Genomic DNA, 53,489 nt, shown 5'->3' with positions numbered 1-53,489 from the left:
CCGCAACATCGTCGAGCGGTTATGGGCGCGCCTCAAAGAGTGGCGCGCCGTCGCCACCCGCTACGAGAAGACCGCCGTCAGCTTCACCGGTGTCCTCTGCCTCGCCGCAACGCTCGACTGGCTCAGGTGACGACAGGCCCTAGACCAATGTCTCAGCGTTCCTGTCGAAGGAAGATTTTTGGGGCGCCCACTTTTTAGGTGGGCACAGCTTAGGCTGTCCGGCTGGGAGGGTCGAAGATGGAACGTCCGCTTCGCGGCGGAAGCTCAGGATCCGCTCCCCACCCCACACGGACCTTCCAGCAAGCGCGGCGACAGATCCCCCCATGATGGCGGAAGCCCGATGACAGAAGGCTCTGTTCAGCCCCCGTGTGACCCTCGACGAGGGCAAGTCTCGGCGCCCGGTGATCCGCGGCGTGACAGGGCCAGATCTCGCGCCTGGGACGCATCTATCGGAGCTTCATCAGATCATCGATCGCGCGCTCGACCTTCAGCCGCGCGCCGTAATGGATCATGTGGCCGAGGCCGGGCAGGAGGCGCAGGGTGCTGCCGGGAATCGTCGTGTGCAGCCGCACCGATTGCTCGCTCGTCTTGACGATCGCGTCCGCGTCACCGGCCAGGATCGAGACCGGCAACGTCAGACCGGGGTAGCGGCGCTGGAGCCCGGTGACGGCGGCGTTCATCGAGGCGGCGTCCTCCGACACCGCCCGCGCCTGCGTCGCCGCCGCCGCGATCTCGACTGGAAACCGGGCCTTGAAGCGAACCGGCACGGCTTGCGGCCAGAACACGGGCTGGAACGACTGACTGGCGAGCGATGCGCTCATCTTCGCGGGCATCAGCGCGCGGGCCGCATCGCCGAAGCCCGGCACGGCGAGCGGTGCGATCAGGGCCGCATCGGCCCGATGCCCCGGAAAGTAGGAGCCCGAGAGCAGCACGAGTCCGCGCAAAGGCCGCCGCCCGTCGGCCGCGAGCGCGAGGGCGACGATCGTGCCCCAGGAATGCCCGACGACGAGCGGGCGCTCGACATCGAGCTGTTCCAGCACCCGGTGCAGCAGCACGGCCTGGGCTTGCGCCGTCCAGACGCGGTGGCGGGGGCGGGCGGTGTAGCCGAAGCCGGGCCGATCGATGGCGATGACCCGGTAGCGCGCCGCCAGTCGGTCTATCAGGCCGGAGATCGCGAAATCCTCGGCCATGGTACCGTTGCCGTGAACCAGCACCACCGGCCGCCCGCGCCCGCGCAGGATGCAGTGAACGGGCAGACCGTCGACCGTGACGAACTGGCCGGGCGGCTTGCGGACGATTTCGGGCCCGGTCGAGCCCAGTGCCGCCTCGACCACTTTCTCGGTGTGGCGGACCGTCCGCTTCACCGATCGGGCCGTCGCCTTCCGCGTCTCGCGGATCGCCTGCTCGGTCGAGCGGGTCACGGCTCTGGTGACGGCTTTGGCCGTGCTCTCGAGCGAGCGCGTCAATTCCCGCGTCACGTGTCGCGTCGTCCGGTCGAGGCTCCGGCGCACGCGGCGCCGGGTCTGGCGGGATGAGTCGAAGGGAAACACGGCGCCTCTCGGGGCAACGGGCCGGCGCGGCCTTGAGCATCGTCCCGAGAGGCGGCCGCCGGCTTTCGGGGAAAGACGATGCGGAAACAAGAGGATAGAGCATCGTCCTGGATCCGATATCCAGGGCGATGCTCTAGAGCCGCGGATCCCGCGTCATCGTCGGAGCGACACTAGCGAGTTTCGACCGCACCGCACAACCAGGACTGGAAACGGAACGCGCCGCCCCCTCCTGCGGCGCTGCCCGTGCCCCTCAATGCGTCGGCAGCGAAGCCTCCGCCTTGTCGTGCCGGCCGAAGCGCTCGACCAGGGTGGCGCTGGCCTCGTTGAGGCCGACCACCTCGACGGCTTTGCCGTTGGCGCGGGCCTTCATCACCACGCGGTCGAGGGCGCCGACCGCGGAGATGTCCCAGAAATGCGCCGCGTGGACATCGATGACGAGGCGCTCCACCGGCTCGCGGACATCGATCGTATCGGTGAAGGTGCCGGCGGAGGCGAAGAACACCTGGCCCGAGACCCGGTAGGTGCGGGTGCGCCCGTCCGGCGACAGCTCGGCGGTGATCCGGCTCATCCGCGCGACTTTTCCGGCGAAGAACACGCCCGAGAGCAGCACGCCGACGAGCACGCCGATGGCCAGATCCCGTGTGGCGACCACCACCGCGACGGTGGCGAGCATCACCAGGGAGGAGGGCAGCGGGTTGGTGCGCAAGTCCAGTAGCGAGCGCCAGGAGAAGGTGTTCAACGAGACCATGATCATCACCGCTGTCAGCGCCGCGACGGGGACGATGGCCAGAAGGTCCTGCAGCAGCACCAGCAGCACGAGGAGGAATCCGCCCGCCACCAGCGTCGAGAGCCGGCCGCGGGCACCGGACGAGACGTTGATGACCGATTGCCCGATCATGGCGCAGCCACCCATGCCGCCGAACACGGCCGAACTCATGTTGGCCAGCCCCTGGCCCAGGCATTCCCGGTTCTTCGAACTGCCGGTATCGGTCATGTCGTCGACGATCTGCGCGGTGAGCAGGCTCTCCAGCAGGCCGACCGCGGCGAGCGTCGCGGAATAGGGCAGGATGATCCGCAGGGTCTCGAAGGTGAGCGGCACGTCGGGCAGAGCAAAGCTCGGCAGGGCTTTGGGCAGTTCGCCGAGATGGGCGACGGTGCGCACGTCGAGCCCGAGCCAGGCGGTGAGCGCCGTGAGCACGGCGATGGCCACCAGCGGCGAGGGCACCACGCGGGTGATTCTCGGGAAGCCGTAGATGATGGCGAGCCCCAACGCGATCAGCCCGTAGGTGGCCGGGGTCACGCCGGTGAGTTCGGGGAGCTGCGCCAGAAAGATCAGGATCGCCAGCGCGTTGACGAAGCCCGTCATCACCGAGCGCGAGACGAAGCGCATCAGCCGCCCGAGCCTCGCCAGCCCGGCGAGGATCTGGAACACGCCCATCAGGATCGTGGCGGCGAACAGGTACTGGACGCCATGGTCGCGCACGAGATCGGCCATCACCACGGCCGTCGCGGCGGTGGCGGCCGAGATCATCGCCGGGCGTCCGCCGGCGAAGGCGATGACGCACGCGATGACGACCGAGGCGTAGAGACCGACCTTGGGATCGACCCCGGCGATCACCGAGAAGCCGATCGCCTCCGGGATCAGGGCGAGGGCGACGACGATGCCGGAGAGGATGTCGGCCCAGGGTGAGCCGAACCAAGACGCGGCGAACCGCCCGCGGGCGGTCGTGGAAATCGATGACATGAAGAGAATCCGCAGAGGGACGCGGGCTCCGCCGACGATGCGGGGAGGGAAACGAGCGTCGCGAATGCGTGGTCCGGCGGATCGGCGGCCGGAAGAGCCACCCGGGCTTGCACCGGGTCCGAGCGATTGCGGTGAGGTTTACGGCGCGTTGCGTTGCAGCGCAATCCGGACGCTCACCGCAACAGGCTCACCACGACGGGAACCAGGATCGCCGTCAGGAACGCGTTCAGACCCATGGCGATGCCGGCGAACGTGCCGGCGACTTCGCTGACCTGGAAGGCGCGGGCGGTGCCGAGGCCGTGGGCGGCCAGCCCTGCCGCGAAGCCGCGGGCGCGCATGTCCTCGATGCGGAGGGTCCGCATCAGCGGCGTGACGATCACGGCGCCCGCCATGCCGGTCAGCATCACCAGCACGGCGGCGAGCGTCGGGTCGCCGCCGAGCGCCTCGACGATGCCCATGGCCACACCCGTGGTCACGGATTTCGGGGCCAGGGCGAGGCGCACGTCGTCGGGGATGCCGACGAGCCGGGCGAAGACGAGGGCCGAGGTCATTGCGGTGACGCAGCCGACGGCCAAAGCCGCCAGCATCGGCAGGAGCGCGCGCATCACCGTCGCCCGGCGCTCGTAGAGCGGCACGGCGAGCGCCACCGTGGCCGGCCCGAGCAGGAAGTGCACGAACTGTGCGCCCTCGAAATAGGCGCGGTAGGGCGTGCCGGTGAGCGTCAGCACGAGGCCGATCATCCAGATCGCGTGGATGACCGGGTTGGCGAGCGGGTGACGCCCCGCCGCCTGGAAGGCGCGGTCGGCCACCGCGTAGGCCAGCAGCGTCACCGTGAGCCACAGGAGCGGCGTGTGGCTGAGATAGACCCAGAGGGCGAACTCGCCCGTCATCGGTCGCCCCATCGGCGGTCCAGAAGCCTGGAGACCGCGACGAAGGTGAGCACGGTCGCCGCCAGCGTCAGGGTCACGGAGACGAGGAGCACCACGGCGAGCGCGAGCCCGTGGCTCGCCAGCACGTCGAGCCGGCCGACGATGCCGACGCCGGCGGGCACGAACAGGATCGAGAGATGCGCCAGCATCCCCTTGGCCGTGCCCTCCAGCCCGCCATCGACCAAGGGCGGCGGCAGAAGGCGGGTCGAGGCCGGCCGCGTCCGGTCGCGCAGCACCAGGAAGCCGAGGAGCAGCGCCATGCCGATCACCGGCCCCGGCACCGGCAGGCCGGCGGCGCGGGCCGCCACCTCGCCCAGAAGCTGGGCGAGCAGAATCAGGGTCAGGCTGACGATCATGATTGTGTCCGGAATCCCAAAGGGGTCATTCCTTTGGCCGGGAGCTGGGGCAGAGCCCCGGCGTCATCCAGGGCTCTGCCCTGGACCCGCGAAAGGGCTCGCCCTTTCGAAACCCCTGACCGCCCATCAGGCGCCGGCGGGCTCACGGGAGCCGCGGTGGCGGGCGGCGGCGATGCCGGCCTCATCGAAGCCCAGGAGCTTGCCGAGGCGCCAGACCAGCGCCTCCTCGAACTCGTGCACCTCACCGTCCGAGCCGGCCACCGACCACGCCATGGCGAGCAGCCGCTCGCGCTCCTCCGGGCTGCTGCCGTCGCTGCCGATCAGCTCGACGAGACTCGTCATGTCGCGGGTCTGCGTCTCGAAGGCGGCCGCGCGCTCGATCAGGCTCGCGGCCTCCGCGTCGCTCTCGGCGTAGCGGCGGCGCACGAGCCGCACCAGCCGCTCGGATTCCGCCGGATCGAGCACGCCGTCGGCGCGGGCGACGTGGACGAGCAGAGCGGTCGCCGCGAGATGCTCCTCGCTGCCGTCCGGCACCGTCTCGGCCGGAGCCGGCAGGCCGAAGGCCGAGGAGGCGTAGGAGAAGAGCCGCTGAAGAAGGGCCATGTCCGTTCCTGTCCGGTTTTGCGCGCCACCGTCGGGGGCGTGCCGCGCACAGGTCAAGCGAGGAGCGGGCCGGGGTGGCGCCCGCCGCGCCGTTTCGCGGGCGGCGTGGCTCGGCTGCACCGAGGTCAGGCCGACGCGGCCCTCAGCGCACCGAGGCGATACCGTCGGCGGTGGCCGAGGTGCTGACGTTCTGGCGCAGATCCGCCTCACCCAGCGTCTTCAGCTCCAGGCGCAGCAGCACGGTCTGGTTGCGCTCGCGCACGCCGATCGCGGTGGCGATGGGCGAGACGATGTAGTTGAGCGAGACCGTGGTGCACTCGTCCTGATAGCCGCCGCCGAGGCTCATGCCGGAGAGGTAGGCCTTGCCCGGATTGTTGTAGATCGGCGCCAGGCCGACCGGGTTGGCGAGGTAGGCGGTGTAGTAGTCGGTGAAGGTGTCGCGCGTGTCGAGATAGTGGGTGAGGTCGACGAGCGCCGAGCCGGTGACGAACCAGTTCGGGGTGATGCGATAGGTGGCCGACGCCGTCACGCCCTCGCGGCGATGGGGGAAGCCCAGGGCCGGCTGCGCCTCGTAGGTGGAGTAGAACACCGAGGTCTCGAGCGGCAGGAACGGCGCGAAGCGCGCGGTCAGGCCGGCCTCGAACCGGTTCACGGCGAAGTCGCGCTGGTCGAAGCGGGCGCGGGCGATGAAGCTGATGTTCTGGTTGGGCGAGAGCTGGAAGCGGCTGACGAAGTCCGAGCGGCGGTTCTCCAGGCCGGAATCGAGGCCGACATTGGCGAGATCGCCGCGGCGGAACGAGTTCACGCCCGCGATCTGGATCGACTCGCCGAACATCAGGTTGGCGTACCACCCGGTCGGGGTCACGACGGAGTACTGCGCGCCGAGATTGGCCCGCACGCCGCCCTCGACCCGGTCCCAGCCGGAGAACTTGTCCCACTGGAACAGGGAGGTGTCGTCGAAGACGAGGCTCTGCGCGTCCTCGTTCGGCAGCCGGCCGATGCGGGTCTCGGAGGGCCGGGCGATCACCTGGGCGATCGGCTCCAGGGTGTGAACGCCGAGCCCGCCGAAATCGGCGACGAAGGGATAGCGGTAATCGAGGCCGATCGCCGGCATGACGCGGCCGGAGAAGCCGTCATCGACGGTGGTGATGTTGTTCACCAGCGGGTTCTGGAAGCCCGACCGGCTCGGATTCACGAAGAAGGCGTCGGTGCGCAGGTAGGCGAACGGCGTGAAGACCTGGCCGATCTCGTCGATGAAGCTGCGCCGCCAGGAGACCTGGGCGGAGAGCCGCGTATCGGTGCCGCCGAGACCGCGCACGATGCAGCGGTCGCGCACGAAGGTGGTGCAGGTCTCGTAGAGCGGGTAGCTGATCCCGTTGACGCTCGGGGCGAACAGGTAGCTGCCGGTGCGCGGGATGCCCTGGAAGTCGGTCGCCTCGCGGGTCAGGCTGGTGACGTTGGCCTCGAAGCGGACCTCGCCGCCGATCGGCTGCGGGCCGTCGATGCGCTTGTCGTAATCGATGACGGGCAGGACGACGGGCTGCTCCTTCTGCCAGTCGAAGCTCGACAGGGCCTTGAAGTAGTAGCCGCGCGCCTCGAACCAGGAGCGGTCGCCCTGGCCGATCAGGTAGGCGGACGAGACCGCCTCGCGGAAATAGTCGGTGGTGATGCTCTGGTTGCGGATGCGGTAATTGTCGAGGAACCACTTGTCGGTCACGCCGACGAGGTCCCAGCCCGTGCGCCAGTGCTCGTTGATGAAGAAGCGCCCGCGCGACTCGACCGAGCCGCGGAACTCGCGGTCGGCCGCTCCCAGCGGCCCCGGCAGGAAAGCCGAGGGCGTCGTCTGGAAGATGCCCGACAGGCGCAGATTGTAGCTGCCGTTGTCGAGCCGCTGGCGGAACTCGGCCTGGCCCAACACGCCCTGGCGCGAGACGAAGGCGGGCGAGACGGTCAGGTCGTAGCTCGGATCGAGGTTGAAGAAATAGGGCGTTGCCACGCCGGTGCCGATCGCCGTCGAGGTGATGAAGCGCGGCGTCAGGAAGCCGGACTTGCGCTTCACCGTCGGGTCGGCAGACTCGAAATAGGGCAGGTAGGCGACCGGGATGCCACCGAGTTCGAGGGTCGAATCCTCGTAACTGATGGTGTGGGTCTCATTGTTGTGGATGATCTTGGCCGCCTTGATCTGCCACAGCGGCGGCGTCTCAGGACGGTCCTTGCACGGCTCGCAGGCGGTGTAGGTGGCGTAATCGAAGCTCGATTGCTCGCCCGCGATTCGCTCCGCCCGCGGGGCGGAGATGCGGGTGCGCACCGTCTCGCCCTTGAGCTGGACCGTCTGCTGAATGCGCAGGGCGTCGACGAAGCCGTTCTTGAAGTCGTCGGTCAGCTCCATCCGCTCGCCGGTGACCAGCGCCCCGGTCTCGTCGGTGAGGCGGACATTGCCCTCGGCGAAGACCCGGCTCGTGCCGCGGTCGTAGCGCACCCGGTCGGCCTGGAGCGTGCGCGCGCCGTAATGCAGCTCGGCATTGCCGCGGGCGGTCACGGTGTTGCGGTCGTTGTCGTAGATCAGCTCGTCGGCCTCGACGAGCAGGCGCTGGCCCTTCTCGTCTCCCTTGGAGCCGGCGAATTTTTCGAGTCCGGCCTGGGCATGGGCGCGCGGCGCGGCGAGCCCGTAGGCTGCCGTCAGCAGTGCGGCCATGGAGACCGTGATCGCGATGTCGGCGACCTTACGCAACGCGTCCCTCGAACCCTGTGCAGCCCCCTGCACGACGACCCAGACAGTCCCTGGCCAGACAGCCCCTTGCACGACCGAACCCGTCCCCACCCGGAGCACCGCGCATCAGCCGTCCTCCTGGTAGAGAAGCGTGAGCGTACCGAGGAGACTCCCTACCACGGCGGGGAACCACGCCGCCACTGTCGGCGCGACCATTCCCGACGCGCCCAGGCCCTCCATGACCTGCTGCACGACGTAGAGAACGAAGCCCGCGCTCACCCCGCCGAGCACGAGTTTCCCGACGCCACCAAAGCGGAAGAATCTTAAGGAAACCGTTGCCGCCACGAGAACCATCGCGAGGTAGAGCAGGGGCGTTGCCAGCAGCACATCGTACTGGAGGCGGTAGCGCGTGGCATCCAGCCCGGCCCGCTCGTGGCGCGCGATGGTCTCGGGAAGTTGCCAGAAGGGCACAGATTCCGGGGGGGTGAAGCGCTGGCGGATCTGGCTCGGATCGAGCGTCGAGGCGACGAGGTAGACCTCGTGGCTCTCGGGCGGTTCGTCGCGTGTGAGAACGCGCACATCGCGCAATTCCCACCAGCCGTCGTGCAGGATCGCCTGCGCTGCCTCGACCTGGGCGGTGAAAGCGCCCGCGCCGTCGAACTGGAACACAGTGACCCCGGCCAGCGTCGTCGTGCCCTCGATCGCTGTCTCGGCGCGGATGATCGCCTGCCCGTCGACGCTGCGCTGGCGCAGCCACAGATCCTTGCCGGTGCCGGCCTTGGTCGCCTTGGCGAAGATCTTCGCCTCGATCTCGCTGGAGCGCTGCTTGAGCGCCGCGGACAGGGGATTGTAGGCGCCGATGGCCAGCGCGCCGATCGCCAGCGCCACGAAGGCGCCGGGCTGGAGGAACTGCCACGCCGAGATGCCAGCGGCCCGCGCCACCACGAGTTCGAGCTTGCGCGAGAGCTGGAGCAGGGCGGCCATGGAGCCGAACAGCACGGCGAACGGCAGCACGCTCTCGGCCACCGCCGGCGTGCGGTAGAGCGCGAGCTGCGCCATCAGACCGGGCGAGGCGCCCTCGGCGTCGCCCGCCCGCCGCAGGAGCTCGACGAAGTCGAGGGTGTAGACCAGGGCGAAGACCGTGAGGAACACGCCGAGGATGGTGCGCACGAAGCGCCACGCGAAGTAGCGGCCGAGGGTCGCGCCGATCAGCATGATCGCACCCTCAGGCGCGCCCGGCCAGCGGGCGCCGCCGCAGGGCCCCCGCGAGCCGGCGCCCGAACCGGCCGAGCCCCTCGTTCATCGCCCGCACCCGGGCGCCGCCGAAGATCAGCAGGCAGGAGAGGGCGATGGCGCCGAGCGGGGCGGCGTAGATCGCCACCACCGCGCCGGGGCTGCGCACGGCGGCGCTGCTCGCGGCAAAGCCCGCGATGCGAAGCGCCACCACGCCGAGCACGGCGCCGGCCACGGCCAGCCCGCGGCCCTGGCGCGTGGTGCGCGGATCGCCGAGCGCGGCGAACGCGATGAAGGCGAGCGCCAGCGGGTAGAGCCAGGCGGAGAGCCGGTCATGCAACTCGGCCCGGAAGCGGCCCTTCTGCAGGCGGTAATAGCCCTCGCCCGTATCGGGGAAGAGCAGGGCCAGGGTCGAGCGCTCGCGCGGCTTGTAGATCGTCTCGGAATCCGGGGGCGTGAAGGCGGCGAGATCGACGGCGTAGCGCTCGTAGCTCACGATCGAGGAATCGCGGCTGTCCTTCTGCTGACGGTGGATGCTGCCCTTCTCCAGGACGAGGTAGGTCTGCCCGTCGACATCCGCCACGCGCCCGCGCTCGGCGAGGTAGACCACCGCCTTGCCGGCCTCGCGCTTGTCCTGGATGAACAGGCCCTGGAGCGAGCCGTCGGCGCCGCGCTCGCGGAAGTGGAAGGTGATGCCGTTGTCGAGCGCCGTGAACTGGCCTTCCTTGACGACGTTGGCGACGAAATCGCCGCGCACCCGCGTCAGCACATCGCGCAGTTCCTGGAAGGAGGAGGGCATCACCTGGATCGTCAGGAAGGCGACGACGACACTGACGGCGAAGGCGAGCGTCGCGAAGGGCCGCAGCAGCTGGCGCGGCGGCATGCCGGCCGCCGACATCACGATGAGCTCGGAATCGCCGTTGAGCTTATTGAGCGCGTAGACGCAGGCGATGAACAGCGCGACCGGCGCGATCACCGTGATCAGCGTCGGCAGCGACAGCGCGGTGATGAACAGGAAGACGAGGAGCGTCTGCCCCTTGGCCGTCACGAGATCGAGTTCGCGCAGGGCCTGCGTCACCCAGATCGTGCCGGTGAGGCCGATCAGGCAGGTGAGGAAGGCCCCGAGCGCGATCCTGAATATGTAGCGCTCGATCTGCGTCATCCGCGCTGCCCGAATCCGTCCTTCATCCACGCGCCGTGAGCGGCACCCCGTGCAAGGGACAGGACGCCGAGACTGCCGGCTTCGGGCGCCCGGAATGAGGCCGTTTCGCGGCGAGGCGCGTGAGGCTGGACAAGCGTGCCGCAGTGATTTTCACTGAACCGAGTTTGAAGGCCGCCATTGGGAGGCACCGATGCCGACGCCGACCGGTCAGATGACCGTCACGCTCACACGCGAATTGGAGCAGTTTGTCCGCGACAAGGTGCGTGAGGGTGCCTTTGCCACCACGAGCGAGTACATCCGTGATCTCGTGCGTAGCCGCTATCTCGCGGAGAAGGAGCGGGAGGCCCGGCTGCAAGCCCTTGATGCAGCCCTCGCGGAGGGCGTCGCCGATGCGGAGGCGGGCCGCATCGTTCCGGTCCATGAGGCGTTCACCCGCATCCGCGCCGAACTCGGGATCGATAACGAAAGCGGCGACACGTGAACGTCGTCCTCACCGAGGCAGCGGTCGGCGATCTCGTCCGCATCGGCCGCTTCATCGGACAGGACAATCCAGCGCGGGCGGCGAGCTTCGTGGCCGAACTGGAGAAGCGCTGCCAGAACCTCGGCTTCATGCCACAAGCCTTCCCGCTCCTGCCTGGGCGCGAAACCTCCGGCATTCGCCGCCGTCCGTACGGCGACTATCTGATTTTCTACCGTCTTCAGGCGGGGCGGACCGAGGTACTGCGCGTGCTGAATGGGGCGCAGGACTACGAGGCAATCCTTTTCCCAGTAGATTGATTATCCCTCGCGAAACGCCCGACGCATTGCAGGACATTCCCCGTGCGAAATCGCCTCAGGCCGCCGTCGCGAGGGGCTCGATACGATGCAGTTCGGACCCGATCTCGGCCAACACGATTTCGCGTTCGTACCGGGCCTGGTAGTTCATCCAGAAGTCCGGCGTCGTCCGCAACAGCCGGGCGAGCCGCAGCGCCATGTCGGCGCTGATCCCGATCTCCTCCACGATGCGCTCGATGCGCCCCCTCGGCCCGGCCACCGCGACGGGCCCCCGCGTTGCGTTCTTCGCCTCACCGGGTACACAGGTTCGCCGGCTGTCGCGGGGCCCGCGGCACGCCGCCGGAATGCGGGTGGAAAGCGAAGAGCATCATGGCCGGTGGGATCGAAATCGCCTTTGAGCCGCTGTCGTCGCGCGGTGCCGGGGGCGACCTCGTGGTGTTCGTGGGCGACGACCTCGCCCTGTCGGGGGCTGCGGCCGAGATCCTTGGCCGGCCGGGCGCCGAGCTGGTCGCCCGCGCCGCCGCGAGCGAGCGCTTCAAGGGCAAGGCGCAGTCGGCACTGGTCCTTCCGGCCCCGGCGGCCGTGGAGGCCGATCGGCTGGTGGTGATCGGCCTCGGTTCGGAGAAGGACCGGGCCAAGATCGACTGGACTGTGCTCGGCGGCTTCACCGCGGGCAAGGTCGGCGGGCGCACGGCCAAAGTCGTGCTCGATTGGCAAGGCTTTGCCGGCAGCGCCCGGGACGCCGCCGACTTCACGCTCGGCGCGCGCCTGCGCAGCTACCGCTTCGACGCGTACAAGACCAAGAAGAAGGACGAGGACGAAGCGGGAGCCGCGCTGACCCTTCTGGTTGCCGACCCGTCCGCGGCGCGGGCCGCCGCGGGCGCCGCCGAGGCGGTGGCCGAGGGCGTGATCCTGGCCCGCAACCTCGTCAACGAGCCGCCGAACGTCCTCTACCCCGAGGAATATGCCCGCCGCGTCTCCGAGCTGACGCGCCTCGGCGTCGAGGTCGAGATCCTCGACGTGGCGCGCATGCGGGAGATCGGCATGGGGGCGCTGCTGGCGGTGGCGCAGGGCTCGGCCCGCGAGCCGCGGGTGGCGATCATGCGCTGGAACGGGGCGGACGATCCGTCCGAGCCGCCGCTGGCGCTGATCGGCAAGGGCGTGGTGTTCGATTCCGGCGGCGTCTCGATCAAATCGGCCGGCGGCATGGAGGACATGAAGGGCGACATGGGCGGCTCGGCCGCCGTCGTCGGCACCCTGCACGCGCTGGCCTCGCGCAAGGCCAAAGTGAACGTGGTCGGCGCCATCGGCATCGTCGAGAACATGCCCGACGGCAATGCCTACCGCCCCTCCGACATCGTCACCTCGCTTTCCGGGCAGACCATCGAGGTCATCAACACCGACGCCGAAGGCCGCCTCGTGCTCGCCGACGTGCTCTGGCACGTCCAGGCGACCTACAAGCCCAAGGCGATGATCGATCTGGCCACCCTCACCGGCGCGATCATCGTCGCGCTCGGCCAGGACATCGCCGGCCTGTTCTCCAACGACGACGTGCTCTCGGCCCAGATCACCGCGGCCGGCGAGGCGGCGGGCGAGCGGGTGTGGCGGATGCCCCTCATCCCCGCCTACGACAAGGCGATCGATTCGAAGTTCGCCGACATGAAGAACACCGGCGGGCGCCACGGCGGCGCGGCGACGGCGGCCGCCTTCCTCAAGCGCTACGTCAACGACGTGCCCTGGGCGCATCTCGACATCGCCGGCGTCGCCATGGCCTCCACCGCCTCCGAGATCAACCGGAGCTGGGGCGCGGGCTGGGGCGTGCGCCTGCTCGACCGGCTCGTGCGCGAACACTACGAGCGGTGAGCCGCACGGCCGCGCTCTCCGCCGGGGCGGGGGCCGAACCGGCGTCGCGGCGGGGCGCCTGGGCGATCGCCGCGGCGCCGCTGCTGGCGGCGCTGGCCGCCCTGTTCGCCGTGTTCCTCGCCGGCTTCGATCAACGCAGCGCGATGCCGCCGGACGTGGCGGCGCGCTTCTACGGCTTCTTCCTCGACCGCTACCCGCTCTTCGCCTTCGCGCTGGTCTACGGGCTCGTCCGCATCCTGGCCGCGATGTGGGCGCCGGGCCCCGCCTCGCCGGTCCGGCGGCTCACCGGCGGAGGGCTCGGCCTCGCCCTGGTGCTGGGCTTGAGCCTGCACCCGACCTTCGGCGGCCTCGTGCTGCGGGCGGGCTTCGCCACCGGCAGCGGCGCCTTCCTCAACGGCACGCCGATGGCGCTCGCCTACGCGATGGGGGCGGGCGCCGCCGCGGGCCTGTTCGGCCTCGCCATGGGGCTCGGTGCGCGGCTTGCCGGCCGATCGGGTCCGGCGCGCGCCGGCAGCCGCTGGCGCCGGGCCGGACGGGCGCTGCTCGGCGCCCTCCTGGGCTTCCTCACCCTGTGGTTCGCTGCCGCGATGATCGGGCTGGCCCGCGATGCCGGGTTCGGCCCCTGGCCGCGCCGCCCGCTCGATGCCCGCGATCTCGTCATCGCCGCCCTGCTGCTGACGGGCGCCGCCCTGCCGCACGTGGCCCTCGTGGCCGCGCGCCTGCGACGGACGGTCCATGCGATGTCTCGGCGGGACGGCGCGGCTTGATCGAACGCGCCGGAAACGCTTAAGCCACAACGGGAAGCGGCGCCGCCGGCGGGTGGCGGTCCTCATAAGCCGCGCACAAGGCAGGAGGGACGAGGATGGCGCAGGACCAGAGCGCGGAGCGCCCTTGGCTGGCCGCCTATCCCCCCGGCATTCCCGCCGACATCGACGCGGACGCGGTCGGCACGGTGGTCGATCTGTTCGACCGCAGCGTCCTGCGTTTCGCCGAGCGCCCGGCGATCACCTGCTTTGGTGCGAGCCTGCGCTACCGCGAGGTCGGCGCCGCCGCCCAGGCGGTGGCGGCGTGGTTGGCCGCCAACGGCTACGGCAAGAGTAGCAAGGGCGGCAAGGGCGGCCCCGAGGGCATCGGCGACCGTGTCGCGGTGATGATGCCCAACGTCCCGGCCTGTCCCGTCGCGCTGCTCGGCGTGCTGGTGGCGGGCTGCACCGTCGTCAACGTCAACCCGCTCTACACCCCACGCGAACTCGCGGCGCAGATCAACGATTCCGGCGCCCGCGTCCTGTTCGTGCTGGAAAACTTCTGCCACACGGTGGCGCAGGCGCTGCCGCAGATGCCGAGCCTGGAGCGGATCGTCGTAGCCGGGCCCGGCGACCTGCTCGGTCTGAAGGGGCGGATCATCGATCTCGTGTCGCGGCGGGTGAAGCGGGCGGTGCCGCCCTACGCCCTGCCGGCCGGGCGGACCCTGCGGTTCGAGGCGGTTCTGCGGTCCGGCCGCGGCCTCAAGCGGCCCTCCGTGGCGATCGAGCCCGGCGACGTCGCCTTCCTGCAATATACCGGCGGCACCACCGGCCTCGCCAAGGCGGCGATGCTGACTCACCGCAACATCATGGCCAATGTCGAGCAGAGCCGGGCGTGGTTCCGCGGCTCGGCGGAGGACGGCGACGGGCGCGTGGCGGTCACGGCACTCCCACTCTACCACATCTTCGCGCTGACCGCCTGCTTCCTGTTCTTCTTCCGGCTCGGCGGCTGCTGCCTCCTGATCCCCAACCCGCGCGACCTCGACGGCTTCGTGAAGACCCTGAGCCGCACCCGTTTCACCAACTTCGCCGGGGTGAACACGCTGTTCAACGCGCTCAACAACCACCCCAAGATCGACACGGTCGATTTCTCGAAGGTGGAGTACGTGGTCGGCGGCGGCATGGCGGTGCAGTCTTCGGTCGCCGCCCGCTGGAAGGCGATCACCGGCCAGACCATTCTCGAAGGCTACGGCCTGTCGGAGACCTCGCCGGTGGTGACCGTCAACCCGCTCGGGCTTGCCGAGTGGACCGGGACGATCGGCTATCCGCTGCCCTCGACCGAGGTGACGATCCGCGCCGAGGACGGCACGGTGCTGCCCTTCGGCGTGCCGGGCGAACTCTGCGTGCGCGGGCCCCAGGTGATGGCCGGCTACTGGAACCGCCCGGAGGAGACACGGGCGTCGATGACCGCCGACGGCTTCTTCCGCACCGGCGACGTGGCGGTGATGACGCCCGACGGCCAGATCCGCATCGTCGACCGGATGAAGGACATGATCCTCGTCTCCGGCTTCAACGTCTATCCGAACGAGGTCGAGGACGTGCTCGCCACCCATCCGGCGGTGGTCGAGTGCGCGGTGGTCGGCGCGCCCTGCGGCGACAGCGGCGAGATGGTCGTCGCCCACGTGGTCCTGCGCGACCCCTCGGTGGAGCCGGACGCGCTCCGGGCCCATGCCCGCGCCAGCCTCACCGGCTACAAGGTGCCGCGCCGCATCGTGATCCAGGACAGCCTGCCGAAGACCAATGTCGGCAAGGTGCTGCGCCGGGCGCTGCGGGAGGAGACAGGCGCGCCGCCGCAAGGTTGAGGAGGGTGCCTTCCGGGGCCTGTCCCGGATCAGCTTAACCGGGCATTGGGGCCGCTGAGGGTGGACAGCAGTCCTTCCGTGACACAGCCGACCGCCATTCCATGCCCTGGCGGAACGGGGCGTTCACCTCGGGAGCGACCTGCCGCGAATCGTTGCTGGCGCACCTCGGCCCAGGTTACGAGCTCTTGCTCTCCGGCGCTGCGGCGTGAGACATCGGGATGACGCGTATGACAAAAATCGCGGTGAGCCTCATGCTCCTGTCGATGACGGCGGTATCCGCGCAGGCGCAGATGCAGTCCGCGGGGCGCCTGGACCGCCCCGGCATCTCTCGTACGGCCAACGAGCTGTTCAGTCAGGTCTGCGTCGAGCGGTTCGGAGATCGCGCCGGCATGGGACGGGCTTTGGAGAAACACGGCTTCAACCCGGCCCCGCCGGAGGCCGCGGCCCAGGCTGCAGCCCGCCTGCCGATCGGGGAGCCAGGACAGGTGTGGCGTTGGAACGACGCGACACAGCCCATGCTCGTGGTGATCCGCGATGCGGGCGTGCGGTGCCAGCTCATGGCCCCTTTCGTGGACGTGGAGGAGTCCCCTGAGCGGTTCCGCCAGACCATGACGGAGTTGCGTCGGGCGGGGGTGAAGGTCGAGACGGAACGGGACGAACCCGCCGACTTGGGCGGGCAGCCAGGGCGGCAGGTGTTCTTCCGCGTCCACCTGCCGGACGGCAATGGGGAAAGCCGGCTCTTCGCGCTGTCCGTGGCTCCGCCACGGACCGGGGGTGTCTCCCTCATCATGACGGCATCCTCCCTGCCGCCGCAGAAGACGTCCGGGCCGATCCGGTGACGGCCCTGGCGGACGCAGAACCCGCCCCCTCCCTCCGCTAGAGCGCTTTCCGACGAAGTGGGGGCCGGTTCGTCGAAAGAAACCCGTAGGCGGTCGCAGATTTGGCTAGAGGTCAGCACAGGGTTCGTGACGGGCGGCCATGCCAGAGGACGGCCGCCAATGCTGTAAAATGACATCGCTCGACACGGGAGGCTCCGTCACGGAGCGCTCTCACGATCCTCCCGCCTCCAGCGCGCGGGCCAGCGCCACGAACCCCGCGACCGGAATCTCCTCCGCCCGTGCCGTCTCCGGCAGGCCGGCGGCGGCGAGCAGGCGGGCGGGGTCGGGGGTGGCGGCCTTCAGGCTCTGGCGCAGCATCTTGCGGCGCTGGCCGAAGGCGGCGCGGGTCACCCGCTCGAGATCCGCGATCCGGCAGGGCAGCGGCTCGGGCCGAGGGCGCAGGTGGACGATGCTGGAGGTGACCTTCGGCGGCGGTACGAAGGCGGACGGCGCCACGTCGAACAGGATGGTGGCTTGCGTGCGCCAGCCGCACAGAACCCCGAGCCGTCCGTAATTGGCCCGGTCGCCCTCGTCGGCGACGATGCGCTCGGCGACCTCGCGCTGGAACATCAGCGTCGCCGATTCCCACCACGGCGGCCAAGTGTCGTCCCGCGTGTCGGCCCCGAGCCAGCCGGTGAGCAACACGGTGGCGACGTTGTAGGGGAGGTTCGCCACGATCCGCACCGGCCCGTCGCCGACGAGCGGGCGCGGGTCGAAGCCGACCGCGTCGGCGTCGATCACGTCGAGCTTTCCCGGATAATGCGCGGCGATCTCGGCCAGCGCGGGCAGCGCGCGGGGGTCGCGCTCGATCGCCACCACCCGCTTCGCGCCGGCCGCCAGCAGCGCGCGGGTTAAGCCGCCGGGGCCGGGGCCGACCTCCACCACCGTGACTCCGTCGAGCGCGCCCGCCGAGCGGGCGATGCGGCCGGTGAGATTGAGATCGAACAGGAAGTTCTGGCCGAGCGCCTTCTTCGGCTCCAGCCCGTGCCGTCGCACCACCTCGCGGAGCGGAGGCAGGCCGTCGGCGCTCAACGCGTCATGGCTCATCGGCGGTGGGTTCAGGCGCGGGCGGGAAAGGGCAGGACGGTGTTGGCCGGACGCTGCGCGAGGCGCTGCGCCAGCCGCAGGGCGGCGATCAGGCTGTCGGGCTTGGCCACGCCTTGGCCGGCGATGTCGAAGGCGGTGCCGTGGTCGGGCGAGGTGCGCACGAAGGGCAGCCCGAGCGTCACGTTCACACCCTCGTCGAAGGCGAGGGTCTTGATCGGGATCAGCGCCTGATCGTGGGTCGGGGTGAGGGCCACATCGTAGGTCGCCCGCGCCCGCTCGTGGAACAGGGTGTCGGCCGGCAGGGGGCCGCGGATGTCGATGCCCTCGCTGCGCAAGACCGCGACGGCGGGCGCCAGCACGTCGCGATCCTCGGTGCCCATGGTGCCGGATTCGCCCGCATGCGGGTTGAGGCCCGACAGGACGAGGCGCGGCTGTTCGAGCCCGAAGCGGGCGCGCAGGTCGGCATAGACGATGCGGGCGGTGCGCTCGACCAGATCCTGCGTCAGCAGGTCCGGCACGCGGCGCAGCGCAACGTGGATCGTCACCGGCACCACGGCCAGCGTGTCGCTCCACAGCATCATCACCGGCAGCGGCGGCTCGCGCCCCTCCTTGGCGGCGAGCGCAGCCAGGAATTCGGTATGCCCTGGATGGGCGAAGCCGACTCGCGTCAGCACGAACTTGGCGATGGGGTTGGTCACGACCGCCGAGGCCGCGCCGGAGCGCACCAGATCCACGGCGGCGGTGATCGACTCGACGATGGCGCCGGCATTGGCCGAATCCGGCGCGCCGGGCGTGGCGATCACCTTGGCGCCGCTCGGCAGCGGCAGGACCGGCAGGGCCCGCGCAAACACCTCGCAGGCGTCGTCCGGCTCGACCTCGGCCACCGGAACCGACAGGCCGAGGCGGTAGGCGGTGGCTTCCAGGAATTCCGGATCGCCCACGAGCTGGAACGGCGGCACCTCCCGCTCCCCCCGCAGCCGCCACGCGGCCAGCGCGATCTCCGGGCCGATGCCGGAGGGATCGCCGAGGGTAAGGGCAAGCGGTCTGTGGTCGGAGGCCATGGCGGGCTTATAGCGCGGTTTCGCCGATCGCCGAGGTGGTTTCGGGCAGGGCTTCGAACCTGGTTCAACAGCCGATGCGCCGTATCACCCGTCAGCGCTCACCGTCATTCCGGGGCCGCGCAGCGGAGCCCGGAATCCACCTATGATGCGCGGCTGGAACAGGGCGTCGCGGCTCGTCATTCCGAGTTCGCCTCTGGCGCCCCGGAATGACGAGCGTTGAACGTTTTCAAGCCGACTCAGCGTTCGCGTGTCGTTCGTCGACCCAAGTGCGGAACTCTGACAAGCGGCCGCCCGCTCAGCTACGGATGAAGGCGAGGAGGTCGGCGTTGAGCCGGTCGGCGTTGAGGGTGAGCATGCCGTGCGACAGGCCCGGATAGGTCTTCAGCGTGCCGTTGCGCAAAAGCTTGATCGACTTGTGCGCGGCAGCCACGATCGGCACGATCTGGTCGTCCTCGCCGTGGAGCACGAGCGTCGGCACCGAGATCGCCCGCAGATCCTCGGTCTGGTCGGTTTCGGAGAAGGCCTTGATGCCCTCGTAATGCGCCTTCGCCGAGCCCATCATGCCCTGCCGCCACCAGTTGCGGATCACGCCCTCGTGGACCGTCGCGCCGTTGCGGTTGAAGCCGTAGAACGGGCCGGTGGGGACATCGAGGAAGAACTGGGCGCGGTTGTCGGCCAAAGCCTTGCGGAAGCCGTCGAACACGGAGAGCGGCAGGCCTTCCGGGTTGGCCTCGGTCTTCAGCATCAGCGGCGGCACGGCGCTCACCAGTACCGCCTTGGCCACGCGCCCCTGCGGCTCGCCGTGCCGGGCGACGTAGCGCGCGACCTCGCCGCCGCCGGTGGAGTGGCCGATATGGACGGCATTCCTCAGGTCGAGCGCCTCGGCGACCGCCGCGGCGTCGGCGGCGTAATGGTCCATGTCGTGGCCTTCGGAGACCTGGGCGGAGCGGCCGTGGCCGCGGCGGTCATGGGCCACCACGCGGAAACCCTGGCCGACAAAGAACAGCATCTGCCCGTCCCAATCGTCGGACGAGAGCGGCCAGCCGTGATGGAACATGATCGGCTGCGCGTCCTTCGGGCCCCAATCCTTGTAGAAGATCTCGGTGCCGTCGCGGGTGGTGACCGTAGCCATGACTCTCTCTCCTCGACCATGGAGGGGCCGGAGCGTCGTCCGGTTCGGACCGCTGCGACCGCTGCTTGACGGTGAGACAATGGACCTCCGCGTCACATTTGAAAATTAGAAACGATTGAAACGTATCGTTTCCAAAAGTGGTATGCTTCGGCTGCTTCCGGGGTGTGACCGGCTTCGCAAGGGCTGGGCCGCCGCCTGTGAGGGATGATCCGTCCGCGACCGACAGCGAGGCCGAACTGCCGGGAACGGGGACGGTTTCCCTTCGACCGCCTCCGACTCGAAGCCCATGAGGATCGTGAAGCCCAATGGCGAGACAACGCTGGACCGTCGCCGACATCCCCTCCCAGGCCGCCCGCCGCGCCGTGGTGACGGGCGGCAGCGCCGGGCTCGGGTTCGAGACGGCGCGGGCGCTGGCCGGAGCCGGGGCGGCGGTGGTGCTGGCGGTGCGCGATCTCGAGAAGGGGGAGCGCGCCGCCGCCGCGATCCGGCGGGAGCATCCCGGCGCCGAGCTGTCCGTGCGCCCGATCGACACCGCCTCGCTCGCCTCCGTGCGCGCCTTCGCCCGAGACTGGCCGGCGGAGACGCCGATCGACCGGCTCGTGCTCAATGCCGGCATTGCCGCGGTGCCCCGGCGCGAGGAGAGCGTGGACGGGTTCGAGCGGCAGCTCGCCACGAACTATCTCGGCCATTTCGCGCTCACCGGCCTGCTGCTGCCGGCCCTGAGCCCCTCGGCGCGGGTGGTGTCGGTGGCGAGCCTCGCCCACCGCAGCGGCGCGATCCGGTTCGACGACCCGCATTGGCGCGAGACCTACGGGTCGCAGCCCGCCTACCGGCAGAGCAAACTGGCGCTGCTGATGTTTTCCCTCGAACTCGACCGGCGGCTGAAGGTGTCGGGCTCCGGCATCGCCGCGCTCGCGGCGCATCCCGGCTTCGCCGTCACCGAAGTGTTCCGCCGGGGCGACCGGGCGGGCGCGTTCCAGCAAGGAGCGGGGCGGATCATCTTCTCGCTGATCGGCCAGCCGGCGGCACAGGGCGCCCTGCCGATCCTCTACGCCGCCACCGCGCCGGAGGCGGAGCGCGGCGGTTATTACGGGCCGGACGGGTTCCGGGAGGTGCGCGGCTATCCCAAGCCCGCCTCGATCGCCGCCCACGCCCTCGACCGGGCCGCCGCCGCGCGGCTCTGGGCGCTGTCGGAGACACTCACAGGGGTGCGGTTTCCCCTGTGATCCAATTTCCAGTTGACTGCTTCGATCTCTCTTCCGTCATCGCGAGGCGAAGCCGTGGCGATCCAGCGCGCGCCCATGCCGGAGATGTCGCGCCCTGGATCACTTCGGCTTCGCCTCGCGATGACGGAGGAGAATGGGCAGACCCGAACGGATCAGCCGGAAGCCGTATGATACGGTCTCTGCTTGAGCGACGGCCAAATCCGCCATCCCGAAGGGATCAACCAGATTTGGCATGAGGCGAGGGCCGCGCGGCCGCTCGGAGACCGCTTTGCGTCCGTCCGGCGCCGCGCAGCGGAGCCCGGACTTGATCCATGATGCGCAGCGTTGACCTGAATTCGCAGCCCCCCCGCGCGTCCGGTCCTTTGTTGAGGTCTCGGGCCGGGCGGCCTATGCGTAGGCCCCATGGAACTCCGAGCTTCGACCGAGCAGTCTTTTGAGGGCGCCCTGGCCCCCCTCGCCTGCAAACCGCCGCCTGCCGGCAAGGCGGCGCCATTCCTGCCGATGAGCCGCGCCGAGATGCTGGCGCTCGGCTGGGACGCCTGCGACATCGTGCTGGTGACGGGTGATGCCTACGTCGATCATCCGAGCTTCGGCATGGCCATCATCGGCCGGCTGCTCGAAGCGCAGGGATTCCGGGTCGGTATCATCGCCCAGCCCGACTGGCAGTCGGCCGAGCCGTTCAAGGCGCTGGGCCGGCCGCGGCTCTTCTTCGGCGTCACCGGCGGCAACCTCGATTCGATGGTCAACCGCTACACCGCGGATCGCCGCCTGCGCCACGACGACGCCTACACCGCCGGCGGGGAAGGCGGAAAGCGCCCGGACCGCTCGACGATCGTCTACACGCAGCGCTGCCGCGAGGCCTACAAGGACGTGCCGATCGTGCTCGGCGGCATCGAGGCCTCGCTGCGCCGCATCGCGCATTACGATTACTGGTCCGACAAGGTGCGCCGCTCGATCCTGGCCGATGCCAAGGCGGACCTGCTGCTCTACGGCAATGCCGAGCGCGCCGTGGTCGAGGTGGCCAACCGCCTCGCGGCCGGCGAGGCGCCGCACGCGCTCGACTCGGTCCGGGGCGTGGCCCTGTTCCGCCGGGTGCCCGAGCACTACACCGAGCTTCCCGCCGACGACCTCGATTCCACCGACGAGGCCGCCGCCCGCAAGCCCGGCGACACCGTGATCCGGCTCCCCGCCTACGAGGTGGTGAAGGACGACAAGGAGGCCTATGCCCGCGCCTCGCGGGTGCTGCACCGGGAGGCCAATCCCGGCAACGCGCGCCCGCTCGTCCAGCGCCACGGCGACCGCGACCTGTGGCTGAACCCGCCGCCGATCCCGCTCTCCAGCGAGGAGATGGATGCGGTCTACGACCTGCCCTATGCCCGCGCGCCCCATCCGTCCTACGGCGACGCGAAGATTCCCGCCTGGGACATGATCAAGTTCTCGGTGACGATCATGCGCGGCTGCTTCGGCGGCTGCACCTTCTGCTCCATCACCGAGCATGAGGGCCGCGTCATCCAGAACCGCTCGGAGGGCTCGATCCTGCGCGAGATCGAGCGCATCCGCGACAAGACGCCGGGCTTCACCGGCGTGATCTCCGATGTCGGCGGGCCGACCGCGAACATGTACCGGATGGCCTGCAAGGACCCGAAGATCGAGGCGGCCTGCCGACTGCCGTCCTGCGTCTTCCCGGACATCTGCCCGAACCTGAACACCTCGCACGACGACCTGATCCGCCTCTACCGCAAGGTGCGCGAGGTGAAGGGCGTCAAGAAGGTGATGGTGGCCTCGGGCGTGCGCTACGACCTCGCGGTCCGCAGCCCCGAATACGTCAAGGAACTGGTGACGCACCATGTCGGCGGGCGCCTGAAGATCGCGCCCGAGCACACCGAGCGCGGCCCCCTCGACCTGATGATGAAGCCGGGGATCGGCACCTACGACCGCTTCAAGGAGATGTTCGACGAGGCCGCCAAGCAGGCGGGCAAGAAGTACTACCTGATCCCGTACTTCATCGCGGCCCATCCCGGCACGACCGACGAGGACATGCTGCACCTCGCGCTCTGGCTCAAGAAGAATGACTACCGCGCCGACCAGGTGCAGACCTTCCTGCCCTCCCCCATGGCCACCGCCACGGCGATGTACCACACCGAGGTCAACACGCTGAAAGGCGTGCGGCGCGGCGGCAGCGAGCCGGTCGAGGCGATCAAGGGGCTGCGGCAGCGCCGGCTGCACAAGGCGTTCCTGCGCTACCACGATCCCGAGAACTGGCCCCTGCTGCGCGAGGCGTTGCGAGAGATGGGCCGGGCCGACCTCATCGGCCCGCGGCCGGACCAGCTCGTGCCGTTCTCGCAGCCGCCGGGCACGGGCCTGGGCAAGGGAGCCGGCAAGGGACCCGGCAAGGGACCCGGTAAGGGGCGGGGCCAGCCGCGACCCGAGTACCGCCCGGGCGGCGGACAGCGCTTCACCACGAAGGGCGTGCCGCTGCAGAAGTGACGGGCGCGGTGACGACTCGCGCTCCTACAGCCACTTCTTCCAGCGAAAGAACACGTAGGGCAGCACCGCGGCCACCACCATCATGCCGACCGCGGCGGGGTAGCCGAAATGCCAGTCGAGCTCCGGCATGGTCTTGAAGTTCATGCCGTAGATCGAGGCGATGAGCGTCGGCGGCATGAACACCACCGCCATGACCGAGAACAGCTTGATGATGTTGTTCTGCTCCAGGTTCACGAGCCCGAGCGTGGCGTCGAGCAGGAACTGGATCTTGGCCGAGATGAAGGTCGCGTGCTCTTCGAGCGATTGCAGGTCGCGCAGCGTCGAGCGCACGTCCTCGCGCAGCTCGCGGGGCGCTTTCGCCGTGCGGTAGGTCGCCGAGAGCGAGAGCAGGATGCGCTCCATCGAGACCAGACTCTCGCGCTGCTTCGAGATCAGGTCGCCGTGCCGCCCGAGTGAGCGCAGGGTGTCCTGCAGCGCGTTGTTGCGCGAGGAGGGGTCGCCCTTGTCCTCGAAGATCTTTCGCGAGAGGCGGTCGATCCGCTCGCCCTGGAGCTGGAGCACGTCGGCGGCGCGGTCGATCACCGCCTCGATCAGCCCGGCCAGGATCGATTCGCCCGAGACCGTGCGCGACGGCCCGTTGCCCGTCGCCCGGCCGGCGCGCTGGGTGTACATCCGGAACGCCTGCGGCTCCTCGTAGCGCACGGTGATGAGCCGGTTGTCGCGCAGGATGAAGGTGATGCCAGCCAGCCCCGGCTCCTCGGAATCGCTGACGCGGGAGAGCACGCGGCCCGTCATGTAGCGGGCGCCGGCCTCGACGTAGAGCAGTTCGGACGGCTCGATGTCCTTCATCTCCTCGCGCGTCGGCACGGTGATGCCGAGGAAGGATTCGACCTTCACCTCCTCCTCCCGCGTCGGGCGCACGAGGTCGAGCCAGACCGTGTCCTCGGGGATCGGCTCCTGCAATTCGAGGTAGCGGCGCTCCAGCACCGTCTGGATGTCGCCCGCGACGGGCTTGTGCGTGAAGATCAAGGGGCGGCCCGCGAAGTCTCAGTCCAGCGCCCCGGGCGGGGCGACGCTTGTCTCCGGCACGAAGAAGTCCGGCGCAAGCGGGATGCCTGCTGTGACGCGGTATTTTGAAAAGTCCGTGACGCCCTCCTCCGCCAGGAAGCTGTCGTCGATCAGGAAGCGCCCGGAAAATGTCTTGGCGTCCTTGAGGAACACGGCATGCGCCGCATCCGCCATGATCTCAGGCCGGCGGCTCGCCTGCATCAGCGCGTCGCCGCCGAGCAGGTTCTGCACGGCCGCCGTGGCGATGGTGGTGCGCGGCCACAGGGCGTTGACGGCGATGCCCCTCCCCCCGATTCCCTTGCCCCGGAGTTCCCCGGCGAGCCCCAGCACGCACAGCGACATGCCGAACTTCGCCATGGTGTAGGCCAGATGCGGCGCGAACCAGCGCTCCGCCATGTCGAGCGGGGGCGACAGCATCAGGATGTGCGGGTTCTTCGCCTTTTCGAGATAGGGAATCGCGTACTTGCTGACCATGTAGGTGCCGCGCGCGTTGATCTGATGCATCAGGTCGAAGCGCTTCATCTCGGTCTTGGGCGTGTTCGACAGCGAGATCGCGCTGGCGTTGTTGACCACGATGTCGATCCCGCCGAATTCCTTGGCGGTGCGGTCGAGCGCGTCCTTCACCGCGTCCTCGTCGCGCACATCCACCGTCAGCGGCAGCGCCCGGCCCCCTTCCCGCTCGATGGCCTCGGCGGCGGTGAAGATCGTGCCCTCGAGCTTGGGGTGCGGTTCGGCGGTCTTGGCGGCGATGGCGACGTTGGCGCCGTCGCGGGCGGCGCGCAGGCCGATGGCGAGCCCGATGCCGCGCGAGGCGCCGGTGATGAACAGCGTCTTACCCTGCAGGCTCATGGCATCTCCTCTCCGATCCGGAAGCGCTCCGGCTGGCGGCCGTCGGCGTCGGTGAAACCGTAGGCGCGGGCGAGATCCCCGACATGGAGCGTGTGCCCGGCCCGGTCCAGCACGGACGGGTCGGCGGAAAGCGCCGCCAGCGCCCGGCCGGCATAGAGCGGGCTCTCGGTGGCGAGCGCCTCCTGGCCGAGATCGCGCACCCGCTCGGTGGCGACGAAGCCCGGCGAGAGCGACAGGGCGCAGACGCCGTGGGGGGCAAGCTCGGCGGCGCAGGCGAAGGCCAGCCGGTTCGTCGTCGCCTTGGCCAGATCGTAGTAGATGTCCCCGAGATAGGTCTCGGTGCCGAAGGAGACGAAGGCGATCAGGCCTTGCTTCGCCGCGACCATGGCCGGCGCGACCGCGCGGGCCAGCAGCAGCCCCGGATACGGCCCCGTCCCGAGGAAGTGCGAGAACGGCTCGGCCGAGCGGCGCCAGAACGGCGTGCCCCAGGCGGCGCCGTCGGGGTAGCGCTCGCCGTCATAGCCCTCGTTGCCGCCCCAGACGCTCGCAGCCGCCACATCGATCCGCCCGAACCGGCGAAGCGCCCAGTGGACGAGTTCGTCCACCGCCCGCTCGCTGGTGTGGTCGCACAGGTAATGGTGCCCCTCCCCGCCCGCCGCATCGACCTCGCGGGCGGTGTCCTCGATCGCCTCGGGCCGCGTCTCGGTGCGCCGTCCGGTCTCGGAGGAGCGCGCGGTGACGATCACCGTGGCGCCGGCCTCGCCCAGGCCCCGCGCGAGCCCGCGCCCGACCCCGCGCGAGGCCCCGGCCACGAGGCAGACCTTTCCCCGCAAGTCCGGTCCCCGCAAGTCCGGCGTTGTCACAAGCGCGCTCACGCCTTGCCGGCGAGGAAGCGGGCGAGCCGCGCCTGCGTTTCAGGATCGCGCAGGCCCGCCTCGAAGGCGTCCGCCTCGGCCTCGATCGCCGCCTCGACCGCGCCCTGCTCGCCGCGCATCAGCGCGCGGGTCGCCTGCACCGCCCGGCGCGGCAGGGCGGCGAGGCGGGCGGCCTGCGCCAGCGCGTGCGCCTCCAGCGCCTCGGAGGGCAGTTCGGCGTTGGCGAGCCCGAGCGACACGGCCGCCGCGCCGTCGAACGGCTCGCTCAGCAGCAGCAGCGCCGAGGCGCGGGCGAGCCCGATCCGGCGCGGCAGCAGGAAACTCGCGGCGGCCTCCGGCACCACGCCGAGTTCCACGAACGGCATGCGGAAGCGCGCCTGCGGCCCGACATAGACGAGGTCGCAATGCAGCGTCAGCGTCGTGCCGACGCCGATGGCGAGCCCGTCCACCGCCGCGATCATCGGCGTGCGGGTGCGGGCGAGCTGCCGGATGAAGCGGAGCGCCGGCATCTCGGAAAACGCGTCCCGCGGCGCCGTGCCGGCGGCGAAGAAGTCGGCCAGATCGTTGCCGGCGGTGAAGGCGCCGGGGCCCCCGGCGAACACCACCGCCCCGATGTTTTGTGATTCGTCGTCGGCGCCGACGAGCGCGGCGGTGGCGGCGTCGTACATCGCCCCGGTCAGCGCGTTCTTCTTGGCCGGACGGTTCCAGCGGATCAGGCGGACGCCGCCCGCGACATCCTCGATGGTGATGGCTTCGCTCATCCGCCCTCGCCCCGCGCCTGTCCCCACGGACAGGGAATCCCGCCCCGTCGGCTCCACCCTTCTTACCCTCGCGCCGCTTTGTCGAGAGGCCGCCGACGCCGCGCGGGCCCACGGGCCGGATCACGGATCCCGCCCCCCCGCCTCCGCCGTCATGCCGGGGCGCCGCCGGCGAACCCGGAATCCACCCGACACGCTGCGCCGCGCATCACGGGGGATGGCACGCCTCCGGCGTGCCCCTCCGGGGCCGGGTTCCGCTCCGCGGCCGTGGAATGACGGCGCGTTGGATGAGACAGCCCCGCCGCAATCGCGGCCCGGCCCTCGCCCCCTCCCCCGCCGCGCGCGGCCGTGGGCGCCCCGATGTCGCACCGGCGAAACTTGGCGGCACCGTCACGCGGATGACGGGCTATGTGGTCTCTCTACGCTCTGACGATCCTCGCCGGCCTCGCCAACGCGATCCAGCCGGGACAGAACGCGACGCTGTCGAAGTCGCTCGGCCTGCCGGTGACGGCGGCCCTCCTGACGCTGCTCGTCAGCACCGCCGCCCTGCTCGCGGGCGGCCTCGCGCTCGGCAAACTCGAAATGCCCACCGGCCAGCAGCTCGGGCAGGTGCCCTGGTGGGCGTGGCTCGGCGGTTTTTTGAGTGTTCTGCTGATCCTGGCCCAGCTCTACGCCTCCCCCGCCATCGGCGCGGCGACCTTTTTGGGGATCATCGTGACGGTGGGCGTGCTCGCCTCGCTCGTGCTCGACCATTTTGGATGGATCGGGTTTCAAGTGCACCCGGCGAGCCTTTGGCGCGTCGCCGGGGCGGTGTTGATGGTGATTGGGGTGGGGTTGGTGGCTATTTTTTGATTAATTTCCTATACTGGCTCAATGAGTTTGTGAAATGGTACTGTTATTGTTTTTCATATAAATCTGCTGGACGTCCTGTCGCGCTTTCTCTGTTTTCCATGAATTTAGGCACTACTGATACTTGTGCGTGCTTCGCATCCTTATGTTCTCGTATTGACGAGCACAATTTATCGTAAAGGCCCCCCATGCGCTCTATATTGAGCATGTCCTGAGAGATATTCCTGAATATTCTTGAAAAAGGCTTATTTCTATAAGGAGAAAACAATTTATCGAGCTTGAATCCCGTGCTAATGCTTGGACCTGTAATCCCTAGCGAAAAAGATACCTGCGGCCCATTGTCGGTTGAAACTGCGTAGCTCTTCATCAGGGAACTGCAGGATTGTTCCAGTAGCTTAAGAATGCTATTTACTTCGGCATATCTTTCCTGTGTGCTTAGATGCGATAAGTTGTCGAGAATGGCGCGGCAGTCGCGAAACTGCCGCTCCTCTCTTAGTTTGAGGGCGCGGTCAATACACTGCCTGGGATTTTCAGAATTAGCTATAAGGTAGGTCGTAAAAAATGGAAGCTTTATAGCGAATCTTGCCTTTCCACTCGTATCAACAATCTTTGCGACGGTATCTTGCGATTTTGATTCAAGTTTATCAAGTAGGCTATTTACTTGCGATCGCGCTTCTAGTCTACAGCAGCTTTCACAAAATGCATCTCTAAGAGGAGCTAAAAAAGCATCTGCGCCATTTAGGGCGGCAACTGCGTTATAAAAGTGTGCTCTCTCTGCCGCCCAACCATACCCGAAAACGCAACGCTGTAACATGCTTTTACCGGATGATCCCTTATAATTAGGGTTTCCGGAGGACAGCGAGTCAACAAGATCTTTTATGTCTGAAATTGTAGGATGATCTTTTACTGAGACGATCGACTTGAGGTCCATGCTATGATCGACTGATTTGGCATCAGTGCTCTCATTTCTAAAAATACTGTCAATGGCTGTTTCGTATTTCGCGTTTCGTGTGTCATCGACAAGAAGTGACATAGTCAAATATTCGCTTGAGACAAACACATCCCATCTCAATTGCGGATCTATGCGTAGCGACTCAAAAAATGTTAGAACATCTCCGGCTGGCTTCGAGCCGTCGAATGAAAATACCATGCTTTTGGCAAAGTCTGCCGCGTCCTTCGAAATGGTTGAGTACGTTTCTGCCGGCAGATTTAAGAAATCAACGAAATGAAATTTTTTCAGTCTTTCAGACTTATACTGTTCTTTGTAGTCATTGACGCCTACTATTTTATCGCTAAACAGAATGGCTGTAACAAGCTTTTCGAAGCATAATATGTCATTCTCAATGTTGCTCAGATTTATAATTTTACTTTCGCCGATCAAGCGTTCGACGCCGCTCAGTGTTGCGTTATCAATCAAAACAGTGCGATCTGTAGCCATTTTGTAATCCAATTTTGTAACGTTTCATTTTTACTTTTCTAGGACCATTGGAATAAGTGTATATATGCGTCGATTATAATTGATATATTGGTGCTGGTATTTATGCTAACATATTTTATACTTATAGATTATTATGGGTTTCCATCAATCTGCGCACTGAGTAGAAATTTGGGGCCACAACATGCACTCAGAAAAGTTTCTTGACAATTTGTGCATAAATTCCTACAACCTGCGCCACTCGCCTCCCGGACCAACCGGGGGAGCTTTTCCGGTGACCGGCCGGCGAGGCTCGTTGGGAGGTGGGGCGGTTCCCGCGTCGGTGGCCCGGTCGCCATCGCCTCGGGCGCTGTGCGCGACACAACGCTGTCTCGGGATAGGGCCATAGGCCGGTCTCGGGTCGGCGCCCAGGAACAACCGGAGCCGGGTCCACTACGAGGTCCGGTGCGGACGAGACCGTCGAAGCCGGTTCCTGGCCGAGGCGTCCTCGCCCCTCACGGGGCGGCGCGCCGGAGAGCACCAGGCCCGCGGGTCCGGGGTCGATGCCGGTGGAGAGACCGTGACGCCAAAACGGAGGGACGGCTCCTCGTGAGAGGGGAGCGGCCCCTCCGCGGGACGCCGGGAGACCGGCAAAGTCCAGAAATCAGCATCCGGAGGTCTCGCGGCGTCCCGCGTCCCCCTCGGGGTTCTTGTGCAGCGTGCGGGTTCGCGTCCCCAGCCGGCCGATCGGCCAGCCGTCCTCCGGGCCTTCAGCGCCGCGGGGGGAATCGTGTTTTGCGCAGTGCTCTTTGACCGGTCGGGGAGAGAGGCGCGGGTCCAGGCCCCGCCCGCATCCTGAGGTGCCGGCGCACGGCGTCCGGCCTCGACGGATGCTCCCGATCCCGCGTGGCCCCGGAGGACCGCCGAACGCCGCTTCGCGGCCCCTCGGGGTGAGGCGGTGAAGGGAGGGGGCGCGGCTCAGGCCACGCCGGTGCGCAGCAGGTCGTGGTAGTGGACGAGGCCGACGGGGCGGCCGTTCTCCACCACCACCAGGGCGGTGATCTTCATCGCCTCCTGGATCTGCAGCGCCTTGGCGAGCAGGGTCTCGGGCGTGATCGTGCGGGGGTTTTTGGTCATCACCGCCTCGACCGGCAACTGGTCCAGCCCCTCGCGGGAGAAGATGGCGCGGCGCACGTCACCGTCGGTGAGGATGCCGGCGAGCGCCCCCTGCGCATCGACCACGAGGACCGAGCCGAACCCCTTGGCGTCGATCTCGGCCACCGCCGCCCGCATCGCGGTGCCGAGCGCCACCATCGGCAGGTCGGCGCCGCCATGCATGACCTCGCGCACCTGCCGCAGCGAGGCGCCGAGCCGGCCGCCGGGATGGAACACGGAGAAGTCGCGGGCGGAGAAGCCGCGGGCCTCCAGCAGCGCCACGGCGAGCGCGTCGCCCAGCGCGAGCTGCATCGCCGTCGAGGTGGTCGGCGCGAGCCCGTTCGGGCAGGCCTCCTTCGCCTTCGGTAGGGCGAGGCAGGTGTCGGCCTCGCGGCCCAGGGTCGAGGCGGCGTTCGCCGTGATCGCCACGAGGCCGACGCGGTAGCGCCGCGTGTAGCCGATGATGTCGGCGAGTTCCGTGGTCTCGCCCGACCACGAGAGCGCCAGCACCACGTCGTCGGGCTGGATCATGCCGAGATCGCCGTGGCTCGCCTCGGCCGGGTGGACGTAGAGGGCCGGCGTGCCGGTGGAGGCGAAGGTCGCGGCGATCTTGCGGGCGACGTGTCCGGACTTGCCCATGCCGGTGCAGATCACCCGGCCGCGGGCCGCGCCGATCCGCTCGACGGCCCCAGCGAAGGGCTGGCCGAGGCCGTTGTCGATCGCGGCCATCAGGCAGGCCAGGCCCTCGCGCTCGGTCTCGATGGTGCGCAGCGCCGAGGCGATGGCGGGCGGGCGTGCCGTCTGCGCCGCGTCCTGATCCTCGATCCGCTGTGCCAGGGCCATGAATTCGCGTGTCCGTGCCGTCCGGGGCCGCGCGCGGGCGCCCTCGGTCTCGATCGTGTGCCGCGCCCTCTTCGCCCGCGACTGTGGCCGCAAGGCGGCTGCGCCCGCCCGTCGCCGGCCGGGGCGGCATTAAGGCGGCGCTAACCATGTTCCTTTAGCAAGCCGAAAGGGCGCTCGCCGCGCTTCCGCCGCTGCCGGATCCGTGCCCGCGGCGCCGTTCCACCGGCCGCCGGCCGCCTCGAGGGGAAGACAGCGCCGGTGTCACGCGAGCGGCCGATCGAGGAGAAGCGACAGCGCCGCCGCCGCGCGGGCCGGCTCGCCCTCGCGCTGCTCCCGGCCCTGCTTTCCGCCCCCGCCCTGGCGCAGGAGACGCCCGACCCCTCGCCGTCCGATTCGGCGCCGAGCGCCGCTCCGGGAACCCGCATCGCCTCCGAGCCACCCACCGCCGGCCGGCCGCGCCGCTCCGTCTTCGACGCGCCGACGGCGCTGCGCGGCGCCAACGCCTTCTCCGCCCCTGCCCCTCTCGGCAGCAGCCTGGCGACGAGCCCCGCCCCCGCCGCCGCCAGCGAGGAGGAGCCGTCGGTGGCACGCCTGCCGCGCTTCCGCGCTGCAACGAGCCTGCCCGGCTCCGCCACGGCGCAGGGCACGCCGGCCCGGCCCTCGCTGCTGCGCCTGCGCGCGGCGCCCCCGCGCCGGATCGGCTCGGCGACCCGCCGGATCACGCAGGTCCGCACGCAGCAGACGATCACCGACCTGCGCCTCACGCCCGTCATCCAGTCGCCCGTCTCCGGCGTGCCGCTGCCGACGCCGATCCTCGGGCTCGGCCTGCCCAACGCCGCCGGGCTGCTGCTCGGCACGGCGCTCCGCCGTCCCATCCCGCCCGACACCGCCTACGCGCCGCTGGGCATCCGCTTCGGCACCTTCACGCTGCTGCCGGCCTTCACCCAGAGCATCGGCTACGATTCGAACCCGGACCAGATCGGCTCGACCCGCCCGCGCTCGTCGCTGGCGCTGCGCAGCGAGGCGGAACTGGCGCTCCGCAGCGAGTGGTCGGCCTCCGAGCTCACCGCCGAGATGCGCGGCAGCTACCTCGAATATCCGCAGAACCCCGAGGCGAGCCGCCCCAACGCCGTCGGCGTTGCGCGGATGCGCATCGACGTCGACCGCGACACCCGCATCGACCTCGAGACCCGTTTCCTGCTCGACAGCCAGCGCCTCGGCAGCCCCGATCTCGGCGCTGGCGGGGCGACGACCCGTCCGCTGTTTGCCACCTACGGCGCGACCGCGGGCGTGCAGGAGAGCTTCAACCGGCTGCAGCTCTCGCTGCGCGGCTCGGTCGACCGCTCGGTCTTCGAGGATGCGCAGCTCGGCAACGGCACCACGATCATCCAGAGCGACCGCGACGCCAACCAGTACGGCCTGCGCCTGCGCGCCGGATACGAGATCTCGCCCGCGATCACGCCCTTCGTCGAGACCTTCCTCGACACCCGGGTCTACGACACGCCGGTGGACCAGTTCGGCCTGCGCCGAGATTCCGACGGCATCGCCTTCACCGCGGGCGCAGCGGTGGCGCTCAACAGCACGCTGACGGCGGAGATCTCGGGCGGCCTGCAGCACCGCTCCTACATCGACCGCACGCTGCAGGACATCAACGCGCCGGTCATCAACGCGGCGCTGGTCTGGTCGATCTCGCCGCTCACCACGGTGCGGTTCAACCAGCAGACCGGGGTGATCGAGACCGCGGTGCCGGGCTCCAGCGGCGCCTTCACCGACGCCGCCATCCTCGAAGTGCAGCACGACCTCCTGCGCAACCTCTCGATCACGCTGGGCGGGGCCTACCTGTCCACCAATTACGACGGCGTGCGCATCCGCGAGCGGGGCTATTCCGCCACCGCCCGGTTCGATTACCGCTTCAACCGCCGGCTCGCGTTACGCGGCAGCTACATCTACTCGACGCTGAACAGCACCATCCCGCTCTCGACCTACGATGCGCATACGGTGCTGCTTGGGGTGCGGGTGAACCCCTAGGCCGCCTCAGCGGGCCAGCGAGAGCGGCGCGCCGGATTTCGAGAGGGCGCCGTCGAGGCTGCCGCCGGCCTGCCGCAGCCGCGCGGCGACGGTGCCGCCCGGCTGGTAGAGATAGACCTCGCCGTCGCGGAAATCCCAGGCCGAGACCTTGGCGAGATCCTTGTTGCCGCAGCCCGCGGTGGTGGCCTTGTAGAGGTCGAGCGAGGGCGTGCTCGACAGCGAGACCTTGCAGCTTCCCGCCGCGTCGGTGGCGTTCCACGAGCCCACCACCGAGGAACGGCCGGTCGCCACCACCGGCCGCGGGGCGGGCGGCGGCTCGATCGCCGGGGACGGGGCGGCGGCGACGCTCGGCGGGGGCGGCTCGCCCGGCGCGGCGGAGGCGCCCGGCGGGGGCGCCAGCGGCTCGCTCGTCACCGTGCCGGCGGGCAGAGCGGGCGTGGCGGGCTCCAGCGCCGCCTGCGGCCGCGGCCGCTCGCGGGGCCCCTCGAAGCGGTTCGAGGCGCAGGCGCCGACGCTCGCGGCCAGCACGAGACAGGCGGCTTTCGACAGGAACCCACGCGTCATCAAAGACCCCTCAACCCAAACACGCTACGGTCGCGCTTGGCCTCGCGGGCAAATGCGCTTGCGGCAAGGCAAGCTGCATCGTGGGTCTGGGAAAAGCCACGCTCGGGCCGGTTTTCGCGGTGGTGTGGCGGCTCGGCCTCACCCGCAGGGCCGGGCACTTCGACGGGGCTGAAACGAGAAGAGCCGCGCCCGGATCGGGACGCGGCTCTCGCGGAACGTGCGTGCGAAGGGACTCAGACCTCGCGCTCGACCATCATCTTCTTGATCTCGGCGATGGCCTTAGCCGGGTTGAGGTTCTTCGGGCAGGTGTTGGCACAGTTCATGATCGTATGGCAGCGGTAGAGCCGGAACGGGTCGTGCAGTCCGTCGAGGCGCTCGCCGGTGTTCTCGTCGCGCGAGTCGATCAGCCAGCGATAGGCCTGGAGCAGGGCCGCCGGGCCGAGGAACTTGTCGCCGTTCCACCAGTAGCTCGGGCAGCTCGTGGTGCAGCAGGCGCAGAGAATGCACTCGTAGAGGCCGTCGAGCCGGGCGCGGTCCTCCGGGGTCTGCTTCCACTCCTTCTCGGGCGCGGGCGTCTCGGTCTGGAGCCAGGGCTCGATCGCCGCATGCTGTGCGTAGAAGTTGGTCAGATCCGGCACGAGGTCCTTGAGCACCGGCATGTGCGGCAGCGGGTAGATCCGCACCGCGCCGTCCTTGTCCTTGCGGGTGAGGAACGGCAGCGCGTTGTCGGGGGTCTTGCACTCGTCGATGCCCATGGTGCAGGCGAGCGCGTTCTGGCCCTCGATGTTCATGGCACAGGAGCCGCAGATGCCCTCGCGGCAGGAGCGGCGGAAGACCAGCGTCGGATCGACCTTGTTCTTGATCCAGAGCAGCGCGTCGAGGACCATCGGTCCGCAATCGTCACGATCGACCCGGTAGGTATCGATGCGCGGGTTCTTCCCGTCGTCGGGGTTCCAGCGATAGATCCGGAACACCTGGACGTTCTTGGCGCCGCTCGGCGCCGGCCAGGACTTACCTTCGGTAACCTGGGAATTCTTGGGCAGATTGAACTGAGCCATGTCCTGTGCCTTCGAGGTGCGGCGGCCGCGAGGCGCGCTCCGAGCTTGAGAGAAATCCTATTGCCGGTCGAGCCAGCCGGTGATGAACCGTTCGGCTTCCGCCTTCGGCGGCTGCTTCGCGGCTGGGCCGGACAGGCGGAACTTGACGAATTGGCCGCGCAGGCCGGTGAGGCAGAGCAGGCTCTCGGTGGGGCCGAGGGCCGGGTGATCGATGGAGAAGGCGCGGCAGGTGAGCCGGGCGCCCGCCTCCCCCGGCACGCGCACCGGGCCGCGATCCTCGCTGCCGCGGTAGATGCCCTGTGCCACCGCCGTGCTGACGTCGCCGGCCGCCTGCGCGAGCTGCCCGGCGACCGCGGGCGAGGATGCTCCGTCGGGAATGTTCGCCACACCGGCGTCGTAGACGTAGATGTCCGCCTTCCAGCGGCCGTTGGTGTAGACGACGGAATAGCCGAGCCCCGGCGCGCGGGCCTCGTAATCCGTGCGTGGCCCGCGGGCAAAGCCAGCGACCTCCGCGGGGAAGTCGAAGCCCGGACCCCGCGCCGCCGCCGGCAGGACCGCCAGGAGCGCTGCCGTGGCGCACAGAGCGGCGTGGGCGATCGGGCGAAGATCCGGGATCATCGCCCGCCGAGCCCTCCGTTCCACTGTGTGGCCACCGGACGCCGCATCAGTACACTCGCGCCTTCGGCTCGATGTACTGGATGTCGTTCGACATCGTGTAGGTGTGGACCGGGCGGTAATCGATCTCGACGCCGTGCTTGGACTGGTCGAGCCACGCGAGCGTGTGCTTCATCCACTCCTTGTCGTCGCGGTCGGGGAAGTCCTCGCGGGCATGCGCGCCGCGGCTTTCCTTGCGGTTGACCGCCGATTCCATGGTGACGACCGCCTGACCGATCAGATTGTCGAATTCCAGGGTTTCGAGCAGGTCTGTGTTCCACACCAGCGAGCGGTCGGTGACCCCGATGTCGGAGACGCCGCGCCAGACCTCGTGGATCAGGCCCTTGCCCTCCTCCAACACCTCGCCGGTGCGGAAGACGGCGCAGTTGTTCTGCATCGTCCGCTGCATCCGGTCGCGCAGTTGCGCGGTCGGGGTGCCGCCGTCGGCGTAGCGGAAGCGGTCGAGGCGCGAGAGCGCCTTGTCGGCCGAGTCCTTCGGCAGTTCCGGCTGGCGGGCGTTCGGCTCGACGATGTCAGCGCAGCGCAGGCCCGCGGCCCGGCCGAACACCACGAGGTCGATCAGCGAGTTCGAGCCGAGACGGTTGGCGCCGTGCACCGAAACGCAGGCTGCCTCGCCCAGCGCCATCAGGCCCGGCACCACGGTGTCGGGATCGCCGTTCTTCAGCGTCAGCACCTCGCCGTGGAAGTTCGTCGGGATGCCGCCCATGTTGTAGTGGACGGTCGGCAGGACCGGAATCGGCTCCTTGGTCACGTCCACGCCCGCGAAGATCTTCGCGCTCTCCGAGATGCCCGGCAGGCGCTCGTGCAGGATCTTCGGGTCGAGGTGGTCGAGGTGCAGGAAGATGTGGTCCTTGTCCTTGCCGACGCCGCGGCCGTCGCGGATCTCCATGGTCATCGAGCGCGAGACCACGTCGCGCGAGGCGAGATCCTTGGCCGACGGTGCGTAGCGCTCCATGAAGCGCTCGCCCTCGGAGTTCGTCAGGTAGCCGCCCTCGCCGCGCGCGCCTTCGGTGATGAGGCAGCCGGCGCCGTAGATGCCGGTGGGATGGAACTGCACGAACTCCATGTCCTGCAGCGGCAGGCCGGCGCGCAGCACCATGGCGTTGCCGTCACCCGTGCAGGTATGGGCCGAGGTCGCCGAGAAGTAGGCGCGGCCGTAGCCGCCGGTGGCCAGGATCGTCTGCTGGGCGCGGAAGCGGTGGATCTCGCCGGTTGCCTGATCGATCGCCATCACGCCGCGGCAGCGGCCGTCCTCGTCCATGATCAGGTCGAGGGCGAAGTACTCGATGAAGAACTGGGTCTTGTTCTTCACCGCCTGCCCGTAGAGCGTATGGAGCATGGCGTGGCCGGTGCGGTCGGCCGCGGCGCACGTGCGCTGGGCGGTGCCCTTGCCGTAGTCGGTGGTCATGCCGCCGAAGGGCCGCTGGTAGATCTTGCCCTCGTCCGTGCGAGAGAAGGGCACGCCCCAGTGCTCCAACTCGTAGACCGCGGCCGGCGCGTTGCGCACGAGGTACTCGATCGCGTCCTGGTCACCGAGCCAGTCCGACCCCTTCACGGTGTCGTACATGTGCCAGCGCCAATCGTCCGGGCCCATATTGCCGAGCGAGGCCGAGATGCCGCCCTGCGCCGCCACGGTGTGCGAGCGGGTCGGGAACACCTTGGTGATGCAGGCGGTGCGCAGGCCGGCTTGCGAGCAGCCGACCGTGGCGCGCAGACCGGCGCCGCCGGCGCCGACGATCACCACGTCGAAGGTGTGATCGATGATGGCGTAGGCGGGGGCGCCGCCATTCGTTCCGTTAGAAGCCATGCCGTTGGAAGCCATGAGCGATGAATCCTCGGTTTCCGTGCCGGCGATCAGGCGAGGCCGCCCAGGCTCACGCGGATGATCGCGTAGAGGCAGGCAGCGGCCACCGCGACCGCGTAGAAGGTGTTGGCGATGAGCGCCGCGAACTTGAGGCCGTGGCTGTGCACGTAGTCCTCGATCACCGTCTGCATGCCGAGACGCATGTGGATCGTCACCGACACCACGGCGAGGATCAGGATGATCGAAACGAGCGGGTGCGACACCAGCGCGACCGCCTGCGGGTAGGTCCGCCCGGCCATCAGCGCGATGATGACGACGAAGGCGAGCATCAGGAGCGCGTTCGAGGCGCCGGTCAGGCGCTGCAGCCAGAAATGGCCGGCGCCGTGGCCCGAGGCGCCCAGCCCCTTCACCCGGGCGCGGGGTGTGCGCATCGAGAGCGCGGTGTTCTGGCGGTTGTCGACCTGGGACATGGAAAGCCTCAGCGAACGAGCAGGGCGATCGCCCAGATCACGACGGTCAGGATGACGGAGCCGATCAGCGTGGTGCGAGCGAGCCCCAGGCGGCGGTCACGATCGAAGCCGTAGCCGGCATCCCAGATGAAGTGGCGGATGCCGCCGAGCATGTGGTGCAGCAGCACCCAGGTGTAGGCGAACAGGATGGCCCGCCCGACCCACGAGCCGAAGAACCACGCCACCGTGTCGTAGGCGCGCGGACCGGAGGCGAGCGCCACCAGCCACACCGCGACGAGGAAGGTGCCGCCGTAGAGCGCTGTGCCGGTGACGCGGTGGAACACCGACATCGCCATGGTCCAGGTCCAGCGGTAGATCTGGAGATGGGGCGAGAGCGGCTGGGCGACCGTAGGTCTGACGGTAGGGTTCATCGCGGCTCACGATCCTCGCGTCGAAGACTGGATAAATTCCAGGGAAGGGTTAGGGCGACCGGCTCCGGCCGGCAATGCCGCTGCTGCGGTGCAGCATTCGTCAAGCTGACGATCGCGCGGATCTGTCTCACGCCAGTCTCCCCGTCAGCCTGAACCAGAAATAGGCGAGTGGGGTCGCGATCAGCAGCGAGGCGATGCCCGTGGCGAGGGTGAGTTTGGTCGCGTCGGCCAGAGACAGGCGGCCGAGATCCATGGTCATGATGATGGGCGGCGCCTGATAGGGCAGGAACAGGGTCGAGTAGCCGACCACCTGCACCATCAGCACGCTCATCAGGTCGAAGCCGCTGGCGCGCGAAAACTCCTCCGCCAGCGCCGTGTAGAGGGCCGGAGCGCCGTTGGCGGTGGCGGTGAACAGGAAGCCGATCGACAGTACCGTGAGTGTCGCGAAGTTCTTGGCCGGCGCCCCTGGTTCCAGCGGGGCGACCGAGAGGAGCGCGTGGCCCAGACGGGCGCCGAGCCCGCTCTCGTTGACCACCGCCGTCAGCCCGAACAGGGCGGCGACGTAGAAGCAGGTCCGAAGCGGGATCTCACCGAAGCTCGCCGACGGCAGGACGCCGATGCCCGGCAGCAGGCAGATCACCGCCGCGGCGAGCCCGATCCAGGCGGGCGGGATGCCGTGCCAGCCGTCGCTGAGCCAGAGCGCCAGCATGACCGCCAGGATCACCGAGAGGCGCCGCTCCGCACCTGACAACGGGGGCAGCGGCGGCAGTTCGGGCCGCTTGCCGTCGAGGCGATCGGGAAAGATCAGGATCGTGCAGGCGACCAGCAGCACGCCCTTCACGAAGCCGAGAACCGGAGCGTGCAGAAAGAGATAAGGCAGATAGTTGAGATGGATGTTGAACAGCGTCTCGGCGGTGCCCGCCATGACGAGGTTCGGCACGTTGGCGGGCAGGATCGCTGCCGAGAGCATCGGCGTCGCCACGCCGAAGGCGAGCAGCGCCCCCGTCCGGCCCGGACGCCCGGCCTCCAGCCCGAAGGCATCGCACAGCGCGATCACCACCGGCACCATCACCGCTATGCGCCCGAGATTGGACGGCATCACGAAGGCGAGCGCGAAGGAGAAGGCGACGATCCCGGTGACGAAGCCGGGATAGGAGGCGGGCAGCCGCGCCGCCAGCCCCCGCGCGAGCCGGTTGCCTAGCCCCGTGCGGTTCATGGCGAGCCCAACCACCATGCCGCCCGTCACCAGCCAGAAGGCGGAGGAGGCAAAGCCCGAAAACACCGTCTGTGCCGGGGCGAGCTTGAGCAGCATCGCCAGCGCGAAGAACATCAGCGCCGTGACGATCTCCGCCACCAGGCCGGTCGCCCACAGCCCCATGCACAGCACGAGCAAGGCGCCGGCCGCGACGACCGTGCCCTGTGCTCCGAAAATGCTGGCCGCTGCGGCGCTCATGGGCGCGGTTCAACTGCGAATTGGAACCGTTCGCAATTCGGCTTTCGTGGTGGGTGCCTTCGTCATCCGCGAAGGCTGCTGCCGATCTCACGCTGTTGTGATAGGAGGTCCGGCGATCATTGCCTCCAACCGACGCGAAAGCCGGGATCGGTGATGCGGCCGAAAATCAATCTATGATGCGCTTCGATCTCGTCGATCTGAACCTGTTCCGGCACGTGGTGGAGGCGGGCTCGATCACTCACGGCGCGGAGCGGGCCAATCTCGCGCTTGCCGCCGCCTCGGCGCGGGTTCGAGCGATGGAGGACTCGCTCGGCGCCGCGCTGCTCCTGCGCGGGCGACAGGGCGTGACGCCGACGCCCGCCGGCCGCGCCCTGTTGGCCCATGCCCGCGAGATTTTGGGCCAGATCGAGCGGCTTCAGGGCGACCTCTCGGTTTTCGCCGGCGGCGCCGTCGGCCAGATCCGGGTCCTGTCGAACACCAACGCGCTGACCGAATTCCTGCCCGAGGCGCTCTCCGCCTATCTCGCCCTCCATACGGGGGTCAGCGTCGATATCGAGGAGCGCACCTCCGACGAGATCGTCGGGATGGTGGCCGACGGGGCGGCCGATCTCGGTATCGTCGCCGGCACCGTCGATACCGGCACGCTCCAGACCTTCCCCTTCCGCCACGACCGCTTCGTCGTGGTGGTCGCGGCCGGCCACGCGCTCGCCCGCCGCACCAGCCTCGGGTTCGCGGAGGTGCTGGAACACGACCTCGTCGGCCTCGACCGGCCGAGCGCCCTGACGCGCTTCCTCGCCGGCAAGGCCTCCCGGATCGGCCGGCCGATGCGGCTGCGGGTGCAGTTGCGCAGCTTCGACGCGGTCTGCCGCCTCGTCGAATGCGGCGTCGGCCTCGGCATCGTGCCGGAGACCACGGCGCGGCGCGCGTGGCGCACGATGGGGATCGCCCCCGTCCCGCTTGAAGATTCCTGGGCGGCGCGCGACCTCAAGCTCTGCCTGCGCGACCTCGCGGCCCTGCCGCCCTTCGCGCAGGATTTCGTGACGCATCTGCGCGCCGCCGAGGCGTGAGGCCGAGTGGTGAGGCTGAGTCGTCAGGTGCCGGTGAAGATATCGATCAACAGCTTCACGTTCAGCACCACGATGATGCCGGCGATCAGCCAGGACAGCCCCTTCAACCAGCTCGGAATCACGAACGAGCCCATCAGCCGCCGGTCGGAGACGAAATACACCAGCGGGATCACCGCGAAGGGCAACTGCATCGAGAGCACGACCTGGCTCAGCACGAGCAGCCGGGCGGTGCCCTGCTCGCCGTAGAGCGCGGTGACGACCACCACGGGGACGATGGCGATGCCTCGCGTCACCAGCCGCCGTGCCCAGTTCGGCAGGCGTAGCCGCAGGAAGCCTTCCATGACGATCTGGCCGGCGAGCGTCGCCGTCACCGTCGAGTTGAGGCCCGAGGCCAGCAGCGCCACGGCGAACAGGGTCGAGGCAATACCGACGCCGAGCAAGGGGGAGAGCAGTTCGTAGGCCTGCTCGATCTCCTCGACCTCGGTGCGCCCGCTCGCGTGGAACACGGACGCGGCCATGATCAGGATCGCGGCGTTGACGAACAAAGCGAGCATCAGCGCCACGGTTGAATCGGTGACGGCGAAGCGCAGGGCCTCGCGCCGGCCCTCCTCCGTCCGGGGATAGGCCCGCGTCTGCACGATCGAGGAGTGGAGGTAGAGGTTGTGCGGCATCACGGTGGCGCCGATGATGCCGATGGCGATGTAGAGCGCGGCCGGGTTGGTCACGATCTCTTTCGACGGCACGAAGCCGCCGAGCACGGCCTGGACCGGCGGCGCGGCCATGACGATCTGGATGCCGAAGCAGACGAAGATGATCGTCAGAAGCCCGATCACGAAGGCTTCGAGCGCCCGGAAGCCCCGGCGCAGCAGCAGCAGCACCACGAACACGTCGAGGGCGGTGATGATCGCGCCCAGCGTCAGAGGAATGCCGAACAGCAGTTTGAGGGCGATCGCCGTGCCGATCACCTCGGCGAGGTCGCAGGCGATGATCGCCGCCTCGCAGATCAGCCACAGGGCGATGGAGACGGGCCGCGAGGTCCGCTCGCGGCAGGCCTGGGCGAGGTCGAGGCCTGTGGCGATGCCGAGCCGCGCGGCCAGAGCCTGCAGCACGATCGCCATCAGGTTCGAGAGCAGGATGACGGAGAGCAGCGTGTAGCCGAACTGGGCGCCGCCGGCGATGTCGGTGGCCCAGTTGCCCGGATCCATGTAGCCGACCGAGACCATGTAGCCCGGCCCGAGGAAGGCGAAGAGCCGCCACAGCCAGGAGCCGCCCACCCGCACCGGCACGCTGCCGTTGAGCGCGCCGAGGCTCGGCTCCGCAGAGGTCTGTCCGGGCGGGGCCGGCCGAACCTGATCCATCACCGCTTCCATTCGAAATCGAGGCGCTCGGTTTCCCTGCCCCACTCGGTCGTTCCGACGGGAGGGCGGCCGCCCCATCTGCGCCGATCGGATGAGAGAGCCATATAGCTTCAGCTATAAAGCTGTGCCGAAGCTGTGATCAAGAGCCGCCGAGACCGGGTTCCCGGCCACGGGGCGCATCGGTTAAACAGGTCGGCACGAACGACCGATGACACCCGGCGGATCGGCTGCCCGCGCCGGAGCGTGGCCCGCACGCCGCGTGTTTCGTGAACGACGTTGATCAGATGGGGTGCGGGCCGGTCAGGCCGTGCCTGGGAACGGAGGAGCCCGCCGCCTCATGCAGGACGCAGCGCGAGAGATGGGGCGAGAGATGGGGCAGGAGCCGGCACCGGAATCGCACCGCGCGGGCACGGACGCGCCGCTCGTCGACGCCGAAGTCCATGTCGAGAGCTTCCGTCAGGCCCGCGAGGCGCGCCGTCTCGAGCTTGTGGAGGATTATGTCGAGCTGATCGCCGACCTGATCGGCGATGGCGGCGAGGCGCGGCAGGTCGACATCGCCGCCCGCCTCGGCGTGGCCCAGCCGACGGTCGCCAAGATGCTCAAGCGTCTCGCCGAGGACGGTCTCGTGCAGCAGCGGCCCTATCGCGGCGTGTTTCTCACCGCGGCGGGGCAGGCGCTGGCCGAGCAGTCGCGGGAGCGCCACCGCATCGTCGAGCGCTTCCTGCGCGCCGTGGGCGTCAGCGCCGAGACGGCGCGGCGCGATGCCGAAGGCATCGAGCACCATGTCAGTGCCGAGACGCTGGAGGCGTTCCGCCGCTTCGCCGACGCCAAGCTGTAAGATTCATCGACGGTGGTCATCATCGTCGATGGCCCGCGCGGCGGCGGGCGTCCGCCGGACGCATGGAACAGGACCCTCGGTCCTGTTCCATGCAGCTTGGTATAAGCTGCGGCCCCGACCGCAGGCGCGTTCCGAGGACCCGACACCGATGGACCAGACTCAGCAACTCGCCGCCCTCGCCGCGGTCAGCTCACGGCACGATGTGGCGGTGACGAACCTCGCCGAGGGGCTCGCCGAGCTCGGCGCCAAGCAGGTGGCCCACCAGATGGCGGTGGGCTTCCTGGCGAGTGTCCTGCGCTCGATCGATTCCGACCATTACGACGAGCGCCTCGAAGGCTACCTCGCCATGCTGCGCGACGTGCTGTTCCGCGACGATCCGGACGCGGCGCTCGCCAAGACCGTTCTGGAGACGATCGAGCGTTCCTTGCGTCCCTCGCAGGATGAGAGCGAGGCCTGAGGGCCACCCGTCCTCGGCGCGGCTGCAAGCAAATGTGAGCCGCGCCCGGTGACGCCGCCCCTTGGTTGGGGCCGGCGGGCGTGGCACGATGTGCGGATGGCTGAGCGGACCCACCATCCCTATTCCATCGATGTGCGACCGTGCTGGCGGCGTCCGGGCCGCTTCGTCTGCTCCATCCTCGAGAAGGGCGCGCCGCGGCGCTACGGCCCGCAGAACTACGCGACCTTCGACGAGGCCCGCCGCGCCGCCCAGGCGCGGCTGCGCCAGCTCGTCTTCGAGTGGCAGCTCGTCGGCTCCTGAAGCCCTCCGATCCGGAGGCAGGCCCGAGCTGCCCTGCGCCGCCGGATCAGATCTGTTCGGCGTCGGCGGTCTGGGCGTATTGAACCAGGGCGGCCATCTGCGCCGGTGCGCGGAACACCCGTCCGTCATTGGTCTCCACGTAGACGTCCGACGCGCCCATACTCGCGAAGGTCATGGCCCGCTCGGCCGCCCTCGCTCCGAGTGCGTGCGGCTCCGCCGAGGGGCCGGAAGGCGCGGTCCAATGAACGGTATAACGCATGGTGTCTTCCTGTTCGGGATGTCCGAGCGTCAGGGCGGCCGGACGCATGGATCAATGCGGCGGAGCCGATGCCGGAAGGCCGCTTAGCGGTCTTCCTTGCACGTAATGCCCCTCCGATGGGGGACTTGCGCGCGGCTCCGGAGCGATCACATCTGCATCATAATGCCGAACATGCGGCGCCTTCAACCTTCGCCCCGCGTTCTACCGGCATGGAGCATTTTTGCTCGGCGAATGGGAGGCCGACATGAGGAAGCCGGAGAAGCCTGGCACGGAGGCCGGCAAGACGCACGAGGGCGGCGCGCTCGGCAATATCGACGAGCAGACCGGGCACCCCGGCAAGGGCACGCCGGGGGCGACGGTCAAGTCCGAGGACAATCCCGATCCTTCGAGGGACCCCAAGCCGGAAAGGCCGGCGGACCGGAAGCCGAAACGCTGATCGCCCGGCTCCCGTCTCCATCGCTCCGGCCGCCGCTACGATCCGGCAGCTCGCCGCGGGCCGCCCGTCGTCCGAGGCACGTTCGGCGGCTTGCACGGACCCTTGCCGGTTGCCGCGACCGACCGAAGCGAGCCATGCCCATCGCCGATCCGGCATCTACGGGGCTTGCCGCATGGCCCCGCCCCGGCTACTCAAAAGCGGCGTTTGCCTCGCCGTTTCTGACGCCCCACTCGTCTTCACAGATCAGCTCAGGGCGTAATTTATCGGCGTTCTAGCGCAGGGGCCTGTAGCTCAATGGTTAGATCCGACCGCTCATAACGGCTGGTTTTTCGATTTTCTTCAATAAAATCAAAGACGACTGGCGCTTATTATCACGGAACGTTCGTGATCGGTTCACGCCAATCTGTAGCGTTTCTGTGTAGCGCCCATGGCAGACACCGCAGCGCCCATGTGATCCGGGTGGTGATGTGCGTAGTGGCGGCGAAGAACCGCCTCACCCATGCCGGCGAACCCGGCCACCTCCCACGTCGGCACACCCTGCTGCATCAGGTGCGTCACGGCCGAATGGCGCAAGGTGTGCGGCGAAACCCCCTCCCCCAGGCCGGCCAGCTTCACTGCGTTGGCGAAGCCGACTTTCACCCGCGCAACCGGCTGGCCGCGCCATTCCACGACGTAGCCCGATCCACTGTTGGAGAGCCGCCGCCAGCGCTGCAGATGCGCCAGGATCGAGCGCGGCAGCCGCACGGGAGGTTGGCGCTTGTTCGTCTCGCGCGCGCCCTCGCGTAGCCGGTAGAAGACGCCCCTGTCGAGGTCGATGTAGGAACGGCCGGCGGCGGCCTCCCAACTCGCGGTCAGCACGGCGCCGGGGCGGCTCGCGGTCGAGTAGGCTAAGAGCACGAAGCGCGCGAGATGGCGCATTGTGTAGCGGCCCTCGGTGGTATTGCCGGCCTTCCCGTCGGCTCGGCTGCCCTCACGCGCGCGCCACATCGTCCAGACCAGCTTGGCCACCTCGGAGCGCGACAGCCAGCGGTCGCGGGCCTCGCCTCGCTTCGGAAGCGCCACTTTCACGATCTCGCGGTGGTAGCCCTCGCGGTGGTGATGTCCGATCGCAGCGGAGAGGTCTTGCAGATCCCGCCGCGCGCCGCCGGTATTGCCCCGATGAGTCGTGTAGGCTCGGCAGGTAGCGCCCGTGACCTGGGCGAGGGTCTTGCCGCCCCACCAGTCCAAGATCCGCTGCAAGCGCTGCGCGATGCGGTGCCGGTCAGGGTGCTGCGCGACGTGATCGGTTGCGTAGATGCTCAGGACGTCCGCGATCGAGATCTCATCGAGACCACGTTGGTTTCGCGCCGGCCGGTGCGCGGCGCGGAGGTAGTCGGCGAGGGCTTGATGAGCGCCTGCAACGTCGCCTTCGCGGCATCCTGTGCTGAGCATTTTGCTGCCGTCTCGGATGACCCATCGAGCGGCGGTGACGATGCGGCCCTCGGCGTTGCGACGGGCAGCGACGAGGTAGAGACGAGGGCCCTTGGCTGCGCGCGGCATAGCTTCCTCATGCGGTCGATCGCATCGAGCGTGGTGTATTCCTTCCCTGCGACGAACTCGGTGACAAGCCGCCCGCGGTCTCGCTCTCGGCGCAGGCCTGAGACCGTCATGCCGCCGTTTGGGAACGCGAGTGCAGCAGCGTCCGCAAGGCGCAGCGGCGTGGTTCGGGCGATCTCACCCACGATCCGTTCTCCCTGTCGTGTTGGGGGCAAGGGCGGCGTGGAGCATTTGGGCCGACTGCCGGTAGCGTTCCGCGAGCGCGCGCGGGGCGTCGGGCAGGGCCCGCGCCGGGTCGAGGTTGTCCTCGTTGTCGCTGAGCTTGACGATCATCGCGAGCCGGTCGCCGCTTGCAATAATGGCGGCGACGCATTCGAGGTAGGGCTTCCCCGTGGGCCGGGTGAGCAACTGGACGGCCTGCACGACCGCGGGATCAAAGCCGGCGTCTAGAAGGACGTCGGCCGTTACGTCGGTGTCCTCGATCGTGTCGTGCAGCCAACCGACCTGCTGGCACCATTCGGCGTGCTGGCGCGGCAGGCCCAGCGCCTCGGCATGCGCGTGAGCGCGGGCGGCGACCCGCCCGAGATGCCCGGTGTAGGGCGCGCCACCTTTGTCGACCTGCCCAGCGTGGACGCGGCGGGCGAAGGTCTCAGCGGCGGGGCTCTTATCAGGCGCCATGACGGTCGGTCTCCTCACGGTTGAGCGCCGGACGGCGGCGCAGGTACTTGCGCGCCTGGTGGATCGCGAAGGCGAGCATGACAGCTGCGATGGCAGCCCAGACGAGCGCTGCCGCCGCCATGGCGAAGAGGGGCGCGGTCTCAGCCATCGGCTTGCCCCTCCCTTGCCGTGGCCGCGCGGCCGAGCGCGGTGCAGTCATAGATGCAGCGTCGCATAGAGCGGGCGTGGCGCTGGGCGACTGCGATCCGCTGGGCGACCATCAGACCGGACCATTCGTTCGTGTGGTCCTGAGTGTTCGATTGAGTAAGCCCTCGTTAAACATCGCTGACCTCCAGCTGGATCGCTCTGCGCGAGCGTTTCGTTGATCAAGTATGTCCGAGAAAGCCGCTGATATCAGTTGTTCTTCTCTCCTAGGAACAACTGTCGATATTGCCTTTGGCTCATTTGAGTTGCATGGGATCATTCGTGCAATTGGGGACAAGGTTTCCATGCCAAAGCCTGGTGCGTCGGGTGAGGCGAGCTTCAGACAAGTTGTTATCGACCTAGGGGGCAGAGCAGCTCCGTTGGAGTTGTGGTTGGCCGATGAGGAGTTTGGTCGGTAGCCAGCGCTCAGGTGCATGGTCGGCGGTCGAGCGGCGGCAGTGACCTTTTTGCCTGACCATGCCCTCGCCCAATGGGCAGTCGGCGCTTCGCGCTCGGCGAGTGATCGGAGCGTCATCTCGAAGGCGTTACCGTTGTTCGAATGTTTGGAGATGACGGCGCGTAAGCCCGCGATCACCGGGCAGGCCCGCTCCCCATTCTCGACGGCGCTCACGCTGCAACTCCGTTAACCGTTTCCAGGGATTCAGCCCGGTCTGAGCAACCACAAGTAAAATCGCGGGGTTGTGATGTGATGTAGATTCGCAGCTTTAGCTTAGTCAGGAGGCCTGCAATGCTAGATAAGCGCAGGAGAACGACCCGTTCGCTTGCAGCTAGATGCGGTAGTATAATCCTTCCTGACTCGCCCGATTGGAGGGATTGCTTGGTTTGGGGCCACACTGAACATGGGGCAGTCGTTCGTATGGATTTTAGAACGAAGCTGCCCGCGAATCTCATCTTGAGCATACCGAGCCTCAGGCTTGCCAAGGCGTGTTGGACTGCCTGGTCAGACGGACAAATCCACGGCCTCAAATTCATTCCGGACGTGTGCCGATCGAATGGTGCGTGGGGTGCCTTCAAAGCGCCAACCCCGCCCGCTCCGCCGTTGATGACGAGCCGGTGCACCTAGCAGCATTCGCAGGGCGGTGAGTGAACAACGGCTCTAGCGGCGAGGCATCTGCTACTTGTTGTCCTGGCCGCGGCCCTGGATTGTCGCACCATACCGGGTTTTCGCCGTCCGCGCCGAACAGTTCCGGCAGGGCGGCCTCGACCACCTGCGTCAGGGTCGTGAGAAGTTCGTCCTCGGCGCACTTGGCGTTGCCGCGGACGTCTTCGTCGAGCACGGCCAGATCCTCCAACTGCTCGCCGACGATGTAGGCCTCGCCCGAGATGAAGCCCTGAAGCACCATGTCGACGACTAGGATGCCGATGAAGTCGCGCTTCTCGGACGGAAGGCTGTGCCAAGCCGCGGTGACGTCCGCGATGGAGGGGATCGTCATAGCGACCCTCCAACCCGATCCGGAGTCAGTCGGACAACATCCTGTCGCGCCTCAGGAAATTGCCGTTCAGAGGGCCAAAAAGGGCGTTTCGATTCACATGCCAGCACTCGACCGATGTGGCGCAGGTAGCCGCCCCCAGCCGACCAGCACTCGGTCTTCTCAGCCTCGCTGGCATAGCGCTCGACCAGGGACTGCAGGCCGGCCAGCGTCGTCGGCATGACCCGCGTCAGCTGCTCGAAGGCCTTCGTCTCTGCATCGGCCGCAGCGTTGGCTCGGCACATCTGCACATCGTTGTCCTCATCCAAGCCGTCGAGGGCGGCGAGGTGTTCGCGCCGAGCCTCGTCCACCCTGGCTATCGCGGCGAAGACCGGGTCCGACACGATGTTCATGGCCGGCCTCCGAGGTGATCCCACTGTTTCGAGCGCAAGCAGAGCAGGAACAGCAGGGCGATGCCGGGCTTTGAGCGCCCCTCCCGTTTTGCCCAAGCCTCGTAGGATCGCTGAGCAAACCGCCCAGGTGCTGGATAGAGGATGGCCTTCGCGGCTCGGACGACGTGTTGCACCTCTGGATCTGCCACGAGGCGGTCCAAAGCGTCGTGTGACCAGACGCGGCCGAGCGCATCCACGGTGCCGCTCATGACACCCTCCCGTTCGTGTCGGCGAAGGCGGCAGGCACCCGCTCGGCGGCGCGCGTCCACACCTCCGTGAAGACCTCTGGTGACAGCAGTTCTTCGGCCGCGTCGATGAAGGCCTTGCGCTTCGCATCCTTGTGCGAGGTGGCGGGCTCGGGTTGGGCGGCTCGCTTCTCCGCCCTGCGCAGATCGCCGATCCGCTGCTGCAGGCCCGGCCGCTGACGGCGCTTCTTCTTCAGGGCCATCTCGGCACGCTTGCGCCAGACCGGACCGTTGCGGCCGTCGTCGAAGGCGAGTTGATCCTCGATGCCGAGGATCGCGCCATCGAGGTCGTCGAGGATTGTCTGACCCTCGGCGGCCGTGGTGATGTCGTCGAGATGGACCTCCCGTCCGTCGGAGAGGACCACGACGTTAACGCCGCGGATCGGGCGTTCGGTGGAGGTGGCGCTCATGCCGCCTCTCCCTCGAAGCCGGCCCAGCGGATCTGCGTGTCGCCCGTGATCAAGGCGGCGAGCGTCGGCTCCGCAATGCCGTCGTCTTCGGCTTCAACGTCCCCGTCCAGATCGTCGAGGAAGGCGATGAGGCGGGCGGTGATGTCGACGGCCTGCTCGATCGCAAGCTCGACGCGGCGGCGAAGGGCGGCTCGATCAACGGGCCGCGCGAAGTTCAGGATGCAGATCTCGGTCACGGCTCAGTATCCCTTGAGCAGGGTCCGGCCGCTGATGGCCGTGTCGATGTCGAGGGCAAGCCGGCCGTCCGTGCCGTATTCGTCCCGCGCTTGTCCGTTCCGCCAGAGATCGACGTATTCTAACCACGCGAGGGCGAGCGTCTTCGCTGGCAGGTTCTCTTGCGTCGCAGGAAGGGCCTCGGCGGCATCGATCAGCGCGTAACGCTTCTCGCTCAACGCCCGCGTTGCTTCGTTTTCTTCTTCGTCGAAGTGCCCGGGGTCGTTGGCCCACTCCCGCCAGCTCGCCAGGATTTCGTCCGTGAGCTTCGAGGGAGCTATCGGCGACTCGTGCACGACGGCAGCCAGTTGATCCAGGCGGTACTCCGCCCGAAGCCGCTTGAGGTGGCGATCGCGTTCGGCCGTTGGGAAGCCTGCATAGGCGTTGGCGCGTCGATCGTATGCGCTCTGCGCGATAGCGAGCAGCCGCTCGGCCTCGTACCGGATCGCGTAGTTGGTCGCCAACAAGCAACGAGGGTTATCAGCAGGGTACGGTAGGAAGCCGTCGCGCTCCATCTCGGACAGGAATTCGTCCGCACGAGCCCTACGCTCATGCAGAGCTGCATTGAGCCCGATGTCATCCCCTAGAAGGGCTTTGACGGCTGAACACATGGCGCTGAGCGCCTTCATTGCATCATTGTCGGCGCCGACGACAGCGTTGCGTAGGAGCGCGCCGGGCAGGTAGTCGGCCAGGGCAACGAGCCCCGCGAGTGTGGTCGGCGAGACTTCGGCCAGCGATGCGTAAGCGTCGGCTTCTCGCTTCTCCGGCGCTTCGGCCGCCGCTTCCAGCGCGGTGAAAGCAGGATCGGTTTGCAGCGTTTCGGAGACCGCCCGTAGATGCGGCAGCCACGCGGCGTAGGCCGCTTTGTGATTGGCGATCACCGCGAGAATCGGATCAGCGCCCTCCTCCGCATCGACATCCGCAGGCGGAGCGACCTCGTCGGGATAGGCCAGTTCGAACATCTCATGGATGCGGGTGTCTCTCGCAGCCTCCTCGAATCGCAGGTCGCGCCGTATCGTCAGCACGAGCAGATCCTGCAGTTCGGCGCGGGTCTGGCGGGCCATTGCAAGCGCTTCGTCGCTCGACGCAGCGCCCGAGAAGTCGCTGGAGATGGCGCTGCGAACCTTGTCGGGCGTCCAGAGCGCCACCGTGTCGCCGATGCGCAGGCGGTTGAACTCATCGTCGCCGATGTGTGTGCGGCGGTCGAACTCGGTGCAGGCGGCACGCCAAGCCGCTATGGCCTCGGGGGACCCGGGCGACGGCAACGCGGGCTCTGAGAGCATCCGACCGATCCCAGCCTCGGCTCGCGCACGTCGCGGCTTGGATCTGGCGGCGCCGGCCGGCGGTTGCGCAGCGGGCATGGGGGTGCGATTGCGGGACAGGTCCTGCAGCATGACATTCATCCGATGTGTGAGGTGGGGCTACAGGCCTCCGTCGGTGGTCCAGACCGGCGGGGGCCGCTTCATCTCGCTGTTCGACGATAATGTAAATTCCCCTATAAGGGGCATATGGTCAATCCCTTTAAGGGAAACACGGCTCAACTAGGCTTCCTGGCTGTCCACAGGAGACGGGTTGCCGACGGGCCTCTTACGACCTCTGAGCGTCTGGTTGGCTGGTGGCCCCAGCTTCCGCGGCAAGCCGGGCGACGGCGTTCCAATCCTCGCTGCCCGCATACCAGGCACCGAGCAGTTTGAAGCGGATCGCCCGGTCGAGGCTGTCGTTCGGCTGGCGTTGCTCGATTTCGGCGATGACCGCTTCCTGGCCGCGATGATGATGGTCGGCGATCTCATCGAGGAGCTTTGACGACAGCACGTCGGCTCCAGCGCACGGTGCGTTGGCCTTGTGCATGAAGGCGAGCGAGGCGGTCTCGTGGGCCTGGAACAGACTGTAGAGGCCGCCGATGCTGAGCGCGCTCAGGTTCTGCCGGGTGGCATCGCCGTCCGTCAGCATCCGCTCGATCGTGTCGTCGTAGCCCTTCTCCCGGACCGCAGCGATGGCGCGGGTGACGGGGCCTCCTGAAGAAGGCGTGCGTGTGCAATCGCTGGCGGAAGCCATCGGGATCGGTCCTTCGATCTTGAGGGTCTCGATCCGGCGCGGTGACGGGATACGCGCCGGGCTGCTCTCTTTTGCCTGCGGCTGCCGACGCAAGCTCATTCAAAAAAGGTTCAACCTCATCCGAGATGACAGGCAGTTTCATCACCGGGGTCGAGGTCGTAGCGGCTTCCTCCGACGGTGAGCTTGGCCGCGCGGAGGCCGCTACGTCCTTTGCGTAACCGTTAGGATGATGCCCCGTTCGCCCGCGGCAGTCTGGGTGAATCGTCCCCCAAGTTTGGGGTGAATTTCACCCAGACTGTCGCAAAGGAATCTGCTAGTCGGCCCGGCCGTCTCGATTCGGCGCGGCACTGGACGAGACCGGCAGACCGTCCATCAGACGCTCAGTGCAGCGGCCGGTTCAGGACCTCGGCGAGCTTCACCAGCCCCTTCGCCGTAACGAGCACCCGCGTGGCGACGCGCTCGCGCCCCTCGTTGTCCGTGTAGAGGTGGTCGTCGTGCTCCAGGTAGCCGGAGCGGCGCTTGTCGTCGTAGGCGAGCCAGTTCTTGTTGCCGGCCCGCTTGAAGATCCAGCGCTCCGCCTGCAGCCGGGCGAAGAGAGCGTCCCGGCCGGTGCCAAGGGTCTTGGCGGCATCCGTGATGCACATGGAGCCCTTGGCACCCTCCAGGCGCTCCAGCTTCTTCACCTGCACGCCCTGCGTGGCGATGACCTCGTCCTTCTCCGCCACCTGCTTCTGGAGGTGGTCGAAGACCGCGAGCATCACCTTCGGGTCGGACGGGTCGAGGACGAACCGGGGCTGAGTCGCGCGCGCCTCCAACTCCTGCCAGCGGTCGATGATCGCGGCGCGAAGCTCGACGCTGTAGCCCGAGACGAGGATCAGGCACTCGCGCTTGGGGAGGTTGAAGCAGGGGCGCGTCTCGCCTTTCGCATCCCGATATACGGCCCCAAAACTGGGGGCGTCGGCACTAAGCCCTTCCAGCATAGCGCGGATGTCTCGCATGACGTGATCGTGGCGCTTCCCTGTCCGTTCGGCGATCTCCTTGCTCGACATCGTGGGCGGCATCGCGCCGAGGATCGCGGGTGGATGATTGGATGTGGTATGCTGTTCCATCTGCGGCGTCTCCTAGCCGTGGATTTCGGGGCCGCCCTGCAAGGGGGTGTCGTTAGGACCGGCGGCGGGGGCTTTTGCCTGCAAGCTCTCCCCCGTCGTCGGCTTGTTCCTTTCCATCCGCTCGCGAACGGCCCTGACGATTTCGCTGCTCTGTGAGCTAGCGTTTTTCGCAGCCTCGGCAGCCAAAAATGCTTTTACATCGGCAGGGATGCGAAGTTTGAACTGCGCTGAATGTCTGCACGGCATCACACCCTCAAGGACCCATTGGGTGCATTGAAACGTACCCGTTGGGTCCAGTTTCGTCAAGGACCCATTTGCGGCATTGATGGCGATATGGCCGACACGCGCACCGACCCGCAGTACAAGCTTCGCCTTCCTCAGGATCTGAAGGACCGCATCGAGCGCGCAGCCAGAGAGCAGGGGCGTTCAATGAACGCCGAGATTCTGATGACGCTGGAGATGCACTATCCACCCTTACCCGAGGCGGAAGAGATCCTGCCCGTCCTCGAAGGCGTGCTGCGCATGTCGGACGCAGGTCGGCTTAAGGGGCAGTGGAACAACCTCTACAATTTGCTTCACGAATTAAAGTACAGGTTAGAAGCCGAAGTGAATCAGGGGCACCAACCTGAGGACCGAAGCGCGGAGTAGCCCAACACAACCTAGAGCCGTGCCCTAGCGGGTTGAATCACTTGGGGTAGGCGATCTGGCTGGCGTGTGATTCACTGGGTGGGCTTGTGATGGAGGATGCCATGCCTTCAGCCCTGTCGGTT

55 protein-coding genes and 1 other annotated feature are annotated in these 53,489 nt (G+C 68.2%); of the genes, 17 read left to right on the top strand and 38 right to left on the bottom strand.

Features of this window, described 5'->3' with window-relative positions:
• Positions 1-130, top strand: a 130-nt coding sequence (locus tag MFF24_RS24035) for a transposase (protein WP_238228572.1), incomplete at its 5' end; no start/stop codon positions are given.
• Between the two features lie 316 nt (positions 131-446).
• Here the strand turns inward: MFF24_RS24035 and MFF24_RS24030 are convergent.
• The 8 genes from MFF24_RS24030 to lptF form a co-directional block, all read right to left on the bottom strand.
• A complete protein-coding gene (locus MFF24_RS24030) occupies positions 447-1,550 on the bottom strand; it encodes an alpha/beta fold hydrolase (protein ID WP_238228569.1) in 1,104 nt (367 codons plus the stop codon).
• Between the two features lie 250 nt (positions 1,551-1,800).
• Positions 1,801-3,294 (bottom strand): SulP family inorganic anion transporter, encoded by a 1,494-nt coding sequence (locus tag MFF24_RS24025; protein WP_238228567.1) that lies wholly within the window; start codon positions 3,292-3,294, stop codon positions 1,801-1,803.
• 67 nt (positions 3,295-3,361) lie between these two features.
• Positions 3,362-3,417: a sequence feature (sul1 is cis-regulatory element that is thought to sense ions involved in sulfur or methionine metabolism; They are found in Alphaproteobacteria), on the bottom strand.
• A 50-nt stretch (positions 3,418-3,467) separates the two neighbouring features.
• A complete protein-coding gene (locus MFF24_RS24020) occupies positions 3,468-4,184 on the bottom strand; it encodes an LrgB family protein (RefSeq protein ID WP_238228565.1) in 717 nt (238 codons plus the stop codon).
• Positions 4,181-4,579, bottom strand: coding sequence for a CidA/LrgA family protein (locus tag MFF24_RS24015; RefSeq protein ID WP_238228563.1), 399 nt, complete (start codon positions 4,577-4,579; stop codon positions 4,181-4,183). The genes MFF24_RS24020 and MFF24_RS24015 overlap by 4 nt, the downstream gene beginning before the upstream one ends.
• A gap of 126 nt (positions 4,580-4,705) precedes the next feature.
• On the bottom strand, positions 4,706-5,182 hold the full coding sequence (locus MFF24_RS24010) for a tellurite resistance TerB family protein (protein ID WP_238228560.1): 477 nt from the start codon (positions 5,180-5,182) through the stop codon (positions 4,706-4,708).
• A gap of 142 nt (positions 5,183-5,324) precedes the next feature.
• Positions 5,325-7,913 carry an LPS-assembly protein LptD gene (locus MFF24_RS24005; protein WP_207625258.1) on the bottom strand — a complete coding sequence of 863 codons (2,589 nt, stop codon included), beginning with the start codon at positions 7,911-7,913 and terminating at the stop codon, positions 5,325-5,327.
• Between the two features lie 105 nt (positions 7,914-8,018).
• Positions 8,019-9,107 carry an LPS export ABC transporter permease LptG gene (gene lptG / locus MFF24_RS24000; protein WP_108941498.1) on the bottom strand — a complete coding sequence of 363 codons (1,089 nt, stop codon included), beginning with the start codon at positions 9,105-9,107 and terminating at the stop codon, positions 8,019-8,021.
• A gap of 10 nt (positions 9,108-9,117) precedes the next feature.
• Positions 9,118-10,287, bottom strand: a complete 1,170-nt coding sequence (lptF, locus tag MFF24_RS23995) for an LPS export ABC transporter permease LptF (RefSeq protein WP_133090021.1) — start codon at positions 10,285-10,287, stop codon at positions 9,118-9,120.
• A 190-nt stretch (positions 10,288-10,477) separates the two neighbouring features.
• Between lptF and MFF24_RS23990 the strand changes: the two genes are divergently transcribed.
• Together MFF24_RS23990 and MFF24_RS23985 are read left to right on the top strand one after the other, a co-directional pair.
• Positions 10,478-10,768 carry a type II toxin-antitoxin system ParD family antitoxin gene (locus tag MFF24_RS23990; RefSeq protein WP_238228558.1) on the top strand — a complete coding sequence of 97 codons (291 nt, stop codon included), beginning with the start codon at positions 10,478-10,480 and terminating at the stop codon, positions 10,766-10,768.
• The gene (locus tag MFF24_RS23985) at positions 10,765-11,064 is read left to right on the top strand and encodes a type II toxin-antitoxin system RelE/ParE family toxin (protein WP_238228556.1); all 300 of its coding nucleotides are present in this window, start codon (positions 10,765-10,767) and stop codon (positions 11,062-11,064) included. Before MFF24_RS23990 ends, MFF24_RS23985 begins: the two co-directional genes overlap by 4 nt.
• Positions 11,065-11,119: 55 nt before the next feature.
• Here MFF24_RS23985 and MFF24_RS23980 read toward each other — a convergent pair whose 3' ends face one another.
• Positions 11,120-11,320, bottom strand: coding sequence for a helix-turn-helix transcriptional regulator (locus MFF24_RS23980; protein WP_238228554.1), 201 nt, complete (start codon positions 11,318-11,320; stop codon positions 11,120-11,122).
• A gap of 110 nt (positions 11,321-11,430) precedes the next feature.
• Between MFF24_RS23980 and MFF24_RS23975 the strand changes: the two genes are divergently transcribed.
• The 4 genes from MFF24_RS23975 to MFF24_RS23960 all read left to right on the top strand — a co-directional run bounded on the left by MFF24_RS23975 (position 11,431) and on the right by MFF24_RS23960 (position 16,368).
• Positions 11,431-12,924 carry a leucyl aminopeptidase gene (locus tag MFF24_RS23975; protein ID WP_238228552.1) on the top strand — a complete coding sequence of 498 codons (1,494 nt, stop codon included), beginning with the start codon at positions 11,431-11,433 and terminating at the stop codon, positions 12,922-12,924.
• Positions 12,921-13,691, top strand: a complete 771-nt coding sequence (locus tag MFF24_RS23970; RefSeq protein WP_238228550.1) for a hypothetical protein — start codon at positions 12,921-12,923, stop codon at positions 13,689-13,691. Before MFF24_RS23975 ends, MFF24_RS23970 begins: the two co-directional genes overlap by 4 nt.
• A gap of 95 nt (positions 13,692-13,786) precedes the next feature.
• A complete protein-coding gene (locus MFF24_RS23965; protein ID WP_238228548.1) occupies positions 13,787-15,529 on the top strand; it encodes an AMP-binding protein in 1,743 nt (580 codons plus the stop codon).
• A gap of 251 nt (positions 15,530-15,780) precedes the next feature.
• A complete protein-coding gene (locus MFF24_RS23960) occupies positions 15,781-16,368 on the top strand; it encodes an NMCC_0638 family (lipo)protein (RefSeq protein WP_238228546.1) in 588 nt (195 codons plus the stop codon).
• Positions 16,369-16,578: 210 nt separating this feature from the next.
• On the opposite strand, the gene rsmA is transcribed toward MFF24_RS23960, so the two are convergent.
• From rsmA to MFF24_RS23945, 3 genes are all read right to left on the bottom strand, one after another.
• Complete coding sequence (rsmA, locus tag MFF24_RS23955; RefSeq protein ID WP_133092036.1) at positions 16,579-17,454, bottom strand: 16S rRNA (adenine(1518)-N(6)/adenine(1519)-N(6))-dimethyltransferase RsmA; 876 nt, start codon at positions 17,452-17,454, stop codon at positions 16,579-16,581.
• Between the two features lie 11 nt (positions 17,455-17,465).
• Positions 17,466-18,515: a 4-hydroxythreonine-4-phosphate dehydrogenase PdxA gene (pdxA, locus tag MFF24_RS23950; RefSeq protein ID WP_238228544.1), complete on the bottom strand. Its 1,050-nt coding sequence runs from the start codon at positions 18,513-18,515 to the stop codon at positions 17,466-17,468.
• Between the two features lie 295 nt (positions 18,516-18,810).
• A complete protein-coding gene (locus MFF24_RS23945; protein ID WP_238228542.1) occupies positions 18,811-19,647 on the bottom strand; it encodes an alpha/beta fold hydrolase in 837 nt (278 codons plus the stop codon).
• Between the two features lie 305 nt (positions 19,648-19,952).
• Between MFF24_RS23945 and MFF24_RS23940 the strand changes: the two genes are divergently transcribed.
• Together MFF24_RS23940 and MFF24_RS23935 are read left to right on the top strand one after the other, a co-directional pair.
• Positions 19,953-20,873: an oxidoreductase gene (locus tag MFF24_RS23940; protein WP_238228540.1), complete on the top strand. Its 921-nt coding sequence runs from the start codon at positions 19,953-19,955 to the stop codon at positions 20,871-20,873.
• Between the two features lie 402 nt (positions 20,874-21,275).
• Positions 21,276-23,360: a YgiQ family radical SAM protein gene (locus tag MFF24_RS23935; RefSeq protein WP_238228538.1), complete on the top strand. Its 2,085-nt coding sequence runs from the start codon at positions 21,276-21,278 to the stop codon at positions 23,358-23,360.
• A 24-nt stretch (positions 23,361-23,384) separates the two neighbouring features.
• Here MFF24_RS23935 and MFF24_RS23930 read toward each other — a convergent pair whose 3' ends face one another.
• The 4 genes from MFF24_RS23930 to MFF24_RS23915 are packed head-to-tail and all read right to left on the bottom strand — an operon-like array spanning position 23,385 to position 26,913.
• Positions 23,385-24,389, bottom strand: a complete 1,005-nt coding sequence (locus MFF24_RS23930; protein ID WP_108941487.1) for a magnesium transporter CorA family protein — start codon at positions 24,387-24,389, stop codon at positions 23,385-23,387.
• A gap of 18 nt (positions 24,390-24,407) precedes the next feature.
• Positions 24,408-25,277, bottom strand: a complete 870-nt coding sequence (locus MFF24_RS23925) for an SDR family oxidoreductase (RefSeq protein ID WP_238228536.1) — start codon at positions 25,275-25,277, stop codon at positions 24,408-24,410.
• Positions 25,274-26,089 (bottom strand): SDR family NAD(P)-dependent oxidoreductase, encoded by an 816-nt coding sequence (locus MFF24_RS23920; protein ID WP_238228570.1) that lies wholly within the window; start codon positions 26,087-26,089, stop codon positions 25,274-25,276. The genes MFF24_RS23925 and MFF24_RS23920 overlap by 4 nt, the downstream gene beginning before the upstream one ends.
• A 59-nt stretch (positions 26,090-26,148) precedes the next feature.
• Positions 26,149-26,913: an enoyl-CoA hydratase-related protein gene (locus tag MFF24_RS23915; protein ID WP_238228534.1), complete on the bottom strand. Its 765-nt coding sequence runs from the start codon at positions 26,911-26,913 to the stop codon at positions 26,149-26,151.
• 405 nt (positions 26,914-27,318) lie between these two features.
• Between MFF24_RS23915 and MFF24_RS23910 the strand changes: the two genes are divergently transcribed.
• Positions 27,319-27,762, top strand: coding sequence for a DMT family transporter (locus tag MFF24_RS23910; protein WP_238228532.1), 444 nt, complete (start codon positions 27,319-27,321; stop codon positions 27,760-27,762).
• A 43-nt stretch (positions 27,763-27,805) separates the two neighbouring features.
• On the opposite strand, the gene MFF24_RS23905 is transcribed toward MFF24_RS23910, so the two are convergent.
• Both MFF24_RS23905 and MFF24_RS23900 read right to left on the bottom strand, forming a co-directional pair.
• The gene (locus MFF24_RS23905) at positions 27,806-29,197 is read right to left on the bottom strand and encodes a hypothetical protein (protein ID WP_238228530.1); all 1,392 of its coding nucleotides are present in this window, start codon (positions 29,195-29,197) and stop codon (positions 27,806-27,808) included.
• Between the two features lie 954 nt (positions 29,198-30,151).
• Entirely contained in the window at positions 30,152-31,171 is a 1,020-nt protein-coding gene (locus MFF24_RS23900; protein ID WP_166060318.1) for a KpsF/GutQ family sugar-phosphate isomerase, read from the bottom strand.
• A 258-nt stretch (positions 31,172-31,429) separates the two neighbouring features.
• On the opposite strand from MFF24_RS23900, the gene MFF24_RS23895 reads away from it, so the two are divergent.
• Entirely contained in the window at positions 31,430-33,199 is a 1,770-nt protein-coding gene (locus MFF24_RS23895) for an outer membrane beta-barrel protein (protein WP_238228528.1), read from the top strand.
• 6 nt (positions 33,200-33,205) lie between these two features.
• Here the strand turns inward: MFF24_RS23895 and MFF24_RS23890 are convergent, their stop codons facing one another.
• The 7 genes from MFF24_RS23890 to MFF24_RS23860 form a co-directional block, all read right to left on the bottom strand.
• Complete coding sequence (locus MFF24_RS23890) at positions 33,206-33,763, bottom strand: AprI/Inh family metalloprotease inhibitor (RefSeq protein WP_166060316.1); 558 nt, start codon at positions 33,761-33,763, stop codon at positions 33,206-33,208.
• Between the two features lie 233 nt (positions 33,764-33,996).
• Complete coding sequence (locus tag MFF24_RS23885; RefSeq protein WP_133091643.1) at positions 33,997-34,821, bottom strand: succinate dehydrogenase iron-sulfur subunit; 825 nt, start codon at positions 34,819-34,821, stop codon at positions 33,997-33,999.
• 57 nt (positions 34,822-34,878) lie between these two features.
• Complete coding sequence (locus tag MFF24_RS23880) at positions 34,879-35,439, bottom strand: hypothetical protein (RefSeq protein ID WP_238228526.1); 561 nt, start codon at positions 35,437-35,439, stop codon at positions 34,879-34,881.
• Positions 35,440-35,485: 46 nt separating this feature from the next.
• Entirely contained in the window at positions 35,486-37,303 is a 1,818-nt protein-coding gene (gene sdhA, locus MFF24_RS23875) for a succinate dehydrogenase flavoprotein subunit (RefSeq protein WP_108943027.1), read from the bottom strand.
• A gap of 47 nt (positions 37,304-37,350) precedes the next feature.
• Positions 37,351-37,770, bottom strand: coding sequence for a succinate dehydrogenase, hydrophobic membrane anchor protein (gene sdhD, locus MFF24_RS23870; protein WP_017484506.1), 420 nt, complete (start codon positions 37,768-37,770; stop codon positions 37,351-37,353).
• An 8-nt stretch (positions 37,771-37,778) separates the two neighbouring features.
• Entirely contained in the window at positions 37,779-38,180 is a 402-nt protein-coding gene (gene sdhC, locus MFF24_RS23865; RefSeq protein ID WP_238228524.1) for a succinate dehydrogenase, cytochrome b556 subunit, read from the bottom strand.
• Positions 38,181-38,307: 127 nt separating this feature from the next.
• Positions 38,308-39,633: an SLC13 family permease gene (locus MFF24_RS23860; RefSeq protein ID WP_238228522.1), complete on the bottom strand. Its 1,326-nt coding sequence runs from the start codon at positions 39,631-39,633 to the stop codon at positions 38,308-38,310.
• A gap of 176 nt (positions 39,634-39,809) precedes the next feature.
• On the opposite strand from MFF24_RS23860, the gene MFF24_RS23855 reads away from it, so the two are divergent.
• The gene (locus MFF24_RS23855) at positions 39,810-40,700 is read left to right on the top strand and encodes a LysR family transcriptional regulator (RefSeq protein ID WP_108943026.1); all 891 of its coding nucleotides are present in this window, start codon (positions 39,810-39,812) and stop codon (positions 40,698-40,700) included.
• A gap of 23 nt (positions 40,701-40,723) precedes the next feature.
• On the opposite strand, the gene MFF24_RS23850 is transcribed toward MFF24_RS23855, so the two are convergent.
• The gene (locus tag MFF24_RS23850; protein ID WP_238228520.1) at positions 40,724-42,058 is read right to left on the bottom strand and encodes an Nramp family divalent metal transporter; all 1,335 of its coding nucleotides are present in this window, start codon (positions 42,056-42,058) and stop codon (positions 40,724-40,726) included.
• 370 nt (positions 42,059-42,428) lie between these two features.
• Between MFF24_RS23850 and mntR the strand changes: the two genes are divergently transcribed.
• The 3 genes from mntR to MFF24_RS23835 all read left to right on the top strand — a co-directional run bounded on the left by mntR (position 42,429) and on the right by MFF24_RS23835 (position 43,653).
• Positions 42,429-42,896, top strand: a complete 468-nt coding sequence (gene mntR, locus MFF24_RS23845; protein ID WP_133091666.1) for a manganese-binding transcriptional regulator MntR — start codon at positions 42,429-42,431, stop codon at positions 42,894-42,896.
• A 148-nt stretch (positions 42,897-43,044) separates the two neighbouring features.
• On the top strand, positions 43,045-43,353 hold the full coding sequence (locus MFF24_RS23840; RefSeq protein WP_238228519.1) for a hypothetical protein: 309 nt from the start codon (positions 43,045-43,047) through the stop codon (positions 43,351-43,353).
• 96 nt (positions 43,354-43,449) lie between these two features.
• Positions 43,450-43,653 (top strand): hypothetical protein, encoded by a 204-nt coding sequence (locus MFF24_RS23835; RefSeq protein ID WP_108941471.1) that lies wholly within the window; start codon positions 43,450-43,452, stop codon positions 43,651-43,653.
• Positions 43,654-43,699: 46 nt separating this feature from the next.
• Here MFF24_RS23835 and MFF24_RS23830 read toward each other — a convergent pair whose 3' ends face one another.
• Complete coding sequence (locus MFF24_RS23830; RefSeq protein ID WP_108943024.1) at positions 43,700-43,912, bottom strand: hypothetical protein; 213 nt, start codon at positions 43,910-43,912, stop codon at positions 43,700-43,702.
• Between the two features lie 244 nt (positions 43,913-44,156).
• On the opposite strand from MFF24_RS23830, the gene MFF24_RS23825 reads away from it, so the two are divergent.
• Entirely contained in the window at positions 44,157-44,348 is a 192-nt protein-coding gene (locus MFF24_RS23825) for a hypothetical protein (RefSeq protein ID WP_238228517.1), read from the top strand.
• A 393-nt stretch (positions 44,349-44,741) separates the two neighbouring features.
• On the opposite strand, the gene MFF24_RS23820 is transcribed toward MFF24_RS23825, so the two are convergent.
• The 11 genes from MFF24_RS23820 to MFF24_RS23770 all read right to left on the bottom strand — a co-directional run bounded on the left by MFF24_RS23820 (position 44,742) and on the right by MFF24_RS23770 (position 52,719).
• Positions 44,742-45,887: a tyrosine-type recombinase/integrase gene (locus tag MFF24_RS23820; protein ID WP_238228515.1), complete on the bottom strand. Its 1,146-nt coding sequence runs from the start codon at positions 45,885-45,887 to the stop codon at positions 44,742-44,744.
• 174 nt (positions 45,888-46,061) lie between these two features.
• Entirely contained in the window at positions 46,062-46,562 is a 501-nt protein-coding gene (locus MFF24_RS23815) for a phosphohydrolase (protein ID WP_238228513.1), read from the bottom strand.
• On the bottom strand, positions 46,552-46,710 hold the full coding sequence (locus tag MFF24_RS23810) for a hypothetical protein (RefSeq protein ID WP_238228511.1): 159 nt from the start codon (positions 46,708-46,710) through the stop codon (positions 46,552-46,554). The genes MFF24_RS23815 and MFF24_RS23810 overlap by 11 nt, the downstream gene beginning before the upstream one ends.
• 1,066 nt (positions 46,711-47,776) lie before the next feature.
• Positions 47,777-48,199, bottom strand: coding sequence for a hypothetical protein (locus tag MFF24_RS23805; protein ID WP_238228509.1), 423 nt, complete (start codon positions 48,197-48,199; stop codon positions 47,777-47,779).
• Entirely contained in the window at positions 48,196-48,588 is a 393-nt protein-coding gene (locus MFF24_RS23800) for a hypothetical protein (protein ID WP_238228507.1), read from the bottom strand. The genes MFF24_RS23805 and MFF24_RS23800 overlap by 4 nt, the downstream gene beginning before the upstream one ends.
• On the bottom strand, positions 48,585-48,836 hold the full coding sequence (locus MFF24_RS23795; protein ID WP_238228505.1) for a hypothetical protein: 252 nt from the start codon (positions 48,834-48,836) through the stop codon (positions 48,585-48,587). Before MFF24_RS23795 ends, MFF24_RS23800 begins: the two co-directional genes overlap by 4 nt.
• Positions 48,833-49,282: a hypothetical protein gene (locus MFF24_RS23790; RefSeq protein WP_238228503.1), complete on the bottom strand. Its 450-nt coding sequence runs from the start codon at positions 49,280-49,282 to the stop codon at positions 48,833-48,835. Before MFF24_RS23790 ends, MFF24_RS23795 begins: the two co-directional genes overlap by 4 nt.
• Positions 49,279-49,518, bottom strand: coding sequence for a hypothetical protein (locus tag MFF24_RS23785; RefSeq protein ID WP_238228502.1), 240 nt, complete (start codon positions 49,516-49,518; stop codon positions 49,279-49,281). Before MFF24_RS23785 ends, MFF24_RS23790 begins: the two co-directional genes overlap by 4 nt.
• Positions 49,519-49,521: 3 nt before the next feature.
• Entirely contained in the window at positions 49,522-50,949 is a 1,428-nt protein-coding gene (locus tag MFF24_RS23780; protein ID WP_238228500.1) for a hypothetical protein, read from the bottom strand.
• 193 nt (positions 50,950-51,142) lie between these two features.
• On the bottom strand, positions 51,143-51,610 hold the full coding sequence (locus MFF24_RS23775) for a hypothetical protein (RefSeq protein ID WP_238228498.1): 468 nt from the start codon (positions 51,608-51,610) through the stop codon (positions 51,143-51,145).
• Positions 51,611-51,990: 380 nt separating this feature from the next.
• Positions 51,991-52,719 (bottom strand): phage antirepressor KilAC domain-containing protein, encoded by a 729-nt coding sequence (locus MFF24_RS23770; RefSeq protein ID WP_238228496.1) that lies wholly within the window; start codon positions 52,717-52,719, stop codon positions 51,991-51,993.
• A 333-nt stretch (positions 52,720-53,052) separates the two neighbouring features.
• Between MFF24_RS23770 and MFF24_RS23765 the strand changes: the two genes are divergently transcribed.
• Positions 53,053-53,367, top strand: a complete 315-nt coding sequence (locus MFF24_RS23765; protein WP_238228494.1) for an Arc family DNA-binding protein — start codon at positions 53,053-53,055, stop codon at positions 53,365-53,367.
• Positions 53,368-53,489 lie beyond the last annotated feature (122 nt).

This window comes from Methylorubrum aminovorans, from assembly GCF_022179725.1.
GTDB classification, from domain to species: Bacteria; Pseudomonadota; Alphaproteobacteria; order Rhizobiales; family Beijerinckiaceae; genus Methylobacterium; species Methylobacterium aminovorans.
Note: the sequence above shows the minus strand (reverse complement) of the source record. Positions and strands in the feature narration are given on the sequence as shown.

Coding starts and splice junctions, on each gene's coding strand:
- MFF24_RS24025 (WP_238228567.1), bottom strand. CDS start 3,294: ATGTCATCGATTTCCACGACCGCCCGCGGGCGGTTCGCCGCGTCTTGG.
- MFF24_RS24020 (WP_238228565.1), bottom strand. CDS start 4,184: ATGACGGGCGAGTTCGCCCTCTGGGTCTATCTCAGCCACACGCCGCTC.
- MFF24_RS24015 (WP_238228563.1), bottom strand. CDS start 4,579: ATGATCGTCAGCCTGACCCTGATTCTGCTCGCCCAGCTTCTGGGCGAG.
- MFF24_RS24010 (WP_238228560.1), bottom strand. CDS start 5,182: ATGGCCCTTCTTCAGCGGCTCTTCTCCTACGCCTCCTCGGCCTTCGGC.
- lptG (WP_108941498.1), bottom strand. CDS start 9,107: ATGCTGATCGGCGCGACCCTCGGCCGCTACTTCGCGTGGCGCTTCGTG.
- lptF (WP_133090021.1), bottom strand. CDS start 10,287: ATGACGCAGATCGAGCGCTACATATTCAGGATCGCGCTCGGGGCCTTC.
- MFF24_RS23990 (WP_238228558.1), top strand. CDS start 10,478: ATGCCGACGCCGACCGGTCAGATGACCGTCACGCTCACACGCGAATTG.
- MFF24_RS23975 (WP_238228552.1), top strand. CDS start 11,431: ATGGCCGGTGGGATCGAAATCGCCTTTGAGCCGCTGTCGTCGCGCGGT.
- MFF24_RS23965 (WP_238228548.1), top strand. CDS start 13,787: ATGGCGCAGGACCAGAGCGCGGAGCGCCCTTGGCTGGCCGCCTATCCC.
- MFF24_RS23960 (WP_238228546.1), top strand. CDS start 15,781: ATGCTCCTGTCGATGACGGCGGTATCCGCGCAGGCGCAGATGCAGTCC.
- rsmA (WP_133092036.1), bottom strand. CDS start 17,454: ATGAGCCATGACGCGTTGAGCGCCGACGGCCTGCCTCCGCTCCGCGAG.
- pdxA (WP_238228544.1), bottom strand. CDS start 18,515: ATGGCCTCCGACCACAGACCGCTTGCCCTTACCCTCGGCGATCCCTCC.
- MFF24_RS23945 (WP_238228542.1), bottom strand. CDS start 19,647: ATGGCTACGGTCACCACCCGCGACGGCACCGAGATCTTCTACAAGGAT.
- MFF24_RS23940 (WP_238228540.1), top strand. CDS start 19,953: ATGGCGAGACAACGCTGGACCGTCGCCGACATCCCCTCCCAGGCCGCC.
- MFF24_RS23935 (WP_238228538.1), top strand. CDS start 21,276: ATGGAACTCCGAGCTTCGACCGAGCAGTCTTTTGAGGGCGCCCTGGCC.
- MFF24_RS23925 (WP_238228536.1), bottom strand. CDS start 25,277: ATGAGCCTGCAGGGTAAGACGCTGTTCATCACCGGCGCCTCGCGCGGC.
- MFF24_RS23915 (WP_238228534.1), bottom strand. CDS start 26,913: ATGAGCGAAGCCATCACCATCGAGGATGTCGCGGGCGGCGTCCGCCTG.
- MFF24_RS23910 (WP_238228532.1), top strand. CDS start 27,319: ATGTGGTCTCTCTACGCTCTGACGATCCTCGCCGGCCTCGCCAACGCG.
- MFF24_RS23905 (WP_238228530.1), bottom strand. CDS start 29,197: ATGGCTACAGATCGCACTGTTTTGATTGATAACGCAACACTGAGCGGC.
- MFF24_RS23900 (WP_166060318.1), bottom strand. CDS start 31,171: ATGGCCCTGGCACAGCGGATCGAGGATCAGGACGCGGCGCAGACGGCA.
- MFF24_RS23890 (WP_166060316.1), bottom strand. CDS start 33,763: ATGACGCGTGGGTTCCTGTCGAAAGCCGCCTGTCTCGTGCTGGCCGCG.
- MFF24_RS23885 (WP_133091643.1), bottom strand. CDS start 34,821: ATGGCTCAGTTCAATCTGCCCAAGAATTCCCAGGTTACCGAAGGTAAG.
- MFF24_RS23880 (WP_238228526.1), bottom strand. CDS start 35,439: ATGATCCCGGATCTTCGCCCGATCGCCCACGCCGCTCTGTGCGCCACG.
- sdhA (WP_108943027.1), bottom strand. CDS start 37,303: ATGGCTTCTAACGGAACGAATGGCGGCGCCCCCGCCTACGCCATCATC.
- sdhD (WP_017484506.1), bottom strand. CDS start 37,770: ATGTCCCAGGTCGACAACCGCCAGAACACCGCGCTCTCGATGCGCACA.
- sdhC (WP_238228524.1), bottom strand. CDS start 38,180: ATGAACCCTACCGTCAGACCTACGGTCGCCCAGCCGCTCTCGCCCCAT.
- MFF24_RS23860 (WP_238228522.1), bottom strand. CDS start 39,633: ATGAGCGCCGCAGCGGCCAGCATTTTCGGAGCACAGGGCACGGTCGTC.
- MFF24_RS23855 (WP_108943026.1), top strand. CDS start 39,810: ATGCGCTTCGATCTCGTCGATCTGAACCTGTTCCGGCACGTGGTGGAG.
- MFF24_RS23850 (WP_238228520.1), bottom strand. CDS start 42,058: ATGGATCAGGTTCGGCCGGCCCCGCCCGGACAGACCTCTGCGGAGCCG.
- mntR (WP_133091666.1), top strand. CDS start 42,429: ATGGGGCAGGAGCCGGCACCGGAATCGCACCGCGCGGGCACGGACGCG.
- MFF24_RS23840 (WP_238228519.1), top strand. CDS start 43,045: ATGGACCAGACTCAGCAACTCGCCGCCCTCGCCGCGGTCAGCTCACGG.
- MFF24_RS23835 (WP_108941471.1), top strand. CDS start 43,450: ATGGCTGAGCGGACCCACCATCCCTATTCCATCGATGTGCGACCGTGC.
- MFF24_RS23830 (WP_108943024.1), bottom strand. CDS start 43,912: ATGCGTTATACCGTTCATTGGACCGCGCCTTCCGGCCCCTCGGCGGAG.
- MFF24_RS23825 (WP_238228517.1), top strand. CDS start 44,157: ATGAGGAAGCCGGAGAAGCCTGGCACGGAGGCCGGCAAGACGCACGAG.
- MFF24_RS23820 (WP_238228515.1), bottom strand. CDS start 45,887: ATGCCGCGCGCAGCCAAGGGCCCTCGTCTCTACCTCGTCGCTGCCCGT.
- MFF24_RS23815 (WP_238228513.1), bottom strand. CDS start 46,562: ATGGCGCCTGATAAGAGCCCCGCCGCTGAGACCTTCGCCCGCCGCGTC.
- MFF24_RS23810 (WP_238228511.1), bottom strand. CDS start 46,710: ATGGCTGAGACCGCGCCCCTCTTCGCCATGGCGGCGGCAGCGCTCGTC.
- MFF24_RS23805 (WP_238228509.1), bottom strand. CDS start 48,199: ATGACGATCCCCTCCATCGCGGACGTCACCGCGGCTTGGCACAGCCTT.
- MFF24_RS23800 (WP_238228507.1), bottom strand. CDS start 48,588: ATGAACATCGTGTCGGACCCGGTCTTCGCCGCGATAGCCAGGGTGGAC.
- MFF24_RS23795 (WP_238228505.1), bottom strand. CDS start 48,836: ATGAGCGGCACCGTGGATGCGCTCGGCCGCGTCTGGTCACACGACGCT.
- MFF24_RS23790 (WP_238228503.1), bottom strand. CDS start 49,282: ATGAGCGCCACCTCCACCGAACGCCCGATCCGCGGCGTTAACGTCGTG.
- MFF24_RS23780 (WP_238228500.1), bottom strand. CDS start 50,949: ATGCTGCAGGACCTGTCCCGCAATCGCACCCCCATGCCCGCTGCGCAA.
- MFF24_RS23775 (WP_238228498.1), bottom strand. CDS start 51,610: ATGGCTTCCGCCAGCGATTGCACACGCACGCCTTCTTCAGGAGGCCCC.
- MFF24_RS23770 (WP_238228496.1), bottom strand. CDS start 52,719: ATGGAACAGCATACCACATCCAATCATCCACCCGCGATCCTCGGCGCG.
- MFF24_RS23765 (WP_238228494.1), top strand. CDS start 53,053: ATGGCCGACACGCGCACCGACCCGCAGTACAAGCTTCGCCTTCCTCAG.